This is a genomic window from Amycolatopsis sp. 3B14 (assembly GCF_050958625.1).
In the GTDB taxonomy this organism is placed as follows: domain Bacteria; phylum Actinomycetota; class Actinomycetes; order Mycobacteriales; family Pseudonocardiaceae; genus Amycolatopsis_E; species Amycolatopsis_E thermoflava.
In genome coordinates this window covers 1-55,347 of the sequence record NZ_JBHZEN010000007.1, presented here as the reverse complement: position 1 = coordinate 55,347, position 55,347 = coordinate 1, and the positions used below count along the sequence as shown (strand labels likewise).

General features: G+C 72.1%; 59 protein-coding genes and 1 pseudogene (1 of these 60 only partly in view). 44 read left to right on the top strand and 16 right to left on the bottom strand.

Going from position 1 to position 55,347, the window contains the following annotated elements:
• The 18 genes from ACCP09_RS04870 to ACCP09_RS04785 all read left to right on the top strand — a co-directional run.
• Window positions 1–976: the 3' portion of an amidohydrolase family protein gene (locus ACCP09_RS04870; protein WP_433743411.1), read on the top strand. The gene continues 89 nt to the left of window position 1, outside the view; 976 of the gene's 1,065 nt are visible here — the last part of the coding sequence; the start codon falls outside the window, past its left edge; its stop codon occupies window positions 974–976.
• A 782-nt stretch (window positions 977–1,758) separates the two neighbouring features.
• On the top strand, window positions 1,759–2,424 hold the full coding sequence (locus tag ACCP09_RS04865; protein WP_433743409.1) for a hypothetical protein: 666 nt from the start codon (window positions 1,759–1,761) through the stop codon (window positions 2,422–2,424).
• Window positions 2,424–2,696 carry a hypothetical protein gene (locus tag ACCP09_RS04860; protein ID WP_433743407.1) on the top strand — a complete coding sequence of 91 codons (273 nt, stop codon included), beginning with the start codon at window positions 2,424–2,426 and terminating at the stop codon, window positions 2,694–2,696. Before ACCP09_RS04865 ends, ACCP09_RS04860 begins: the two co-directional genes overlap by 1 nt.
• A 55-nt stretch (window positions 2,697–2,751) precedes the next feature.
• A complete protein-coding gene (locus ACCP09_RS04855) occupies window positions 2,752–3,504 on the top strand; it encodes a CPBP family intramembrane glutamic endopeptidase (RefSeq protein WP_123683472.1) in 753 nt (250 codons plus the stop codon).
• 62 nt (window positions 3,505–3,566) lie between these two features.
• On the top strand, window positions 3,567–4,340 hold the full coding sequence (locus ACCP09_RS04850; protein WP_020418153.1) for a CPBP family intramembrane glutamic endopeptidase: 774 nt from the start codon (window positions 3,567–3,569) through the stop codon (window positions 4,338–4,340).
• 176 nt (window positions 4,341–4,516) lie between these two features.
• Window positions 4,517–4,942 carry a 30S ribosomal protein S16 gene (rpsP, locus tag ACCP09_RS04845; RefSeq protein ID WP_017987578.1) on the top strand — a complete coding sequence of 142 codons (426 nt, stop codon included), beginning with the start codon at window positions 4,517–4,519 and terminating at the stop codon, window positions 4,940–4,942.
• Complete coding sequence (locus tag ACCP09_RS04840) at window positions 4,939–5,178, top strand: RNA-binding protein (RefSeq protein WP_017987579.1); 240 nt, start codon at window positions 4,939–4,941, stop codon at window positions 5,176–5,178. The genes rpsP and ACCP09_RS04840 overlap by 4 nt, the downstream gene beginning before the upstream one ends.
• A gap of 7 nt (window positions 5,179–5,185) precedes the next feature.
• Window positions 5,186–5,704: a ribosome maturation factor RimM gene (gene rimM / locus ACCP09_RS04835; protein WP_017987580.1), complete on the top strand. Its 519-nt coding sequence runs from the start codon at window positions 5,186–5,188 to the stop codon at window positions 5,702–5,704.
• 21 nt (window positions 5,705–5,725) lie between these two features.
• Window positions 5,726–6,481: a tRNA (guanosine(37)-N1)-methyltransferase TrmD gene (gene trmD, locus ACCP09_RS04830; protein WP_027931790.1), complete on the top strand. Its 756-nt coding sequence runs from the start codon at window positions 5,726–5,728 to the stop codon at window positions 6,479–6,481.
• Window positions 6,482–6,628: 147 nt separating this feature from the next.
• Complete coding sequence (rplS, locus tag ACCP09_RS04825) at window positions 6,629–6,988, top strand: 50S ribosomal protein L19 (RefSeq protein ID WP_017987582.1); 360 nt, start codon at window positions 6,629–6,631, stop codon at window positions 6,986–6,988.
• 31 nt (window positions 6,989–7,019) lie between these two features.
• Window positions 7,020–7,952, top strand: coding sequence for a signal peptidase I (gene lepB, locus ACCP09_RS04820; protein WP_027931789.1), 933 nt, complete (start codon window positions 7,020–7,022; stop codon window positions 7,950–7,952).
• Window positions 7,953–8,005: 53 nt separating this feature from the next.
• Window positions 8,006–8,785, top strand: coding sequence for a ribonuclease HII (locus ACCP09_RS04815; protein WP_027931788.1), 780 nt, complete (start codon window positions 8,006–8,008; stop codon window positions 8,783–8,785).
• Entirely contained in the window at window positions 8,782–9,105 is a 324-nt protein-coding gene (locus tag ACCP09_RS04810; protein WP_017987585.1) for a DUF2469 domain-containing protein, read from the top strand. The genes ACCP09_RS04815 and ACCP09_RS04810 overlap by 4 nt, the downstream gene beginning before the upstream one ends.
• 1,081 nt (window positions 9,106–10,186) lie before the next feature.
• Window positions 10,187–10,561 (top strand): YraN family protein, encoded by a 375-nt coding sequence (locus ACCP09_RS04805; protein WP_027931787.1) that lies wholly within the window; start codon window positions 10,187–10,189, stop codon window positions 10,559–10,561.
• Window positions 10,561–12,072, top strand: a complete 1,512-nt coding sequence (locus ACCP09_RS04800) for a YifB family Mg chelatase-like AAA ATPase (protein WP_400986165.1) — start codon at window positions 10,561–10,563, stop codon at window positions 12,070–12,072. The genes ACCP09_RS04805 and ACCP09_RS04800 overlap by 1 nt, the downstream gene beginning before the upstream one ends.
• A gap of 238 nt (window positions 12,073–12,310) precedes the next feature.
• Window positions 12,311–13,474 (top strand): DNA-processing protein DprA, encoded by a 1,164-nt coding sequence (gene dprA / locus ACCP09_RS04795; RefSeq protein ID WP_433743400.1) that lies wholly within the window; start codon window positions 12,311–12,313, stop codon window positions 13,472–13,474.
• Window positions 13,475–13,544: 70 nt separating this feature from the next.
• Complete coding sequence (locus ACCP09_RS04790) at window positions 13,545–14,537, top strand: tyrosine recombinase XerC (protein ID WP_433743398.1); 993 nt, start codon at window positions 13,545–13,547, stop codon at window positions 14,535–14,537.
• A 346-nt stretch (window positions 14,538–14,883) separates the two neighbouring features.
• Window positions 14,884–15,726, top strand: a complete 843-nt coding sequence (locus ACCP09_RS04785) for a FliA/WhiG family RNA polymerase sigma factor (protein WP_433743396.1) — start codon at window positions 14,884–14,886, stop codon at window positions 15,724–15,726.
• Here the strand turns inward: ACCP09_RS04785 and ACCP09_RS04780 are convergent.
• Window positions 15,723–16,214, bottom strand: a complete 492-nt coding sequence (locus ACCP09_RS04780; RefSeq protein WP_433743394.1) for a murein hydrolase activator EnvC family protein — start codon at window positions 16,212–16,214, stop codon at window positions 15,723–15,725. The genes ACCP09_RS04785 and ACCP09_RS04780 overlap by 4 nt on opposite strands.
• Before the next feature lie 1,139 nt (window positions 16,215–17,353).
• Between ACCP09_RS04780 and rpsB the strand changes: the two genes are divergently transcribed.
• From rpsB to ACCP09_RS04755, 5 genes are all read left to right on the top strand, one after another.
• A complete protein-coding gene (gene rpsB, locus ACCP09_RS04775; RefSeq protein WP_017987592.1) occupies window positions 17,354–18,175 on the top strand; it encodes a 30S ribosomal protein S2 in 822 nt (273 codons plus the stop codon).
• A gap of 69 nt (window positions 18,176–18,244) precedes the next feature.
• A complete protein-coding gene (gene tsf, locus ACCP09_RS04770; protein WP_433743391.1) occupies window positions 18,245–19,072 on the top strand; it encodes a translation elongation factor Ts in 828 nt (275 codons plus the stop codon).
• Window positions 19,073–19,176: 104 nt separating this feature from the next.
• The gene (pyrH, locus tag ACCP09_RS04765; protein ID WP_017987594.1) at window positions 19,177–19,926 is read left to right on the top strand and encodes a UMP kinase; all 750 of its coding nucleotides are present in this window, start codon (window positions 19,177–19,179) and stop codon (window positions 19,924–19,926) included.
• Window positions 19,927–19,970: 44 nt separating this feature from the next.
• Window positions 19,971–20,528 (top strand): ribosome recycling factor, encoded by a 558-nt coding sequence (gene frr / locus ACCP09_RS04760; RefSeq protein WP_017987595.1) that lies wholly within the window; start codon window positions 19,971–19,973, stop codon window positions 20,526–20,528.
• Window positions 20,529–21,410 (top strand): phosphatidate cytidylyltransferase, encoded by an 882-nt coding sequence (locus tag ACCP09_RS04755; protein WP_027931781.1) that lies wholly within the window; start codon window positions 20,529–20,531, stop codon window positions 21,408–21,410.
• A gap of 80 nt (window positions 21,411–21,490) precedes the next feature.
• On the opposite strand, the gene ACCP09_RS04750 is transcribed toward ACCP09_RS04755, so the two are convergent.
• Together ACCP09_RS04750 and ACCP09_RS04745 are read right to left on the bottom strand one after the other, a co-directional pair.
• Complete coding sequence (locus ACCP09_RS04750) at window positions 21,491–21,904, bottom strand: GNAT family N-acetyltransferase (RefSeq protein WP_433743388.1); 414 nt, start codon at window positions 21,902–21,904, stop codon at window positions 21,491–21,493.
• Window positions 21,905–21,940: 36 nt separating this feature from the next.
• Complete coding sequence (locus tag ACCP09_RS04745) at window positions 21,941–22,783, bottom strand: VOC family protein (protein ID WP_027931779.1); 843 nt, start codon at window positions 22,781–22,783, stop codon at window positions 21,941–21,943.
• A gap of 84 nt (window positions 22,784–22,867) precedes the next feature.
• Between ACCP09_RS04745 and ACCP09_RS04740 the strand changes: the two genes are divergently transcribed.
• Window positions 22,868–23,698, top strand: a complete 831-nt coding sequence (locus ACCP09_RS04740) for a class I SAM-dependent methyltransferase (RefSeq protein ID WP_433743386.1) — start codon at window positions 22,868–22,870, stop codon at window positions 23,696–23,698.
• On the opposite strand, the gene ACCP09_RS04735 is transcribed toward ACCP09_RS04740, so the two are convergent.
• Window positions 23,647–24,264 carry a PadR family transcriptional regulator gene (locus tag ACCP09_RS04735; protein WP_433743384.1) on the bottom strand — a complete coding sequence of 206 codons (618 nt, stop codon included), beginning with the start codon at window positions 24,262–24,264 and terminating at the stop codon, window positions 23,647–23,649. The two genes, ACCP09_RS04740 and ACCP09_RS04735, sit on opposite strands and share 52 nt — an antisense overlap.
• A complete protein-coding gene (locus ACCP09_RS04730; RefSeq protein WP_433743382.1) occupies window positions 24,261–24,674 on the bottom strand; it encodes a hypothetical protein in 414 nt (137 codons plus the stop codon). The genes ACCP09_RS04735 and ACCP09_RS04730 overlap by 4 nt, the downstream gene beginning before the upstream one ends.
• Between ACCP09_RS04730 and rlmN the strand changes: the two genes are divergently transcribed.
• Window positions 24,665–25,771 carry a 23S rRNA (adenine(2503)-C(2))-methyltransferase RlmN gene (gene rlmN, locus ACCP09_RS04725; protein ID WP_027931776.1) on the top strand — a complete coding sequence of 369 codons (1,107 nt, stop codon included), beginning with the start codon at window positions 24,665–24,667 and terminating at the stop codon, window positions 25,769–25,771. The genes ACCP09_RS04730 and rlmN overlap by 10 nt on opposite strands.
• An 82-nt stretch (window positions 25,772–25,853) precedes the next feature.
• Here the strand turns inward: rlmN and ACCP09_RS04720 are convergent, their stop codons facing one another.
• The gene (locus ACCP09_RS04720; RefSeq protein WP_037322613.1) at window positions 25,854–26,129 is read right to left on the bottom strand and encodes a DUF2631 domain-containing protein; all 276 of its coding nucleotides are present in this window, start codon (window positions 26,127–26,129) and stop codon (window positions 25,854–25,856) included.
• A 98-nt stretch (window positions 26,130–26,227) separates the two neighbouring features.
• On the opposite strand from ACCP09_RS04720, the gene dxr reads away from it, so the two are divergent.
• From dxr to map, 8 genes are all read left to right on the top strand, one after another.
• On the top strand, window positions 26,228–27,433 hold the full coding sequence (gene dxr, locus ACCP09_RS04715; protein ID WP_027931774.1) for a 1-deoxy-D-xylulose-5-phosphate reductoisomerase: 1,206 nt from the start codon (window positions 26,228–26,230) through the stop codon (window positions 27,431–27,433).
• A gap of 3 nt (window positions 27,434–27,436) precedes the next feature.
• Window positions 27,437–28,651 carry a M50 family metallopeptidase gene (locus tag ACCP09_RS04710; RefSeq protein WP_433743378.1) on the top strand — a complete coding sequence of 405 codons (1,215 nt, stop codon included), beginning with the start codon at window positions 27,437–27,439 and terminating at the stop codon, window positions 28,649–28,651.
• Between the two features lie 126 nt (window positions 28,652–28,777).
• Window positions 28,778–29,929 carry a flavodoxin-dependent (E)-4-hydroxy-3-methylbut-2-enyl-diphosphate synthase gene (gene ispG, locus ACCP09_RS04705; protein WP_026153926.1) on the top strand — a complete coding sequence of 384 codons (1,152 nt, stop codon included), beginning with the start codon at window positions 28,778–28,780 and terminating at the stop codon, window positions 29,927–29,929.
• Window positions 29,930–29,968: 39 nt separating this feature from the next.
• Entirely contained in the window at window positions 29,969–30,406 is a 438-nt protein-coding gene (locus tag ACCP09_RS04700; RefSeq protein WP_433743376.1) for a Uma2 family endonuclease, read from the top strand.
• Between the two features lie 4 nt (window positions 30,407–30,410).
• Complete coding sequence (locus ACCP09_RS04695) at window positions 30,411–31,238, top strand: helix-turn-helix domain-containing protein (protein WP_433743374.1); 828 nt, start codon at window positions 30,411–30,413, stop codon at window positions 31,236–31,238.
• Window positions 31,235–31,630 carry a VOC family protein gene (locus ACCP09_RS04690; RefSeq protein WP_433743372.1) on the top strand — a complete coding sequence of 132 codons (396 nt, stop codon included), beginning with the start codon at window positions 31,235–31,237 and terminating at the stop codon, window positions 31,628–31,630. The genes ACCP09_RS04695 and ACCP09_RS04690 overlap by 4 nt, the downstream gene beginning before the upstream one ends.
• A 48-nt stretch (window positions 31,631–31,678) precedes the next feature.
• Complete coding sequence (locus ACCP09_RS04685) at window positions 31,679–32,533, top strand: GNAT family N-acetyltransferase (protein ID WP_123687100.1); 855 nt, start codon at window positions 31,679–31,681, stop codon at window positions 32,531–32,533.
• A gap of 45 nt (window positions 32,534–32,578) precedes the next feature.
• Window positions 32,579–33,436, top strand: coding sequence for a type I methionyl aminopeptidase (map, locus tag ACCP09_RS04680; protein WP_027931768.1), 858 nt, complete (start codon window positions 32,579–32,581; stop codon window positions 33,434–33,436).
• Here map and ACCP09_RS04675 read toward each other — a convergent pair.
• Complete coding sequence (locus ACCP09_RS04675) at window positions 33,423–34,091, bottom strand: FadR/GntR family transcriptional regulator (RefSeq protein ID WP_433743369.1); 669 nt, start codon at window positions 34,089–34,091, stop codon at window positions 33,423–33,425. The two genes, map and ACCP09_RS04675, sit on opposite strands and share 14 nt — an antisense overlap.
• Before the next feature lie 48 nt (window positions 34,092–34,139).
• On the opposite strand from ACCP09_RS04675, the gene ACCP09_RS04670 reads away from it, so the two are divergent.
• The gene (locus tag ACCP09_RS04670) at window positions 34,140–35,354 is read left to right on the top strand and encodes a CynX/NimT family MFS transporter (RefSeq protein ID WP_408626432.1); all 1,215 of its coding nucleotides are present in this window, start codon (window positions 34,140–34,142) and stop codon (window positions 35,352–35,354) included.
• 42 nt (window positions 35,355–35,396) lie between these two features.
• On the opposite strand, the gene ACCP09_RS04665 is transcribed toward ACCP09_RS04670, so the two are convergent.
• Window positions 35,397–36,788: a mycothione reductase gene (locus ACCP09_RS04665; RefSeq protein ID WP_433743367.1), complete on the bottom strand. Its 1,392-nt coding sequence runs from the start codon at window positions 36,786–36,788 to the stop codon at window positions 35,397–35,399.
• 64 nt (window positions 36,789–36,852) lie between these two features.
• The gene (locus ACCP09_RS04660; RefSeq protein ID WP_433743365.1) at window positions 36,853–37,692 is read right to left on the bottom strand and encodes a M15 family metallopeptidase; all 840 of its coding nucleotides are present in this window, start codon (window positions 37,690–37,692) and stop codon (window positions 36,853–36,855) included.
• A gap of 158 nt (window positions 37,693–37,850) precedes the next feature.
• Between ACCP09_RS04660 and ACCP09_RS04655 the strand changes: the two genes are divergently transcribed.
• Together ACCP09_RS04655 and ACCP09_RS04650 are read left to right on the top strand one after the other, a co-directional pair.
• Complete coding sequence (locus ACCP09_RS04655) at window positions 37,851–38,660, top strand: serine protease (RefSeq protein ID WP_027931763.1); 810 nt, start codon at window positions 37,851–37,853, stop codon at window positions 38,658–38,660.
• Between the two features lie 10 nt (window positions 38,661–38,670).
• Window positions 38,671–39,117 carry a GNAT family N-acetyltransferase gene (locus ACCP09_RS04650; protein WP_020418188.1) on the top strand — a complete coding sequence of 149 codons (447 nt, stop codon included), beginning with the start codon at window positions 38,671–38,673 and terminating at the stop codon, window positions 39,115–39,117.
• Here ACCP09_RS04650 and ACCP09_RS04645 read toward each other — a convergent pair.
• A complete protein-coding gene (locus ACCP09_RS04645; RefSeq protein ID WP_378336598.1) occupies window positions 39,083–40,258 on the bottom strand; it encodes an 8-amino-7-oxononanoate synthase in 1,176 nt (391 codons plus the stop codon). The two genes, ACCP09_RS04650 and ACCP09_RS04645, sit on opposite strands and share 35 nt — an antisense overlap.
• A gap of 45 nt (window positions 40,259–40,303) precedes the next feature.
• Here ACCP09_RS04645 and ACCP09_RS04640 point away from each other — a divergent pair, with 45 nt between their 5' ends.
• Window positions 40,304–41,023, top strand: coding sequence for a PIG-L deacetylase family protein (locus ACCP09_RS04640; protein ID WP_123683454.1), 720 nt, complete (start codon window positions 40,304–40,306; stop codon window positions 41,021–41,023).
• Here ACCP09_RS04640 and ACCP09_RS04635 read toward each other — a convergent pair.
• Window positions 41,020–41,613 carry a dihydrofolate reductase family protein gene (locus ACCP09_RS04635; protein WP_378363026.1) on the bottom strand — a complete coding sequence of 198 codons (594 nt, stop codon included), beginning with the start codon at window positions 41,611–41,613 and terminating at the stop codon, window positions 41,020–41,022. The two genes, ACCP09_RS04640 and ACCP09_RS04635, sit on opposite strands and share 4 nt — an antisense overlap.
• Before the next feature lie 95 nt (window positions 41,614–41,708).
• Here ACCP09_RS04635 and ACCP09_RS04630 point away from each other — a divergent pair, with 95 nt between their 5' ends.
• On the top strand, window positions 41,709–42,209 hold the full coding sequence (locus ACCP09_RS04630; protein ID WP_027931759.1) for a winged helix-turn-helix transcriptional regulator: 501 nt from the start codon (window positions 41,709–41,711) through the stop codon (window positions 42,207–42,209).
• A 107-nt stretch (window positions 42,210–42,316) separates the two neighbouring features.
• Here ACCP09_RS04630 and ACCP09_RS04625 read toward each other — a convergent pair whose 3' ends face one another.
• Entirely contained in the window at window positions 42,317–43,693 is a 1,377-nt protein-coding gene (locus ACCP09_RS04625) for a DEAD/DEAH box helicase (protein ID WP_027931758.1), read from the bottom strand.
• Between the two features lie 215 nt (window positions 43,694–43,908).
• On the bottom strand, window positions 43,909–44,841 hold the full coding sequence (locus ACCP09_RS04620; protein ID WP_123683453.1) for a serine protein kinase RIO: 933 nt from the start codon (window positions 44,839–44,841) through the stop codon (window positions 43,909–43,911).
• A 208-nt stretch (window positions 44,842–45,049) separates the two neighbouring features.
• Here ACCP09_RS04620 and ACCP09_RS04615 point away from each other — a divergent pair, with 208 nt between their 5' ends.
• Complete coding sequence (locus ACCP09_RS04615; RefSeq protein ID WP_433743360.1) at window positions 45,050–46,135, top strand: NAD(P)/FAD-dependent oxidoreductase; 1,086 nt, start codon at window positions 45,050–45,052, stop codon at window positions 46,133–46,135.
• On the opposite strand, the gene yaaA is transcribed toward ACCP09_RS04615, so the two are convergent.
• A complete protein-coding gene (gene yaaA / locus ACCP09_RS04610; protein ID WP_433743358.1) occupies window positions 46,122–46,853 on the bottom strand; it encodes a peroxide stress protein YaaA in 732 nt (243 codons plus the stop codon). The two genes, ACCP09_RS04615 and yaaA, sit on opposite strands and share 14 nt — an antisense overlap.
• 69 nt (window positions 46,854–46,922) lie before the next feature.
• Here yaaA and ACCP09_RS04605 point away from each other — a divergent pair, with 69 nt between their 5' ends.
• Both ACCP09_RS04605 and ACCP09_RS04600 read left to right on the top strand, forming a co-directional pair.
• The gene (locus ACCP09_RS04605; RefSeq protein WP_433743356.1) at window positions 46,923–47,864 is read left to right on the top strand and encodes a GNAT family N-acetyltransferase; all 942 of its coding nucleotides are present in this window, start codon (window positions 46,923–46,925) and stop codon (window positions 47,862–47,864) included.
• 54 nt (window positions 47,865–47,918) lie between these two features.
• The gene (locus ACCP09_RS04600; RefSeq protein WP_433743354.1) at window positions 47,919–49,094 is read left to right on the top strand and encodes an FAD-dependent monooxygenase; all 1,176 of its coding nucleotides are present in this window, start codon (window positions 47,919–47,921) and stop codon (window positions 49,092–49,094) included.
• Here ACCP09_RS04600 and ACCP09_RS04595 read toward each other — a convergent pair.
• Complete coding sequence (locus ACCP09_RS04595; RefSeq protein WP_433743352.1) at window positions 49,082–52,213, bottom strand: BTAD domain-containing putative transcriptional regulator; 3,132 nt, start codon at window positions 52,211–52,213, stop codon at window positions 49,082–49,084. The genes ACCP09_RS04600 and ACCP09_RS04595 overlap by 13 nt on opposite strands.
• A 77-nt stretch (window positions 52,214–52,290) precedes the next feature.
• Here ACCP09_RS04595 and ACCP09_RS04590 point away from each other — a divergent pair, with 77 nt between their 5' ends.
• On the top strand, window positions 52,291–53,043 hold the full coding sequence (locus tag ACCP09_RS04590) for a PP2C family protein-serine/threonine phosphatase (RefSeq protein ID WP_037322611.1): 753 nt from the start codon (window positions 52,291–52,293) through the stop codon (window positions 53,041–53,043).
• Window positions 53,044–53,812: 769 nt separating this feature from the next.
• Window positions 53,813–54,325, top strand: coding sequence for a DUF2087 domain-containing protein (locus ACCP09_RS04585; protein ID WP_027931750.1), 513 nt, complete (start codon window positions 53,813–53,815; stop codon window positions 54,323–54,325).
• Window positions 54,326–54,656: 331 nt separating this feature from the next.
• On the opposite strand, the gene ACCP09_RS04580 is transcribed toward ACCP09_RS04585, so the two are convergent.
• A complete protein-coding gene (locus ACCP09_RS04580) occupies window positions 54,657–54,905 on the bottom strand; it encodes a S1 RNA-binding domain-containing protein (protein ID WP_433743349.1) in 249 nt (82 codons plus the stop codon).
• A 195-nt stretch (window positions 54,906–55,100) separates the two neighbouring features.
• On the opposite strand from ACCP09_RS04580, the pseudogene ACCP09_RS04575 reads away from it, so the two are divergent.
• Window positions 55,101–55,347: pseudogene (locus ACCP09_RS04575) on the top strand (glycoside hydrolase family 2); the annotation flags it as partial.

Here is a 55,347-nt window from a genome sequence, read left to right as displayed (position 1 = left end):
CGCGCGGACCGTGGTGGCCGACGGTTTCCTGGTGCCGGGGCTGGTGGACGCCCACTGCCACCCGGCGATCGGCCCGGGCGGGCCGACCGACCTCGACGGCGCGGTGGTCAACGCGCTCGCCGACCGGGACGCGGGGACGCTGCTGATCCGCGACTGCGGCCAGCCGATCGACACCCGGCCCTTGCAGGAGCGCGCCGACCTGCCGCGGATCATCCGGTCCGGGCGCCACCTCGCGCTGCCCAAGCGCTACATCCCCGGGCTGGGCGTCGACCTGTCGCACCCCGACGAGCTGCCCGCGGCGGTCGCCGAGCAGGCGGCGGACGGGGACGGCTGGGTCAAGCTGGTGGGTGACTGGATCGACCGGTCGGTGGGCGATCTGGCGCCGCTGTGGCCGGACGACGTGCTCGCCGAGGCGATCAAAGTCGCCCACGAGGCCGGAGCGCGCGTGACGGCGCACGTCTTCGGTGAGGAGGCGCTACCGGGTCTGATCAACGCGGGCATCGACTGCCTGGAGCACGGCACCGGCCTGGACCCGTCGTTGCTGGCCGAGATGGCCCGCCGGGGGACGGCGCTGGTGCCGACGCTGATCAACATCGAGAACTTCCCGGGCATTGCGGACTCGGCCGGCAAGTACCCGGTGTACGCCGCCCACATGCGGGCGCTGCACGCCAGGGTCGGTGAGCTGGTCGGAAACGCGCTGGACGCCGGCGTGACGGTCTACGCAGGCAGCGACGCGGGCGGCATGATCGCCCACGGACGGCTCGTGGACGAGCTGGAAGCGCTGCACCGCGCGGGGATGACCGCGGAGGAGGCGCTGGCCGCAGGCTCCTGGGCGGCCCGGGAGTGGCTCGGGCACCCCGGCATCACCGAAGGCGCCCCAGCGGACTTGCTGATCTACGACACCGACCCGCGCGAGGACCTGTCCGTCCTACGCAGTCCAAAACACATAATCCTGCGCGGCGCGATCGTCCGCTGACGGTTCGCGCCTCCATGGTGGGTGGACTGCATACGCCTGGTTCGCGCTGCGTCGCTGTCCCACTGCCCGGCGGTGCCGGCCGCGCGGCCGCCGGGCGCACTGCTGTGCTGGCCGCCCGGGCGCTGGCCGCGCTGCTGTGCTGGCCGCCCGGCCGCCGGGCACCTTGCGGGCATGCCGCCCCTGCTCGCCCTGCGACCCCGCGGCCCTGCCGCACTTGCTGGCCCCGCCACCCTTCTGCGAGTGCTCCGGCTGCTGGCCGCCGGCTGCTGTGGTTCTGCCGCGCTGCTGTCGCGTGGCCGAGCGGCAGCCCAGGCGCGCCCGCCGCCCCATGGCCAGCCTGGACCCACCGCCGCGCCACTCGCCCCTTACAGCCGGCTCCCCGACCGCTGGCCGCTCCGTCGCACTACCGCCGACGGGCCGCTTCGACGCGCTACCGCTCAGCCGCGGAGCACCACTGCCGTGCCGCCGAGCCCCACTGCCCTGCACGCCGCTCCTGCCAACCCGCCACCCCGCCCGCCTCGCCGCGCCCCGCGCCGCTGCGCCCGCGCCGCCTGCCGCTCCGCCGCGCCGCTCCACCGTCCCGCCGCACCGGGCCCCGCGCCGGGCCCCGCGCCGCCTGCGGCACCGCCGCGCCGCTTCCAAGTCCTGTGGCACTTCGGCCCAGTCCGAGACCCACCGCCGCGACCGTCCCCACCCCACCGCAACCCGCCCCTTCATCCCCTCCTCCGCTGACGGCCGAATTGCCGCTACCGTCGCGATCGATCCTTGATCAAGATGTCCGAGTGAAGATCATCAAGTCGCTGGGGCTGCTCTACGCGGTCCCACTGGCCCTGCTCGTCGTCGGCGTCGTCGGCGGGCTCGTCCTGGGGGAGGGCCTCTTCCTGGCGGCCTTCGCGGTGGGCGCGGCGGCCACGCTCGCCGCGGTCTTCGCGCTGGTCGTCGCCCGGATGAACGGGCGTGCGCCCGCCGACTGGAAGCGGGTCGCGGCCGCGACGGTCGTGCTGGTCGTCGCCGGTCTGCTCCCGCTGCGCACGGAGCTGTTCGGCGGCCCGGACCTGCTGACCGCCGAGGGTCTGGAGACCGGCGTCGAGGAGCTGCGCAGCGTCGCGAACACCTACGACGCGATCTACATCGAGCGCGACTTCATCCGCGGCCAGCGCGGCGACCGCGCGGTGATCTACCGCGACGGCGACCTCTCGCCGACCCCGGACGACACGGCAGGGCCGGATCCCGATTACGCGTTCGTACTGGACGAGATCGACTTCGGGGCGGTCCCTGGCCTGATCGACCTCGCGCGCCAGCGGTTCCCGGACGCCACGGACGTGCTGCGCGTCGAGGTGACCCGGCCGCGTGGCGGGGACCCGGTCGAAATCACGGTGCACGTCGGGCGGTCCGGCGCCGAGCGACGCGGCCAGCTCGTCGCCGACGCCTCCGGCAACCCCCGCTAGTGCCGCACTTCGTCCCCGACATCGGCCATGACGCGGCGATGAAGATCATCCGCGGACTGGGACTGGTGTACGCCGTGCCGGTCGCGCTGCTCGTCGCGGGCGCGGCCGGCTGGCTGGGGTACGGCGAGGGCGCCTACCTCGCGGCGTTCGTCGCCGGCGCCGTCCTCACCCCCGCCGTCCTCGTCCGGCGACGGCGGCCACGCGCACTGCCCACCGCGCTCGCCACGGTGGTGCTGGTCGCCGTCGGCCTGCTGCCGGTGTGGATCCGGTGACACCGCTCACGCCCCGGGGTCGATTGATCGCGCCGAGCCACATAGCCTGAACTCCATGAGCGCGTCGAGGGTGGGCCAGGGCGTCGGCGAGGACGTGCGGAACCGGCTGGTCTTCGGCGCCCACTGGGGGTTCGTCGCGTTCTTCGCCGGTCTCGGCGGCTACCACCTGGTGACCGTCGTGATGACGGCGCTGCGTTCCGGGCACGCCAGCGTCGACCCCCTGGAACTGCTCGATGTCGGTCCGGTGCTGCTGCTCGCCTTCGTGCCCAGTCTCCTGCTCGGCCTGGCCCCGCTGGTCGCGTCGCGGCGCTGGGGGAGCGGGCCGCGGCGCGACTTCGGCTGGATGCCGACGCTGCGCGACGTCAAGGTGGGCCTGGCCTGCGGGGCGCTCGCCCTGCTCGCCGGTTACCTGGTGAACCTGGTGCTGCTGGGCATCTACGGCACTGACCGTGTCTCCGACAGCCCGCTCACCGACCTCGCCGAGGACGGCGGGCGGGACGAGTTCGTCTGGCTCGCGCTGGCCGCCCTCGTCGTCGTGGTCGCCACCCCGATGGCCGAGGAGCTGCTGATGCGCGGCTCGCTGTGGGGAGCGCTCGAGCACCACCGCGTCCCGCAGTGGGTGATCCTCGTGCTCACCGCGGTCGTCTTCGCCTACCTGCACGGCGAGCCGACCCGCACGCTGGCGCTGCTCGCGCAGGGGCTGGTGATCGGCGCGGCCCGGTGGCGCACCGGCCGGGTGGGAGCGAGTTTCGTCGCGCACGCGGCGAACAACCTCGCCCCCGCGTTGCTGCTGTTCACCGGGTCCTGAGCGGAACGACCATGGCGACTAGGCTCGGTAGGTGCTGGGCGAGGATCAGAGGGAGGCGCGCCGTGACGGCACATCCGGGCGAGCTCGATCCGCCTGATCTGCCGGCCACCGCGGAGCCCGCGCCGTCGCACCGCTGGGGGTTCGGCGCCTTCCTGGTCGTGGAGGCCGTCCTGCTGGCCTCCGCCGCGTTCGTCAGCGTCCTGCTCGGCCCGGCACCGCCCGGTCAGCCGCTGCCGGCGCGGGACGTGCTGATCGGCACGATGGCCCCGACCGTCCTCGCCGCGCTGGTCGCCATCCTGATCACCAAGGTGCGCGGCAACGGCCCGCTGGCCGACCTGCGGTTGTCCTGGCGCTGGGATGACGTGAAGCTCGGCCTCAAACTCGGCTCGTTCGGGCTCGTCCTGACCACCGTGAGCGCGTTCATCTGGACCCAGGCGGTGGGCGAGGCCAACGCCGGGTCGGCGATCAGCGCCCTGGTCGAGGAACAGCCGATGTCGGTGAGCGCCGCGATCGTGATGTTCGCCTACCTGTGGCTGCTCGGGCCGATCTGCGAGGAGGTCATCTACCGCGGCCTGCTGTGGGGCGCGGTCGAGCGGCTGCACTGGGGCCAGGAGAAGTGGGCGCGGCTGGCGGCGTTCCTGCTGTCCACCGCGGTGTTCGCGGCCAGCCACCTGGAGCCGCTGCGCACCACGCTGCTGCTGGTGATCGCCATCCCGATCGGCCTGGCCCGGCTGTTCACCGGCCGCCTGCTCGGCAGCATCGTGGCCCACCAGATGAACAACTTCCTGCCCGCCGTGGCGATGCTGCTCACGGCGCTGGGCGTCATGGCGATCTAGACGCCGCCTGCGGGCCACGCGAACGGGTCTGGCAGAATAGTCGCTTGCCTGCTGCGGCCGGGCCCTCTCACCGTGCCGTGGCGACCGAAAAGCTTCGGGTACTCGTCCGGTGTCCCCACACGGATCGTGACCCGACACCCGCGAGCACGCAGAGAACCAAGGAGTACCCACACACCGTGGCCGTCAAGATCAAGCTCCAGCGCCTCGGCAAGATCCGTGCGCCGTACTACCGCATCATCGTCGCCGACGCCCGCACCCGCCGGGACGGCAAGGCGATCGAGTCGATCGGCAAGTACCACCCGAAGTCCGAGCCGAGCTTCATCGAGGTCGACTCCGAGCGCGCCCAGTACTGGCTGGGTGTCGGCGCGCAGCCGACCGAGCCGGTGCAGCGCATCCTGGAGATCACCGGTGACTGGCAGAAGTTCAAGGGCCTGCCGGGCGCCGAGGGCACGCTGAAGACCGCCGCGCCGAAGCCGACCAAGGAGGAGCTGTTCAACGCGGCCCTCGCGGCTGCCGGTGAGGAGCCCGCCAACGAGGCCACCACCCCGAAGAAGAAGTCGGCCAAGAAGGCCGACGACGAGGCGGCGAAGGACGAGGCGTGAGCTTCCTCGCCGACTCCCTCGAACACCTGGTGCGGGGGATCGTGGACAACCCGGACGACGTCCGGGTCGACCTGATCACCACCCGCCGCGGTCGCACGCTCGAGGTCCACGTCCACCCGGACGACCTGGGCAAGGTCATCGGCCGAGGCGGCCGGACAGCGACCGCGCTGCGCACCGTCATGGGCGGCATCGGTGGCCGCGGCGTCCGCGTGGACGTCGTCGACACCGACCGCTGACCCATCCGTGGACGTCGTCGTCGGGCGGGTCGCCAAGGCCCACGGTGTGCGCGGTGAACTCGCCGTGGACATCCGGACCGACTCGCCTGAGGAACGCTTCCGCGACGGCGCGACGGTGACCGCGCGTTTCCGCGACGGCACCACGCGCCCGCTGACCGTCGCAGCCGCCCGCCCCCACAGCGGGCGGCTGCTGGTCACGTTCGAGCAGGTGGTGACGCGCGAGGCCGCCGAGGCCCTGCGCGGCGCCCTGCTGCTCGCCGACACCGCCGACCTCCCCCCATCGGACGACCCGGACGAGTTCTACGACCACGAACTCGAGGGCCTGCGCGCCGAGCTGAGCGACGGCGAGGTGATCGGCACCGTCACCGAGGTCGTGCACGCCCCGCACGGCGAGCTGCTCGCGCTCGACCGCGACGGGCGCACCGTCCTCGTGCCGTTCGTGCAGGCCATCGTCCCTGTGGTGGACGTCAAGGGCGGCCGCGTCGTGGTCGATCCGCCCGAGGGCCTGCTCGACGACGCCGGCTGACGGGCTGGTTACGCTCGCGCCGTGCGGATCGACGTCGTCACCATCTTCCCCGAGTACCTGGACCCGCTGCGGGCCGCGCTGCTGGGCCGCGCCATCGAGCGCGGGCTGATCGAGGTCGGGGTGCACGATCTGCGGGACTGGACCCACGACGTGCACCGCGCCGTCGACGACGCGCCCTACGGCGGTGGTCCCGGCATGGTCATGAAGCCCCAGGTCTGGGGCGACGCGCTGGACGCGGTGTGCGGGCCGGAGACCCGGCTGGTGGTGCCGACGCCGGCGGGCCGCCCGTTCACGCAGGAAATGGCGCACGAGTACGCCCGCGAGAAGCACCTGGTGTTCGCCTGCGGCCGCTACGAGGGCATCGACCAGCGCGTGATCGACGACGCCGCGCGCCGGATGCCGGTCGACGAGGTGTCCATCGGCGACTACGTGCTGGTCGGTGGCGAAGCGGCGGTCCTCGTCATGGTCGAGGCCACGGTGCGGCTGCTGCCCGGCGTGCTGGGCAACCCGGTGTCGGCCGAGCAGGACTCCTTCTCCGACGGCCTGCTCGAAGGCCCCAGCTACACGCGCCCCGAGGTGTGGCGCGACCTGTCCGTGCCCGAGGTGCTGCGGTCGGGCAACCACGCGCTGATCGACCGCTGGCGGCGCGACCAGGCCCTCGAACGGACCCTCCTGCGCCGCCCCGATCTCCTCGACCGGTTGCCGGAAGGTACGCTGGACCAGCGCGATCTCGCCGTGCTCGACCGTGTCCGGTCCGAGCAGCGGCAGGCCGGGTGATCCGGCCGGGGACGCGTCTGCAATACTTGACAGGTTGGCCGTGCCAGTGGTGCGTGCCTGCCACAAGCCCCCGGGTCGCCTGCCGTGAGTGAGCGTGCGCGTGCTCGGATGACTGCCAGACAGACGAAGGACGAGGACGGACTCCCGATGAACACCCTGGACGCCCTGGACGCTCAGTCGCTGCGTTCCGACATCCCGAACTTCCGCCCGGGTGACACGCTGAAGGTGCACGTTCGCGTCATCGAGGGAAACCGTGAGCGTGTTCAGGTTTTCCAGGGCGTCGTGATCCGCCGCCAGGGTGGCGGTATTCGCGAAACCTTCACCGTGCGCAAGGTTTCGTTCGGTGTCGGCGTGGAGCGCACTTTCCCGGTGCACAGCCCGAACATCGCGAAGATCGAGGTGCACAAGCGCGGTGACGTGCGTCGCGCCAAGCTGTACTACCTGCGCGAGCTGCGCGGCAAGGCCGCCAAGATCAAGGAGCGCCGCGAGGCCCCGACCGCGTCCTGAGGGATCGGACGTTCTCCGATAGCCTGGCGAAGTGGTCGAACCTGTGCCCTCCAGCGCCGCTGAGGACGAGCCCGAACGCCCGGATCCGGACGAGAGTGCCGATGCCGGCGCAAATGGGAAACGGCGTCGCCGTAAACCCAAGAAACAGCGCTCGTTCTGGGTCGAACTCCCGATTCTGATCGTCGTCGCGCTGGCGCTGGCATTCGTGTTCCAGCAATTCCTGGCGCGGGTCTACACGATTCCTTCGGGGTCGATGGAGACCACGCTGCACGGATGCACCGGGTGCTACGGCGACAAGGTCCTCGTCGACAAGATCACCTACGACTTCACCGACCCTGAACCGGGTGACGTCGTGGTGTTCAAGGGGCCCGAGCCGTGGGTGGAGAACGAGGTCGCGACCGAGCGGTCGGGCAACGCGGTGGTGCGGTTCTTCCAGAACATCGGTTCGGTGTTCGGGCTGGCGCCACCGGACGAGCGCGACTTCGTCAAGCGGATCATCGCGACCGGTGGCCAGACCGTCCAGTGCTGTGACGCCCAGAACCGGGTCGTCGTCGACGGCAAGGCCCTGGACGAGCCCTACATCCACTGGGAGAATCCAGACAACCAGCGGCAGGAGCCGTTCGACCCGGTGACGGTGCCGGACGGCTACGTCTGGGTGATGGGCGACAACCGCAACGACTCGTGCGACTCGCGCTGCCAGGGCGGCGGCGGGGTCCGTGGTGCCGTCCCGGTGGACAACATCATCGGCAAGGCACGCATCATCGTGTTGCCACCCAGCCGGTGGGGCGGGGTCAGCGACCACAATCCGCAGGCCGCCGCGCAGCCGGCCGCGCTCGGTATGAGCGCTCCGGCGTGGCAGGAAGGCGTTCCGCTCGGGTTCGGGGTCGTCGCCGCGTGGCCCGCGGTGTGGGGCGGACGGCGACTGGGCTCGAAGGTGCGCGAGGCGGTCGAGCGAAAGCGGTAACCAGGTTGGGTAGGTCTTCGGCGGTTCTGGCCTCCTTCCGCCCGCCCAGGGCGATCGTCCGGGGTGAGACGGCGTGGGGTCTGCAGTCGGCGCTCGACCGGCGTGGCCTCGGCCCGGTGGCCGGGGTCGACGAGGCGGGCCGCGGGGCCTGCGCGGGTCCGCTGGTGGTCGCGTCGTGCGTGCTCCGGCCGGGGGACGCGGCCCGGCTGGCGGAGCTGAACGACTCGAAGCTGCTCACCGCGCTGGCCAGGGAGCGGGTCTACGAGCGGCTCCTGGTGCGCGCCCTGGACTATTCGATCGTCGTCATTTCACCCGAAGAGGTGGATCAGCTCGGCATCCATGTCACCAACATCGAGGGCATGCGCCGGGCGGTGGCGGGGTTGCGGGAGTGCCCCGGGTATGTGCTGACGGACGGTTTCAAGGTGCCGGGTCTGCCGGCGCCGAGCGTGCCGGTGATCAAGGGGGACCGGGCGGTCGCGTGCGTGGCGGCCGCGTCGGTGCTGGCCAAGGTGACGCGGGACCGGATCATGGCCGAGACGCACCTGGAGTACCCGATGTACGGATTCGATGTGCACAAGGGGTACACGACCGCGGACCACGGCGCGGCGCTCGTCGAACACGGGCCGTGTGAGGTACACCGGTGGTCGTACACCAATGTGGCAGCGGCGGCCGCCGCCCACGGTCTCCGACCGCCGCGGAAGGTCATGCTCACCGCTGCTGCATTGGGGCAGTCCGATGCTCCGGTGCGTGCTCTGGAGGGCACCGTGGTTCAGAATGGGAGTTCCGCCGCCGGAGACCGGTCGAACTCGCGAGGAGGGGCGCGGATTTCATGAGCGCAGAGGATCTCGAAAAGTACGAGACCGAGATGGAGCTGTCGCTGTACCGCGAGTACCGCGACATCGTCAGCCAGTTCTCGTACGTGGTGGAGACCGAGCGGCGGTTCTACCTGGCCAACGCGGTGGACGTGCAGGTCAGGGACAGCGGGGGAGACGTCTACTTCGAGGTCCGCATGTCCGACGCGTGGGTGTGGGACATGTACCGCCCGGCCCGGTTCGTCAAGAACGTCCGCGTGATCACGTTCAAGGACGTGAACGTGGAGGAGTTGGAGAAGCCGGAGCTGAGGCTCCCCGAAGAGGGCCCGTTCTCCAGCTGACACCCCAAGCTCGAGGAGGGACGTCCCCCAGCGGGACGTCCCTCTCTCTTTTGGCCGCCGCACCTCACCGGCCGTCCGCCCCCGGCGCTATCCACGGGCCGTCCGCCCCAGGCACTACCCACCGGCCGGCTGCCTCCCCGGCGCCACCCGTCGGCCGTCTGCCCCCTGGCGCACCCCACTAGCCGTCCGCCCCCGGCGCTACCCATGCCCGTCTGCCCCAGGCGCCCCCACCGTGCGTCCCTGGCGCCACCTACCGGCCGTCCCCCGGCGCCACCCATGGCCCATCTGCCCCCGGCGCCACCCATGGCCCATCTGCCCCCGGCGCCACCTATGGCTCGTCTGCCCTCGGCGCCACCCGTCGGCCGTCTGTCTTCCCGGCGCTACCGATCGGCGGTCTGCCCCCTGGCGCGCCCCACCAGCTGTCCGCCGCGGCGCTACCCATGGCCCGTCTGCCCTCGGCGCCATCCATGGCCGTCTGCCCCAGGCGCCCCCATCGGCCGTCTGTCTCCTCGGCGCCACCCGTCGGCCGTCCGCCCCTGGCGCTACCCATCGGCCGTCTGCCCCTGGCCCACGCCACCAGCCGTGCGCCCCCGGCGTTACCCACCAGCCGGCTGCCTCCCCGGCGCCCCCCATTGCCCGTCCGCCCCGGCGCCGCCCATGGCCCGTCTGCCCCCGGCGCCACCCACCGGCCGTCTGCCTCCCCGGTGCTACCCATCGGCCGTCTGCCCCCTGGCGCACCCCACCAGCCGTCCGCCCCCGGCGCCACTCACATCTCGCCTCTGCACAGCGCGGCCCCGCTTCCCCCGTTGACCTGGCTTACTGCGCCCTCCGCGGCTTCGGCCCCAATTCACTTCCGCCCCGGCCGTCGCCCTGCCGCCCGAATCCGGCCGTCAGCCCCACCACGCCGTCCCCGCCCCTACCACCGGGGTCCGACTTTTCCGCCCCACCGAGCCGCAACCCGCCGCGGTTTGTCCACAACACCCCACTTGTCCACAGGCCCGGAAACTCGCTCTGTCGGCGAAACCGCAGGTCATGGCAACGTCGAAGGCAGTGAACGACCACCGACTTTGGGGGACCAGCCATGACCACCGCGGCCAGACCCGCCCGCCACCTGACACTCGGCCGCCGGGGCGAGGACATCGCCGCGCGCCACCTGCAGAAGCTCGGCTTCGTCGTGCTGGCCAGGAACTGGCGCTGCCGCCAGGGCGAGCTCGACCTCATCGCCACCAACGGCCGCACCCTGGTCGTCTGCGAGGTCAAGACCCGCACCCGGGAGAGCTTCGGCGACCCCGCCGAGGCGGTCACCGAGGACAAGATCGCCCGCATCCGGCGCCTCGCCGGGCAGTGGCTCAGCATCCACCGCGTCGGCTGGTGCCGGGTCCGCTTCGACGTCATCGCGGTCTACGCGGACGGCGACGGCGAACCCCGCGTCCGGCACATCCCGGGAGCATTCTGATGCCGCTCGGACGCGCCTGGTCGGTGGCCCTCGTCGGCCTCGACGGCCGCCTGGTCGAGGTCGAGGCCGACCTCGGCGGTGGTCTGCCCGGCATCAAGATGATCGGCCTGCCCGACGCCGGGCTGCGCGAAGCGAAGGACAGGGTCCGGTCGGCCATCCGCAACTCGGGCCAGCACTGGCCGGAGGACAAGCTCACCCTCGGCCTGTTCCCGGCGAACCTGCCCAAGCTCGGTTCGGCCTACGACCTCGCGATCGCGGTGGCCATCCTCGCGTCGGCGGGCAAGGTCCCGGCCACCCGGTTGCTCGGCACGGTCCTGCTGGGAGAGCTGGCGCTCGACGGCCGAGTGCGCGAAGTCCGCGGTGTCCTGCCCGGTCTGCTCGCGGCCCGCAAGGAAGGGATCAAGCGCGCGATTGTGCCATCCGGGACGCTGTTCGAAGCTGCGCTGGTCGATGGCCTCGAGGTCTACGGCGCGGCCAGGCTGCGGGACGTCGTGGCGTGGCTGGAGGGCGAAAACGCTCTGGCCAGGCCGGAACCACCCACCGAGAGCGAGCCGCCCAAGGGGCTGGACCTCGCGGACGTGGTCGGCCAACCCGAGGCCCGTTGGGCGCTCGAAGTGGCGGCCGCGGGCGCGCACCACCTCCTCCTCACCGGTCCGCCGGGCGTGGGGAAGACCATGCTCGCCAAGCGGCTGCCCGGTCTTCTGCCGATGCTCTCGCCGGAGGAGTCGCTCGAGGTCACCGCCGTGCATTCGATCAACGGCAAGCTGACGGCCAAGGCTCCGCTGATCAAGGTTCCGCCGTTCGTCGCGCCGCACTACTCGGTGTCCGAGGCCGCCCTCATCGGTGGCGGCGCGGGCATCGCCACACCCGGGCTGATCAGCCGCGCCCACCGTGGGGTCCTCTTCTTGGACGAAGCGGCGGAATTCGGGTCGCAGCGCCTGGACTCCTTGCGCACGGTGCTGGAGGAGGGCGAGGTCAGCATCGCCCGCGCCCGCGGTTCGGTCTGCTACCCGGCGCGCTTCCAGCTCGTGATGGCCACCAACCCGTGCCCGTGCGCGCCACCCCGCGAAACCGACTGCACGTGCTCGCCGACCGAGCGCCGCCGCTACCTCAGCAGGTTGTCCGGCCCGCTGCTCGACCGCGTCGACCTGCGCGTGCGGCTGCGCCCGATGACGGCGATGGGCCGCCACGAGAGCGGCGAGCCCGAGCCGACGGAGGTGGTCCGCAAACGCGTCCTGGCCGCTCGCGACCGCGCCGCCGCCCGCTGGAGCGAGCACGGCTGGAAGACCAACGCGGAGGTCCCCGGTCCGGCCTTGCACCGCGAGTTCGCCCTGCCACCCACGACGACAGCCCTGCTGAACCGAAGCCTGGAACGCGGCGCGGTGACCGCCCGAGGCGTCGACAGATGCCTCCGGATCGCCTGGACCCTCGCCGACCTCGACGACGCCGACGAACCCCAAGCCGACCACGTCGCCGCCGCGCTGGAGTTCCGAGACCGGAGGGCCGCATGAGCCATCGACGCTCGCTCCGCCCCGGCACAGCGAAGGCGTGTGCCGTCATCCGTGCTTCCGCGCCGGCGCGGGGGCAGGGCCGCATGAGCTCCCGAACCTCGCCCCGCGCCACCTCATCGTCTGCCTCCGCGCATGTCGCAGTCCCTGTTCCCGCTCCGGCACCTGTGAAGGGCCGCACGTGCTCTCGAACCTCACCCCGCACCTTCTCGGCACTGGCACTCCACACGCGGAGGGCAGCATGACAACCACCCCCGAGCCCGTCAGCGACAAGCTCGACGCGGAGCGCCTCGCCCGCTCCTACCTCGTTCGCGTCGCCGAGCCGCCGGCCCCCGCGGTGGCCGACTTCGTCGCCCAGCACGGGCCCGTCGCGGCAGCCGAGGCGATCCGCGCCGGTGACTGCCCCAACCGCGTGCGCGACGAAACCGAGGCCCGCCGCACCCACGACCACGCTCAGCGCGACCTCGACGAAGGCGCTCGCCTCGGTATGCGGCTGCTGATTCCGGAGGACGACGAGTGGCCGGGCTGGCCACTCCTGTCCCTCCAACTCGCCGTCAGTCGCGGTGTGAAGGGCGTCGCCCCACCGCTCGCGTTGTGGGTGCGCGGCCAGGTCCGCTTCGACGAGGCCACCGAGCAGGCCGTGGCGATCGTCGGCGCGCGAGCCGCGACCGGGTACGGCGAGCACGTCGCCGGCGACTTCGCCGCCGCGCTGGCCGGCCAGGGCATCTCGGTCTTCTCCGGCGCCGCCTACGGCGTCGACGGCGCGGCGCACCGCGGAACCCTCTTCGTCGGCGGCACCACCGTCGCGCTGCTCGGCTGCGGTCTCGACGCCGGGTACCCCGCCGGGCACGTCGTCCTGCTCGACAAGATCGCCGAGCACGGCGGTCTCGTCGTCAGCGAGTACCCGCCGGGCACACCACCGGCCCGCCACCGGTTCCTCGTTCGCAACCGCCTCATCGCGGCGCTCAGCGAGGGCACCATCGTCGTGGAGGCAGGCCGGCGCAGTGGCGCCCGCAACACCGCGACCACGGCCGGAGCGCTCGGCAAGGTCGTGATGGCCGTGCCAGGCCCGGTCACCTCCGCGTTGTCGATCGGCTGTCACGAACTGATCCGCGAGTCCGGCGCCACCCTGGTGGCCTCGGTCGACGACGTGATCGAAACCGTCGGACGGCTGGGCACGCCCCGGCCCGAGAAGGTCCGTTCGAAACGGCCGACGGACGGCCTCGGCCCGGACGCCCTGCGCGTTCACGAGGCGCTCGACCGGCGCGAGGGCAAATCCGCCGAGCAGATCGCCACCGAATCCGGGGTGCCGGTCGCCCGGGTCCGGGCGCTGCTGCCCGCCCTCGAACTCGACGAGTTCGCCGTGCGCTGCGAGAGCGGCTGGCGCCGCAGGACGAGGAGGTGATGCGATCGTCATCTGCCGCCGGTGTGGCGATGCTTGACCGCGCGCGTCCCTTCGCGCAGCGTGAACAACCATGTCCGCACGGGAATCTCGGGGCCGCAAAACGGACCTGCACGCCCTTCGGGACGCCCTGCCGCGCGCCGCCGCCGAGCTGGTCGACGCCTACGAACGGCACCTCGGGCTCGAGCGGGGGTTGTCCCCGCACACGGTGCGCGCGTACGTCGGGGACGTGGTGTCCCTGCTGGGGTTCCTCCACGGTGAGGAGCCGCTGCCGGATGTCGCCGCGCTGGAGGGCCTGGACATCGGAGCGCTGCGGGCCTGGCTCGCCGACCAGCGCAACGGGGGAGCCGGCCGGACCACCCTCGCGCGGAGGGCGGCCTCGGCCCGGACCTTCACCGCCTGGGCCCGCCGCCAGGGCGCGCTCGACCACGACCCGGGGGCGAAGCTCGTCGCGCCACGCGTGCATCGGACCCTGCCGCCGGTGCTGCGACCGGACGAGGCCGAGGACGTCCTGACGGCCGCAGGCAGTGGCGCGGCGCAGCAGGAGCCGGTGACCTTGCGTGATCTCGCCGTCCTCGAGCTGCTCTACGCGACGGGTGTGCGGGTGTCCGAGCTGTGCGGGCTCGACGTCGATGACGTGGACTTCGGGCGCAGACTCGTCCGGGTTCTCGGCAAGGGCGGCAAGGAGCGCATGGTCCCGTTCGGCGCACCCGCCGACCGGGCGTTGCGTGGCTGGCTGGACCACGGCCGGCCGGCGGTGGCGGGTGCGGCGGCGAAGCCGCACGCGTCCGCGCTGTTCCTCGGGGCGCGGGGCGGACGGCTGGACCCGAGAACAGTCCGGCGGGTGGTGCACGAGGCTCTCGACGCTGTGCCCTCGGCGGCTGACATGGGTCCGCACGGCCTGCGGCACACCGCGGCGACGCACCTGCTGGAGGGCGGTGCCGACCTTCGCAGCGTTCAGGAGCTACTCGGTCACGCTACGCTTGCCACGACACAGCTCTACACCCACGTGACCGTCGAGCGGTTGAAGGCGATCCATGACCAAGCCCACCCCCGATCCCGATGACCTCGGAGGACGGCAGGCAGGATCGTTGACACCGCCCGTCCCGTACGAGCCCGGAGAACGACCTGAGCCCGCTACCGAGAACGGTTTCCGTGTGACGGCCGATTTGCGAGCGACCCCTGCCCGCCCTGCCCCCGAGCAGGCCGGACATCCGACGCTGCCCAGGTCCGAACCGGACAGTGGGCTTCGGAGCGACCACACCGGCGCGCACATTCCGGACCTCGGTCCTCGGAGCGACGCGCTCGCGACAGATGCTGAAGCGCAGGCCGGGGTCAACCCTGGCGGCGATTCCCAGGCCGGTGCGGCGACACCCGGCGGCGCGGAAGCGTCTGCAGCCACTGGCCCAGTCGTGGACAGCGAGCCGCCGGCCGGTGAAACGGCGGGTGCCAGCAGCGCTGCAGCGGGCGGGGCCGCCGCCCGGGGCGCGGGGGACGGTGACTCCGCGATCCAGGCGGTGTGGCGCGAGTTCCGCGAACGGCCGGAGCAGCGGCTGCGCGAGCGTCTGGTCCTGCACTACGCGCCGCTGGTCAAGTACGTCGCTGGGCGGGTCGGCACCGGGCTGCCCACGCACGTCGACGTCAGCGACCTCATCCAGTCCGGCATTTTCGGCCTGATCGACGCCATCGAGAAGTTCGAACCCGAGCGCGGCCTGCGGTTCGAGACGTACGCGATGCAGCGCATCCGCGGCGCGATCCTCGACGACCTGCGCTCACAGGACTGGGTGCCCCGCGTCGTGCGCAGCCGCGCTCGCGAAGTGGAGCGCGCGCTCGAACGCCTCGGCGGACGCCTGCGCCGCACCCCGACCGACACCGAGGTCGCGGCCGAGCTGGGCATCAGCCTCGACGAGCTGCGCGACCTCTACAGCCAGCTCCAGCTGACCAGCGTCGTCGCGCTGGAGGACCTCATGGCGGCAGGCCGGGAGAGCGGCTCGCTGGTCGACACGCTCCCCGACGACGACGCCATCGACCCCGTCGCCGTCCTCGTCGACCGGGACAATCGCCGCCAGCTCGCCGAGGCCATCGCGCAGCTCACCGAACGCGACCGGATCGTCGTCAGCCTCTACTACTTCGAACGGCTGACGCTCGCCGAGATCGGACGCGTCCTGGGCGTCACCGAGTCGCGGGTCAGCCAGCTGCACACGCGCGCCGTCCTCCGGCTCCGGGCTCGGCTCACGGAGCAGGCCGGGGTCTAGCCGGTCCACGGCTTCAGGCGGATCGCCGAGCCGGTCTGGACCAAGGGGAGCGGGTTCAGGTATTCCTCGCCCCGCCGGACGCCCCAGTGCAGGCAGGCCTCGACCGGACAACCCGGATGCCCGGCCTCGACGACCCCGACCGGCTGTCCCCGCCACACCTGCGTGCCGACCGGGACCGACGGCGCGACCGGCTCGTAGGTGGTCCGCAGCCCGCCGTCGTGGTCGATCGAGACCACCGGCCGCCCGGCGACGAGCCCCGCGAACACCACCACGCCCGGCCCCGCGGCCAGGACCTGCTGACCGGGGGCCGCGGCCAGGTCGACACCCCGATGACCAGGCCCGTAGGGCCCGGACGGCGCCTGGAACGGCCGGACGACCACCGGCTTCGGCGACAGCGGCCACCCGAACCGGGGATCCGGCTCGCCCGCCATCGCGCGAGCTACTGCCGCCGGTCCAGTCTCGAACCGGGGGTCCAGCTGGCCCGCCATCGCGCGAGCTACTGCTGCCGGTCCAGTCCCGGACCGGGGGTCCAGCTGGCCCGCCATCGCGCGAGCTACTGCCGCCGGTCCAGTCCCGAACCGGGGGTCCAGCTCGCCCGCCGCCGCGCGAGCTACTGCCGCCGGTCCAGTCCCGGACCGGGGGGCCAGCTCGCCCGCCGCCGCGCGAGCTACTGCCGCCGGTCCAGTCTCGAACCGGGGGTCCAGCTCGCCCGCCACCGCGCGAGCTACAGCCGCCGGCCCAGTTCCGGGCGGGGCGATCGGTGCGCCCGCCACGGGCGCCGGACCCTTCGCTGCCGACCGGTGCCGTGAACTGGCTGCGGTGGTCGTCGGCGCCTTCGCTGCCGGTCCGCGTGGTGACCTGGTTGGGGCCGCAGCGGACGATTCTGTCGCGCCCGGCGCCTGTAGTGCGTGGGCTGCGGCCAGTGGTCCTGCGGTGAGCGGTCGGAGGGGTGTGTCGGTCGCGGCCGCCGGCTCGGGTTTGGCCAGTGCCGGCGGTGGGGTGGCTGCGGCCGCGGTCGCCGGTTCCGCGGTGGGCGGTCTGAGGGATGTGCCCGCCCTGGCCGGTGGCTGCGCTGAGTGGGCCGCGGATCCCGTGGTGGCCGATCCGTGTGGGTTGGCCGCCACTACCGCTGGTCCAGCCGCGCCCGGCCCCCAAGGCGCCTCCAGCGCAGCCGGGACCAGGAGCCACACCACGGCACTGACCAGCACTAACCCGGGCAACCGGCGAATCACCACGATCATCGGCCCAGCCTGGCGCACATCGGGCGTCACGAACGGGCGGTGACAGAATCTGTGGACAACTCCACCTTGTCTGTGGACAACCGGCGCCGGTCGAATCGTCGGCAGCGCCCGGGGCCGCGCAGCCGGTAGCACCAGGCCGCCCGTGGTGAACCCCGCGCCGCCAGGGCGTACACTGTTCGCGCGGCCTGTCACGACAGGTCGACTTCGCGTGTACGTGCACGTTCCCGCTCACGGAACCCACGGCGCCCGGCGGTCCCCGAGGAGTCATCCACGGGGTCCGGGCACCGGCACTGCACCAGGGTCGCCGGCCACCCGGCCGACGGCGACAAAACCGACCAGCGCGTCCCGCGGGGCGCGCGCTACACAGAAGAGGTGCGAATCCGGCCATGGCCGTCGTCACCATGAAGCAGCTGCTCGATTCCGGCGTGCACTTCGGGCACCAGACCCGCCGCTGGAACCCGAAGATGAAGCGCTACATCCTCACCGAGCGCAACGGCATCTACATCATCGACCTGCAGCAGACGCTGAGCTACATCGACCGTGCGTACGAGTTCATCAAGGAGACCGTCGCGCACGGCGGCACCATCATGTTCGTCGGCACGAAGAAGCAGGCCCAGGAGGCGATCGCCCGCGAGGCGCAGCGCGTGGGCATGCCCTTCGTCAACCAGCGCTGGCTCGGCGGCATGCTGACCAACTTCCAGACCGTGCACAAGCGGCTGCTGCGCCTCAAGGAGCTCGAGGCCCAGGAGCAGACCGGCGGTTTCCAGGGTCTCACCAAGCGCGAGATCCTGACGCTGACCCGCGAGAAGGAGAAGCTGGAGCGCACCCTCGGCGGTATCCGCGACATGCAGAAGGTGCCCAGCGCCGTCTGGATCGTGGACACCAAGAAGGAGCACATCGCCGTCGGCGAGGCGCGCAAGCTGAACATCCCGGTCGTCGCGGTCCTGGACACCAACTGCGATCCGGACGAGGTCGACTACCCGATCCCGGGCAACGACGACGCGATCCGCTCGGCCGCGCTGCTCACCAAGGTGGTCGCCGAGGCCGCCGCCGCCGGCCTGATGGCCCGCTCCAGCCGCAACGGCTCCGCCGCCGCCGAGGGCCAGGACAAGCCCGAGCCGGGCGTGTCCGACGAGCCGCTCGCGGAGTGGGAGCAGGACCTGCTGAAGAACAGCGAGGCCCCGGCCGAGCAGACCACCGCCTCCTGAATCTTTCCGGCACGGCCGCGCCGGACCGGCGCGGCCCCCAAACTTTCCGAGAGGAACGGACACCGCACGATGGCGAACTACACCGCGGCGGACGTCAAGCGTCTCCGCGAGCTCACCGGCTCCGGCATGATGGACTGCAAGAAGGCGCTCGAGGAGAGCGGCGGCGACTTCGACAAGGCCGTTGAGTTCCTGCGCATCAAGGGCGCCAAGGACGTCGGCAAGCGCGCCGAGCGCGCCACCGCCGAGGGCCTCGTCGCCGGCGACGGCGGCGTGCTGGTCGAGATCAACTCCGAGACCGACTTCGTCGCCAAGAACGAGCAGTTCCAGGAGCTCGCCAACAAGATCGTCAAGGTCGCGCAGACCCTGAAGACCGACGACGTCGAGAAGCTGGCCGCGGCCGAGCTCGAGGGCGGCAAGTCCGTCGGCGACGCCGTGCAGGAGCTGGCTGCCAAGATCGGCGAGAAGCTGGTCCTGCGCCGCGTGGTGGCCTTCGACGGCCAGGTCGCGACGTACCTGCACCGCCGTGGCACCGACCTGCCCCCGGCGGTCGGCGTGCTGGTCGAGTACAACGGCGAGGGCGACGGCGCCGCCGAGGCGGCCCGCAACGCGGCGCTGCAGATTGCGGCCCTCAAGCCGAAGTACCTGACCCGCGAGGAGGTGCCCGCCGACCTGGTCGACAACGAGCGCCGCATCGCCGAGGAGACTGTCCGGGCCGAGGGCAAGCCCGAGCAGGCCCTGCCCAAGATCATCGAGGGCAAGGTCAACGCGTTCTACAAGGACACCGTGCTGCTGGAGCAGCCGTCGGTCCTCGACAACAAGAAGACCGTCAAGGCGCTGCTCGACGCGGCCGGCGTGACCGTCACCCGGTTCGCCCGGTTCGAGGTCGGCCAGCCGTAACACGACGGCAGTGACGTGAGGGTGCCCCGTCTCCGTGATCACGGGGACGGGGCACACTCGCGAAGGCAGGCTCCACAAGAGCACCCGAGCGGGCGGAGGCGGACATGGGCGAGGCGAAACGAGCCGACGGCGGTTACCGGCGGGTGCTGCTGAAACTGGGTGGCGAGATGTTCGGCGGGGGAGCGCTCGGCCTCGACCCCGACGTCGTCCACTCCGTGGCCGCGCAGATCGCGGACGTCGTCCGCACCGGCGTGCAGATGGCCGTCGTCATCGGCGGCGGCAACTACTTCCGCGGCGCCGAGCTGTCCCAGCGCGGCATGGACCGCGACCGCGCCGACTACATGGCCATGCTCGGCACGGTCATGAACTCCCTGGCGCTGCAGGACTTCCTGGAGAAGGAAGGCGTCCCCACGCGCGTGCAGACCGCCATCACGATGGGCCAGGTTGCCGAGCCCTACATCCCGCGACGAGCCGAGCGGCACCTCGAAAAGGGCCGTGTGGTGATCTTCGGCGCGGGCACCGGGATGCCCTACTTCTCCACCGACACCGCCGCCGCCCAGCGCTCGCTGGAGATCGGCTGCGAGGCCGTGCTCATGGCCAAGGCCGTCGACGGGGTGTTCACCGCGGACCCGAAGAGCGACCCGAGCGCGAAGATGTTCGACGAGATCAGCCACCGCGAGGTGCTCGAGCGCGGGCTCAAGGTCGCCGACGCCACCGCCTTCAGCCTCTGCATGGACAACAACATGCCCATCATCGTGTTCAACCTTCTCACCGAGGGGAACATCGCGAGGGCGGTGCGTGGTGAGAGGATCGGCACGTTGGTGAGCACCTCCGGGGCCGGACCCAGCGCCTGACCCCGAACGGACCGGGAACAACAGCACACACAACGGGAGTAGCCGTGATCGACGAGACCCTCCTCGACGCCGAGGAGAAGATGGAAAAAGCGGTGTCCTTCGCCAAGGAGGATCTGTCGTCGGTGCGGACCGGCCGGGCCAACCCGGGCATGTTCGCCCGCATCATGGTGGAGGCGTACGGGTCGACGATGCCGCTGAACCAGGTGGCCGGCGTCAACATCCCCGAGGCCCGCATGGTGATCGTCAAGCCCTACGACCAGGGGCAGCTCGGCGCCATCGAGAAGGCCATCCGCGAGTCCGACCTGGGCGTCAACCCGTCCAACGACGGTCAGATCATCCGCATCACCATCCCGCAGCTCACCGAGGAGCGGCGCAAGGAGATGGTGAAGATGGTCAAGGCCAAGGGCGAGGACGCCAAGGTCCACATCCGCGGTGTCCGCCGCAAGTCCAAGGAAGAGCTCGACCGCATCGCCAAGGACGGCGAGGCCGGTGAGGACGAGGTCGCGCGCGCGGAGAAGGAACTGCAGCACCTGACCGACAACTACGTGGCGAAGGTCGACGAGCTCGTCAAACACAAGGAAGCCGAGCTGCTCGAGGTCTGAATGCCACAGGTGAGCGAAGAACGCGAGAAGGCCCCGGTGGCTTCTCCCGAGCCGGCTGAACCGGCCAAGAAAACGTCGCGGGCCGGGCGGAACCTTCCCGCGGCGATCGGTGTCGGGCTGGCACTGGGTGCGGCGATCCTCGTGTCGCTGCTCACCGTGCGGTACCTGTTCATCGGGATCATCGCGGCGGCGATCGCCGTCGGCACGTACGAGTTCGCCCAGGCGCTGCGGCGCGCCGCGAACATCCGTCTCGCGCTGGTCCCGCTGCTGCTCGGCGGTCAGGCGATGCTGTGGCTGTCCTGGCCGTTCGGGTACGAGGGCGCGCTGATCGCGTTCGCCGTCACCGTGCTGGCGTGCCTGCTCTGGCGGTTGCCGGGCGGCCCGGTGGGTTACGTGCGGGACATCAGCGCGTCCGTGTTCACCGCCGCGTACCTGCCGTTGTTCGGCGCGTTCGCGGCGATGCTCGTCCCGCCGTCCGATGGTGTGGGCCGCGTGCTGGCGTTCCTGATCGGCGTCGTCGCGTCGGACACCGGCGGCTACATCGCCGGTGTCCTCAAGGGCAAGCACCCGATGGCGCCGTCGATCAGCCCGAAGAAGACGTGGGAGGGCTTCAGCGGCTCGCTCGTCGCGGGTGTCGTGGCGGGTTCGCTGACCCTGACGTTGCTGCTCGACGGGCAGGTCTGGCAGGGCGTGGTGTTCGGGGTCGCGATCGTGCTGACCGCGACCCTGGGCGACCTGGTCGAGTCGCTGATGAAGCGGGACCTCGGCATCAAGGACATGGGCACGCTGCTGCCGGGCCACGGCGGGCTGATGGACCGGCTCGACTCGCTCCTGCCCTCCGCCGTGGTGTCGTTCCTGCTGCTGTCGGCGTTCCTGAACTGACCGCCGTCAGCGGGACCACACGCCGAACCACTGCTCGGCGCCGTACTCCTCGTACCGCTCCACCTCGGTGAACCCCAGCTTCACGGCGAGGCGCAGCGCGCGCTCGTTGGCCGTCTGGGTGGAGAGCAGCCGAGCGCCGCCGCGCACGCCTCGGCCGCGTAGCCGGAGCCCCACGCCCGCGGCAGGAACAAGTAGCCGAGCTCGGCCTCGCCGGCCTCCGGGCGCACGTGCCCCGGACGGTCCGCGTCCCGCGGGTCGAGGGTGATCATCCCGATCATCGCGCCGTCGAGTTCGACCACGAACAGCCCGGGGCGCCGTCCGGGCACCTCGGGCACCGAGCGCTCCAGTTCGTCGCGTGGCCGAGAGCCGCCGAGGTAGGCCCCGACCGCCGGCGACGCGAACAGCTCGATGAACGCCGCCCGATCCCGGGCCGCGGACTCGCGGAGGACCAGCCGGTCGGTCCTGATCGGGTCGGGTGGCCAGGCGTCGAACATGGCGGCGAACCTATCGCACGCCCGGGAAGCGACGGCTCAGTCGTCGTACGGGTCGTCCACCTCGGCGCGGCCCCAGCCCTCGCTCGTGCGCGAGTGGTCGATGATCGAGAACACCGCGCCCGCCGGATCGGCGAGGATCGCGATGCGGCCCCACGGCGTGTCGTAGGGCTCCACCAGCACGGTGCCGCCCAGCATCAGCGCATGCCCCGCCGTCGCGTCGGTGCCGCGCGCCGGGTCGACGCCGAAGTACACCATCCAGTGCGGCGGCGCCTGCGGCGGGTACTCCGGGCCCATCACGTACCGGTACAGCACCGGTTGATGTTCCAGCCGCCATTCCACGTAGTCGATGCCGCGGTTGTCGCCCACCTGCAGGCTCGTGTACGAGAAGAGCCGGGTGAAGAAGCCGTCCGCCGCCTCGCCGTCGCGCGTGTTCAGGTCGGCGCCGGAGAAGGTGTTCGGAAAGCCGGCCGCGAACGCCCAGTCCGCCGGCGGCTGCCACAGCACGAACGGCGCGCCGGAGGGCTCGATGCCGTGCAGGATGCAGCCGCGGTGCGGCAGCACGGTCGGTTCGAGCGTGACGACTCCGCCGAGCCGCTGCACCCAGTTCGACGCCGCGTGCGCGTTCTGCACCGAGATGTTGATCATCCAGGCGCTCGCCTGGTCCGGCGCCGCCTGGTAAAGGCCGCCGACGGGCACGCCGTCCAGCGTGCCGATCAGGTACCGGCCGGTGCGCGTCGCCGGATCGCGGCTGAGCAGGAAAGTCCAGCCGAACAGGCCTTCGTAGAACCGGTGGGACGCCGCCTCGTCGACGCTGGCGAGCTCGACCCAGCACGGCACCCCGGACGGCAGGACGGACGGGGCCGAAGATCCGAGAGACATACCGCCTCCGATCGGTGGGGAGGGCAGCAAGTCTATGCCGAACGTGAAGCGCTTTCCGGGCATCGTCTCGGATATCCTTGCGGTGTGTGGAAGATCGCCCGGCGTGGGCAGCGGACCACGTCCAGGGCGGACGTCCTGCCCAGCCCGAACATCTGGTACTACCCGGACACCTACGAGCTGGAGAACCGCGCGCAGGACGTCGAAGGCGACATCTGGCGGGTCCTGGCAGGCGAATGTCCCTGGCAGGGCAAGGACGTGCTGGACGTCGGCTGTGGGGACGGTTTTCACCTGCCCCGCTTCGCCGAGTCCGCGCGGTCGGTGATCGGCGTCGAACCATACGAACCGTTGGTGCGCCGGGCGGAAAGCCGGGTCGCCGGGCTGGCGTCGGTGCGGGTGCTGCGTGGTTCCGCGCAGTCGATCCCCGTACCCGACGGGAGTGTCGACATCGTGCACGCGCGCACCGCGTACTTCTTCGGCCCCGGCTGCGAACCGGGTCTGCGCGAGGCGGATCGCGTGCTGCGCCCGGGGGGTGCGCTGGCGATCGTCGATCTGGACGTGTCCAGTGAGCCGTACGGCCGGTGGATGCGGGCGGACCTGCCCGACTACGACCCGGCCGCGGTCGACGCGTTCTTCGACGGCCAGGGTTTCCGCTGCCGTCGCGTGACCGCGAAGTGGCGGTTCGCCGACGCCGAAAGCCTCGCGGCGGTGCTGCGCATCGAGTTCAGCCCCGAGGTGGCCGACCGCGCGATCGAAGACGTCCTGCGGGACAACGGATCACGCGGCCGGCACGCGGCGGGCTTCACGGTGCCGGTGGGCTACCGCGTTCTCGTTCGCGACAAGCCCACCGGCCTCGTGCTGCCCGGTCACTCCTCGTCGTCCTCGTCGTCGGTGTCGATCTCGCCGAGCACGGCGTAGATCGACCGACGGGCCTCGTTGAGGATCTCCGCGGCGCGCCGCTTCTGACCCGGCATCCCGGCCTGGGACACCTGGACCGCGGCGGCGGCCAGCATCGCACCCGCCTTGCGCAGGTCGACCTCGTTGGGGTCGACGTCCGAGGCGATCTGCTCCCACGGCGGCTTTCCGTCCTGGCTGGCGGCCGCCTCGCGCCCGGCGTCGGTCAGCTCGAACAGGCGTTTGCCGCCGTCCTCGCGGGCCACCACCAGGCCTTCGTCGGCCAGCAGTTGCAGGGTCGGGTAGACCGAGCCGGGGCTCGGCCGCCAGAAACCGCCGCTGCGCTCGGCGATCTCACTGATGATCTCGTAACCGTGCCGTGGCTGCTCGGCCAGCAGGGCGAGGATGGCGGCGCGTACGTCGCCCCGCCGTCCTCGCCGCCCGCGGTGCGGGCCACGGGGGCCGCGCCCCCGGAACTCGCCACGCGGACCGCCCGGGCCCCAGCCCGGGGGGAACTCTCCGAAACCACCGCGGGCGAACGGGCCGAAGGCGGGCCGTCCGTGCGGCGGGGGGAAATGTCCGTGTCTCATGTCGGTCTCCTTCCGTACTGTTCCGACATGCTCACGATATATCGGAAACAGTCGGAAGGCAAACCCGATGTCAGGTCACCGGGTTGTCGACCAGGATGACCTGCGGAGACGGGGTGGCGCAGGTGGCCCGGATCGTCTGGGTGGTGCCGTTGATCCGGAAGTCCGCGGCCGACCTTCAGCGGGCCGGCGTTGATCTGCGCCGGGGTCGCGTTCGGTGCACCGATGTTCAGTGCGGAAATGGTGGCGTCGGCTTTGTCGATATCGGCGAACCCGGCCGGCGCGGTGAGCGCTTCCGGAAAGGTGATGCTGCTCGATTCGTGCCGCGCATTCGGGGTTTTCCACCCGGTTCGCGTACCCCGGCGCGGGTTCCCCGAGCGCTGGCGTGGGACAATGTGTGGTTGTGTCGACATTGCCGCTGCTCTTCGAGGCTCCCCGGCGCGGGATGCCGCCTCGCCACCTCGCCGACCTGACCGCCGCCGAACGCGCGGCGGCCGTCAGCGACCTCGGCGAGAAGCCGTTCCGCGCCAAGCAGCTGTCGAACCACTACTTCGCCCGCCTGACCGCCGACCCCGCCGCGATGACCGACATCCCGGCCGCGTCGCGGGAACGGCTGGTGTCCGAGCTCATGCCGCCGCTGCTGACCGAGGTGCGCGCGGTGGCCTGCGACGACGGCGCGACGCGCAAGACGCTGTGGCGCGCGCACGACGGCACGCTGCTGGAGAGCGTCCTGATGCGCTACCCGGACCGGGCGACGCTGTGCATCTCCAGCCAGGCCGGCTGCGGCATGGCGTGCCCGTTCTGCGCGACCGGCCAGGCGGGGCTCACCCGCAACCTGTCCACCGCGGAGATCGTCGACCAGGTGCGCTCGGCCGCGGCGGTCATGCGGGACGGCCTGATGCCGGGCGGCCCCGGGCGGCTGTCGAACATCGTGTTCATGGGCATGGGCGAGCCGCTGGCGAACTACAAGCGGGTGCTGGCCGCGGTGCGCCGGATCACCGACCCGGCGCCGAACGGGCTGGGCATCTCGCAGCGATCGGTCACCGTCTCGACGGTCGGGCTGGCCCCGGCGATCCGGCGGCTGGCGGACGAGAAGATGCAGGTCCGGCTGGCGGTGTCGCTGCACACCCCGGACGACGAGCTGCGCGACACGCTGGTGCCGGTCAACAACCGCTGGCCGGTGGACGAGGTGCTGGAGGCGGCGCGGTACTACGCCGACTCGACGGGCCGCCGCGTGTCGATCGAGTACGCGCTGATCCGGGACGTGAACGACCAGCCGTGGCGGGCGGACCTGCTCGCGAAGCGGCTGCGCAAGCACCTGGGCCGGCTGGTGCACGTGAACCTGATCCCGCTCAACCCGACGCCCGGCTCGAAGTGGGACGCCTCGCCGAAGCCGGTGGAGCGCGAGTTCGTGCGGCGCGTCAACGAGGGCGGCGTGGCGTGCACCGTGCGGGACACCCGGGGGCAGGAGATCGCCGCCGCGTGCGGGCAGCTGGCCGCCGAGGGCTGATCGCCCGCAGGCCCGGGTCCCGGGCGCCGAAGACGATGAAGCCCCCCACGACGAGGTCGTGAGGGGCTTTCCGGAAGAGCCGTCAGCGGCGCCAGGCCGTGCGCTTCTTCTTGATGTCCACCAGCAGTCCGATCACGATGCCGGCCGCGATGGCGATCAGCCACACGTTCTCGGTGTTGTTCTCGTGGTTGTTGTAGATCATCGCCAGCAGCGCGACGACCGTGATCCAGCCCGCGATGCGCGCGCCCTTCGGGAACCCGCCGTGCCAGCCCCACTCGGCCGACGGCTCGTCCCGCGGGTCCACCTTCGCCGGAGCGGCCTGCTGCCGCTTCTCGACCGCCTTGCTCGCCACGATCACTCCTCCAGGCCCTGCACGAACGTCCAACCGGATGATTCCACACCGCGACCCGCCCCGCGCCGATGACCCGCTCGGACGGGTTCGCGACAATGACCCCGATGAACGCACCCCGCACCGTGCTCGTGCTCGGCTCGACCGGCTCGATCGGCACCCAGGCCCTCGACGTCGCGGCCCGCAACCAGCACCTCTTCCGCATCTCGGGCCTCGCCGCGGGCGGGTCCGACCCGGCGCTGCTGGCGGCGCAGGCGCTGGCACACGAAGTGGACGCCGTGGCCGTGACGAAGCCCACGGTCGTCGAGGACCTGCAGCTCGCGCTGTACGCCGAGGCCCAGAAGCGCGGCTACTCGCGGGGCGAGTTCAAGATGCCGCGCATCTTCGCCGGCCGCGACGCCGTCGTCCAGCTGATCGGCGCGGTCGGGGTCGACGTCGTGCTCAACGGCCTGCCCGGCTCCCAGGGCCTCGAACCGACGCTCAAGGCCCTCGAAACCGGCGCGACCCTCGCCCTGGCGAACAAGGAGTCGCTGATCGCTGGCGGGCCGCTCGTGCTCAAGCAGGCCAAGCCCGGCCAGCTGGTCCCGGTCGACTCCGAGCACTCCGCGATGGCGCAGGCCCTGCGCGGCGGCCGCGCCGAGGAGGTCGACCGGTTCGTGCTGACCGCCTCCGGAGGGCCGTTCCGCGGCCGCAAGCGGGCCGACCTGGCGAACGTCACGGTCGAGGATGCGCTGGCCCACCCCACCTGGGCGATGGGCCGCCTGGTCACCATCAACTCGGCCACCCTGGTCAACAAGGGCCTGGAGCTGATCGAGGCGAGCCTGCTCTTCGGCGTCCCGTGCGACAAGATCGACGTGGTCGTCCACCCGCAGTCGATCGTGCACTCGATGATCACCTTCACCGACGGCTCGACGCTGGCCCAGGCCAGCCCGCCGGACATGCGCCTGCCCATCGCGCTGGCGCTGAACTGGCCGGACCGGGTGCCCGGCGCGGCCCCGGCCTGCCGCTGGGACCAGGCCGCGCAGTGGACGTTCGAGCCGCTGGACAACGAGGCTTTCCCGGCCGTCGAGCTGGCCCGCCACGTCGGGACCGTCGGCGGCTGCCTGCCCGCGGTCTACAACGCGGCCAACGAGGTGTGCGTCGAGGCGTTCCTGACGCAGAACGCGGGCTTCACGGCGATTGTGGACACTGTTACCGAGGTGGTGGAGGCCGCCGACGAGTGGCGTCGCGAGCCGGGCGACGTCGCGGAGGTACTGGCGGCCGAGGAGTGGGCGCGAGCCCGGGCCGCCGAAATCATGACCGGAGGGAAGTAGCGGGTGGCCTACGTTTTCGGAGTCGTGCTGTTCGCGCTGGGCATCTGCGTGTCCGTCGCACTGCACGAGGCGGGTCACATGCTGACCGCCAAGGCGTTCGGCATGAAGGTCCGCCGCTACTTCGTCGGGTTCGGCCCGAAGGTGTTCTCCTTCCGCCGCGGCGAGACGGAGTACGGCCTGAAGTGGATCCCGCTCGGTGGGTTCTGCGACATCGCCGGCATGACCGCGCTGGACGAGGTGACGCCGGACGAGGCGCCGCGGGCGATGTGGCGCTTCAAGACCTGGAAGCGCACCGTCGTGATGGCCGCCGGGTCGGTCACGCACTTCATCCTCGGCTTCGTCGTCCTGTACCTGATGGCCGCCACGATGGGCCTGCCCAACGCGGTCGTCGGCAAGCCGCAGATCTCGTCCGTCTCCGAGTGCGTGCGCAGCGCGACCACCGACGAGGAGTACGCGAACCCGGTGTGCCGGCCCGGCGACGCCGCGCCGGCCAAGAACGGCGGCATCCAGCCCGGCGACGAGATCGTCTCGGTCAACGGCCAGCGCACCGAGACCTACGCCGACGTCACGGCCCTGATCCAGAACCTGTCCGGTCCCACCCGCTTCGAGGTCGACCGGAACGGCCAGATCGTGCCGCTGACCGTCGACGTCGTGCGCGTCGACCGCCCGGTCACCGATCCGGCCAACCCCAGCGGCCCGGAGAAGATCGTCACCGTCGGCTCGATCGGCGTGACCTTCCCGAGCACGCTGGAGTACAACGCGATCACCGCGATCGGCGGCGCGGCGTCGTTCACCGGCGACATGTTCGTGCAGACCTGGCAGCGGCTGATCGAGTTCCCGGAGCGCATCCCGGCGGTGGTGTCCTCGATCTTCGGCGGCGAGCGCGACCCGAACACGCCGGTCAGCGTGGTCGGCGCCAGCCGCATCGGCGGCGAGGCCGGGCTGTGGTCGCTGTTCCTGCTGCTGCTGGCGAGCCTGAACTTCTTCGTCGGCGTGTTCAACCTGCTGCCGCTGCTGCCGCTGGACGGCGGGCACATCGCGATCGTCTGGTACGAACGGGTCCGCGACTGGATCCGCAAGCTGCGCGGCAAGGCCGCGGGCGGCCCGGTCGACTACTCGAAGCTGTCCGCGGTCACCGTGGTGCTGGTGCTGATCGGCGGCGCCGTAACCCTGCTCACCGTCACCGCCGACATCGTCAACCCGATCAGGCTGCAGTAACGCCCGGTCTTCGCAGGTCAGGGCCCCGCGCGGGGTAACTCACTCCGGCTGGTCACCACCGGGCCGGGCCCGGCCTGTGAGTAAGCTGGACACGTCAGCAGCCCGTCTCACGCCGTAGAGGATTCGATGAGCGTCGAGCTTGGTATGCCCGCCCTCCCCGCCCCCGTGCTGTCCGAGCGCCGCAGGACGCGCCAGCTCATGGTGGGCAACGTCGGCGTGGGCAGTGAACACCCGATCTCGGTGCAGTCCATGACGACCACCCTGACCGCGGACGTGAACGCGACGCTGCAGCAGATCGCGCAGCTCACCGCGGCCGGCTGCGACATCGTGCGCGTGGCCTGCCCGTCCGCGGACGACGCCGAGGCGTTGCCCGCGATCGCGAAGAAGTCGCAGATCCCGGTCATCGCGGACATCCACTTCCAGCCCAAGTACGTGTTCGCCGCGATCGAGGCCGGCTGCGCCGCGGTGCGCGTGAACCCGGGCAACATCAAGAAGTTCGACGACAAGGTCAAGGAGATCGCCCAGGCGGCGAAGGACCACGGCACGCCCATCCGGATCGGGGTCAACGCCGGTTCGCTGGACCCGCGGCTGATGAAGAAGTACGGCAAGGCGACGCCGGAGGCGCTGGCCGAGTCGGCGCTGTGGGAGGCGTCGCTGTTCGCCGAGCACGACTTCCACGACATCAAGATCTCGGTCAAGCACAACGACCCGGTGATCATGGTCCGGGCGTACGAGATCCTCGCCGAGCAGTGCGACTATCCGCTGCACCTCGGCGTCACCGAGGCCGGCCCGGCGTTCCAGGGCACGATCAAGTCGGCGGTGGCGTTCGGCGCGCTGCTGCGGCAGGGCATCGGCGACACCATCCGCGTGTCGCTGTCCGCGCCGCCGGTCGAGGAGGTCAAGGTCGGCATCCAGATCCTGCAGTCGCTGAACCTGCGGCCGCGGAAGCTGGAGATCGTGTCGTGCCCGTCGTGCGGGCGGGCGCAGGTGGACGTCTACAAGCTGGCCGACGAGGTCACCGCGGGCCTGGAGGGCATGGAAGTCCCGCTGCGCGTCGCGGTGATGGGCTGCGTGGTGAACGGCCCGGGTGAGGCGCGCGAGGCAGACCTCGGCGTGGCGAGCGGCAACGGCAAGGGCCAGATCTTCGTCAAGGGCGAGGTCATCAAGACGGTGCCGGAGCACCAGATCGTCGAGACGCTGATCGAAGAGGCGATGCGGATCGCCGAGGAGGCGGGGGACGCGGAAGGAAGCGGTTCGCCCGTCGTCACGGTGAGCTAGCCTCCTGGCAGAGGGCCCCGGCAGAACGGGAGTGGGTCGATGAGCACCGCGTTCGCACGTCCCGAGACGGCCTGGAACCGAGCGCTGGACATCTGGCGTGAACTCCAGGTGCCGGAGGGCCGGCGCCCGGAGCTCGCCGCCGAGGGGATCCGCATGACCCCGCCACCCACCGGACAGCACAACCTGATCGCGAGCTCGGTGCACGACGCGCTCGCGTCGGCCGAGCTGGATGGTTGCGGCATCTTCCAACGGCTGGATGTCGGTATCCGCGCGACCGGGAGCATCTACGTGCCGGACCTCTGCGTGGTACCGCGGGACGCCGTCCCGGACAACTCTGATCCGGTCCCCGCCGAGCACACGGTCCTCGTCGTCGAGCCGGTCCAGGGCGGCTACAGCCGCACCGTGCGGGTCCCTTTCGGGCAGCCGATCGAGGTCGGCGAGCCGTTCGCGGTCCGGTCGGAGACCACCGAGTTCTGAGCCCATGCCCGCCGACTGGGAGGTTCGCGCGCCGCACCCGGAGTTGCGGTCCGCGATCACGCGCTACATCGGCTACACGCAGCGCGGCGTGGCCCTCCGCACCCACCGCGGGCTGCCTTCACGGCACGTCACGCTCGTCATCAGCCTCGCCGAGCCGATCCGCTTCACCGGCATGCCCCGCCCGGACCAGTCGCCGGGCCGCTTCACCGCCGCGGTCGGCGGCATGCACACCGCGCCCGCCCTCATCGCCCAGGACGCCTTCCAGTCGGGCATCCACGTCGAGATCGACCCGCTCGCCGTGCCCGCCCTGTTCCACGTCTCCGCAGCCGACCTGTCCGGTTGCGTCGTCGACCTCGGCGAGCTGGGCCCGAAGCGCCTCGCCGAGCAGCTCGCGGAGGCGCCCACCTGGGACGACCGCTTCGGCATCCTCGACGACGCCTTCCGCGGCGCCCTCGCCGACCGCCGGCCCGCCCGGGAGGTCGGCTGGGCGTGGCGCCGCCTCACCGCGGCGGGCGGGCTGATCCGCGTCGAGGACCTCGCCGCCGAGGTCGGCTGGAGCCGCCGCCACTTCGCCGAACGCTTCCGCCGCGAGCTGGGCCTGCCGCCCAAGCAGGCCGCCCGCGTGCTGCGCTTCGAGCGCGCCATCAGCAGGCTCCGCGAGGCGCCCACGGACCTCGCCACCCTCGCCGCCGACTGCGGCTTCTACGACCAGGCCCACCTGTCCAACGAGTGGCGCGCCCTGGCCGGGTGCACGCCCCGCACCTGGATCACCGAGGAGCTCCCGTTCCTCCAAGACCAGGGCGCCGCGACGGACGCAGACTCGCAGGCATGAGCGAAAACCCACCCACCGTCTGGCCCGCCTTCCGCTACGACGACGCGCGCGCCGCGCTGACGTTCCTCACCGAGGTGTTCGGCTTCCGCGAGGCGCTCGTCGTGCCGGGGGAGGACGGGCAGATCGCCCACGCCGAACTGCGCTGGCCCGAGGGCGGCGGCGTCATGTTCGGCAGCACCAGCCTCACCGACGGGGTCCACGGCGACACGAAGAACGCCGGCTCCGCGTACATGGTCACCGACCACGTCGACGAGATCCACGACCGCGTGCGCCGGGCCGGCGCGGAGATCGTCGCGCCCCTCCACGACACCGACTACGGCTCGCACACGTTCACCGCCCGCGATCCGGAGGGCAACCTGTGGACCTTCGGGACCTACCGCGGGGCCCCTTGATCCCCCACGATTTCCCGATCCACCACTCCATCTGGCAATCTGGTGGATGTGTTGCGGCTTGCCGGTGCACGGCTGCTCAGTGATCGGGATCATCCCGTGGTCCGCGCCGTGCTCGCGGCGGACCCGGTGGCCAGTTGCATGGTCAGTGCGCGCGTCGAGGTGGCCGGTCTGGACCCCTGGCGCCTCGGCGGCGAGCTGTGGGCCGCCGACTACCGCGGCGCCCGCGGTGGCCGGCTGCCCGGCCTGTGCTTCTCCGGCCCGAACCTGATCCCGTTGCGCGGCAACGCCGCGGCCCTGCGGTCCTTCGCCGACCGGGCCCTGCGCAAGCAGCGCGTGTGCTCGTCGCTGGTCGGCCCGGCCGAGCAGGTCCTCGGGTTGTGGGATGAGCTGGCGGGGGAGTGGGGCCCGGCGCGCGAGGTCCGCGAGGACCAGCCGCTGATGGCGATGGACGCCCAGCCGGCGGTGGAGCCGGACCCGCTGGTGCGCCCGGTGCGCCCGGACGAGCTGGAGCGGTACCTGCCTGCCGCGATCGCGATGTTCATCGAGGAGGTCGGCGTCGACCCGCGCGCCGGTGACGGTGGCGTGAGCTACCGCGCCCGCGTCGCGGAACTGATCTCCAGCGGCCGCGCCTTCGCCCGGTTCGAGAACGGCGAGGTCGTGTTCAAGGCCGAGATCGGCGCGATGTCCCGCAGCGTCGGACAGATCCAGGGGGTCTGGGTGCGGCCGGACCGGCGCGGCCACGGCCTGGGCACGTCCGGCACGGCGGCCGTGGTGAGCCGGCTCGTCAACGGGCTCGGCCGCACCGCCAGCCTGTACGTGAACAGCTTCAACAGCCCCGCGCTCGCCGCGTACCGGCGCATCGGGTTCAGCCAGGTCGGCCGGTACGCGACCGTGCTGTTCTGACCGGGCTCACGGCCGCGCCGCTCGCGGGGGTCGTAGGGTGGAGTCATGTCCCTGCGTGCTCCGTTGACCCCTGGCGTCCAGACGCCGCGCCGCCCCGTGCCAGCCAGCATTCCGCGCCCCGAATACGTGGACAAGCCGGCGCCGAAGCGGGACACCGGCAACGGAGTGCGCACGCCCGAGGTCATCGAGGCCATGCGCGTGGCGGGCAAGATCGCCGCGCAGGCGCTGGAGGAGGGCGGCAAGGCCGTCAAGCCGGGCAACACCACCGACGACGTCGACAAGGTGGTGCACGAGTTCCTGCTCGACCACAACGCCTACCCGTCGACCCTCGGCTACCGCGGCTTCCCGAAGTCCTGCTGCACCTCGCTCAACGAGGTCATCTGCCACGGCATCCCGGACTCGACGGTGATCCAGGACGGCGACATCTGCAACATCGACGTCACCGCCTACATCGGCGGCGTGCACGGCGACACGAACGCCACGTTCTGCGCCGGTGACGTGTCGGAGGAGGTGCGGCTGCTGGTCGAGCGCACCCACGAGGCGACGATGCGTGCGATCAAGGCCGTGCGGCCGGGCCGCCAGCTGAACGTGATCGGCCGCGTCATCGAGTCCTACGCCAAGCGCTTCGGCTACGGCGTGGTGCGCGACTTCACCGGCCACGGCGTCGGCCCGGCCTTCCACACCGCGCCGACCGTGCTGCACTACGAGGACCCGTCGGTGACCACGGTGATCGAGGAGGGCATGACCTTCACGATCGAACCGATGATCACCCTGGGCGCCATCGACTACGACATCTGGGACGACGACTGGACGGTCACCACCAAGGACAAGAGCTGGACGGCCCAGTTCGAGCACACCCTGGTGGTGACCGCGACCGGCGCGGAGATCCTCACGCTTCCCTGATCAAGGAGTCCAGGAAGCCGGCGGCCTCGGCCATCGCGCGCTCGGCGTCGCGCGCCGCGATGGCCTCCAGCAGGCCGCGGTGGCCGATCGCCTCCGACTCCGGCAGGCGGGTGTCCGTCGTGGCCGCGACGCTCGCGGTCACGGCCTCCAGGATCCCGCGGTAGAGCTCGGTGAGCAGGTCGTTGTGGGCGGCCCGCACGACAGCGAGGTGGAACTCGGTGTCGGCGCGCACGTACGTCTCGATCTCCTCGACGCGGTAGGCCGCGTCGCGCCGGTCCAGCAGTTCGGTGATGGCGGCCAGTTCCTCGTCGGTGCGGACGGTTGCCGCCAGCCGCGCGGCCTCGACTTCCAGCGCGCGCCGCACGCCGAGCACCTCGCGCAGCTCCGAGCCGCAGAGCCGGCGGATCGCGCCGGACACCTCACTCGTCGCGCGCACGTAGGTGCCGTCGCCCTGACGCACCTCCAGCAGCCCGCTGTGCGCGAGCGCGCGCACAGCTTCGCGAACCGTGTTGCGACCCACACCGAGGCTTTCGGCGAGCGCCGCCTCGGTGGGTATCCGTTGCCCGATCGACCATTCGCCCTGTGCGATGGCGTCCCTGAGCTGCCCGATCACCTGGTCGACGAGACCGGTCCGGCGGGTCGTGGCGAGTGGCACGGGGATATCCCTTCACCCGATCATCCTACGTTTGTCATACTAGCCTCTGTGACGGTCAATGATGAGGCATCGGTGCAGGAGAAGACGCGGGTCCCCGCGTCCAGGGTGCTCATCGGCACCGGGCTGCTCGGCGTGGCGGTCCTGCTGGCCGCGCTGAACCTGCGGCCTGCGGTGACCAGTGTCGGCGCGGTGCTCGACGAGATGCAGGACACGCTGGGGGCCTCCGCGACGTGGGCCGGTGCGCTGACGACCATGCCCGGCCTGTGCTTCGCGCTCGCCGGCCTGACCGCTCCGCTGGTCGCCCGCCGACTGGGGATCGCGGCGGCCGTAGCGCTCGCGCTCGCGTTGCTCGCCGGCGGCCTGGTGCTGCGGGTGCTCGACGGACCGCTGGTGGTGCTGGGCGGGACGCTGATCGGCACCGCGGGGATCGCGCTCGCGAACGTGCTGATCCCGGTCGTGGTCAAGGAGTCCTTCGCGACGCGTATCGGCCTGATGACCGGCCTCTACACCGGCGCGCTGCAAGCGGGCGGCGCGCTCGGCTCCGCGCTGACGCCGCCGCTGGACAGCGCGTTCGGCGGGTGGCGCCCCGGGCTCGGCAGCTGGGCGGTGCTGGCCGTGGCGGCGCTCGTGCTGTGGCTGGTCGCCGCGCGCACCCGGCCCGGCGGCCCGACGTCCGCTCAGAACGCGGCCGCCGCGCGATCGCTGTTCCGCAGCCCGCTGGCCTGGGTCGTGACGATCTTCTTCGGCATGCAGGCCTGCCTGGCCTACATCGTGATGGGCTGGCTGCCGCAGGTGCTGATGGACGCGGGCGTCACCCGCGCCGACGCGGGTCTGCTGATGGGCCTGGTGTCGCTGCTCGGCCTGCCGGTGAGCCTGATCGTGCCGCCGCTGGCCGCGAAGCGGGGCAGCCAGAGCGGGTGGATCCTGCTGCTCGGCGTGTTCGGCATCGCGGGCGTGATCGGCCTGATGGTCGCGCCGGAGGCCGCGCCGCTGCTGTGGTCGATCTTCCTGGGCATCGGGATGGCCGTGTTCTCGCTCGCGCTGACCACGATCGCGCTGCGGGCCCGCACGGGCGCGGAGACGGCGAAGCTGTCCGCGATGGCGCAGGGGATCGGCTACCTGCTGGCCGCGGTGGGCCCGTTCCTGTTCGGCCTGCTGCACGACGTGACGCACGGGTGGAGCGTGCCGTTCGCGATGCTGCTGGCCGTGGTGGCAGGGCAGATGGTGTTCGGCTTCTTCGCGGGCCGGCCGCGCTACGTCTGACCGCCGGCGCACGTCCGTCGCGGAGGTACGCCGGGCGGGCGCTCAGAGCGGCAGGTTCAGCAGCGCGTTCTCGATCAGCTCCGGCATCGCCGGGTGGATCCAGTACTGGCCGCGCGCCATGGACTTCGCGTCGAGGCCGAAGCTCATCGCCTGGATCAGCGGCTGGATCACCGTCGGCGCCTGCGGGCCGATGATGTGCGCCCCGATCAGCTGCCCGGTCGACGGGTCGGCCAGCAGCTTCGCGAAACCGCTGGTGTCCTCCATCGCCCAGCCGTACGCGATGCCCGCGTAGTCCTGTTTGGACGTCACGTACGGCACGCCCCGCTCCCGCGCCTCCTGCTCGGTCAGGCCCACCGAGGCGATCTGCGGCGACGTGAACACCGCGTGCGGCACGAACCGGTGGTCGGCCGTGATCGGCGACTCCGGGTTCAGCAGGTTGTGCTGCACGACCCGCGCCTCGTGGTTCGCCACGTGCTTCAGCTCGTACGGCGACGAGATGTCGCCCAGCGCGTAGATGCCCTCGACCGCGGTCTCCTGGTGGTCATCGACCACCACGTGCCCCGCCTCGGTCGTCGTCACGCCGGTCGCGGCGACGTCCAGCAGGTCGGTGTTCGGACGGCGCCCGATGGCGATCAGCAGCTCGTCCGCCTCGACGGTCTCGGCGCCGGCCGGCCCCTCCAGCTCGACCGCGACACCCGTGCCCGACGGCCGCACCCGCACCGCCTTCCGGTTGAGCCGCACGTCGAACCGCTGTGCCGCCAGCTCGGTGAACCGCTCGCTGATGTCGAAGTCCTCGCTGCGCAGCAACGCGCCGGACCGGGCCACCAGCGTGACCTCGACCCCGAACGAGCGGAACACGTGCGCGAACTCCGCGGCGATGAACCCACTGCCGATGATCACCATCCGCGCGGGCAGCGCGTCGAGCCGCATCACCGTGTCCGACGTGTGGTACCGGACGTCCTCGAGCCCGGGCAGGTCCGGCACCACCGGCCGCCCGCCCGCGGCGAGCACGAACTTGTCCGCGGTGACGACCTCGTCCGGCCGCCCGTCCGCGAACGACACCGTCAGCTCCTTGTGCCCGGTGAACCGCCCCTGGCCCTCGTACACGGTGACGCCGGCGTTGTCCTCGTGGCTCTTCCGGTACTCGCGCCCGCCCTCGGCGATCGGGTCGATGCGGCCGAAGATCCGGTCGCGCACGTCGGTCCAGCGCACCTTGTCCAGCGTCTCGTCGACACCGAACCGGCCGGACACCGACGGCGTCGCGGCGACGTCCGCGGCGTGCACGAACATCTTCGTCGGAATGCACCCGACGTTCAGGCACGTGCCGCCGAACACGCCCTTCTCCACGATCGCCGTCTTCCAGCCCGCGAAACGGGGGTCGAGGATCGAGTTCCCCGAGCCGGTTCCGACGATCACCAGGTCGTAGTGGGGCACGTGATTACCTCCCAAGCAGTCCGCACGGGTACAACCGGGCCGGACCCGAAATCTGTTCCCGTTCCTACCCGCCGGTCGCCGTGAAATGCATCCGGTCCACCGGCTCCTGCCACGCGCCGCCCCAGTCCCAGCCGACCGCGGCGAACGCCCGCACGGTCGCGTCGCCGGCCTCCACCATGCCCGGCCGCACCCACGAGCGGTCCAGGTACGCCGAGGCGAGTTCCGGCAGCACCACGTCGCCCTTGGTGTAGGGGTTGCAGAACGGGTTCAGGTCGATCGCCAGACCGTACGCGTGCGCCGACCAGTTCGTCTGACCGCGCACCGGGCGGCACACGAAGGCGCTGGTGTTGTTGCCGTCCCCGGTCGGCGGCGCGTCGAGTTCGGCGGGCGAGGTGACCCGCATCTCCTCGATCGGGAACCGCGCCGCGAACAGCTGCCCGAACACGCGGGTCACGTCCTCCGCGACGGAGGCGCCGACGAGCATCTCGCCGGTGTGCGGCTTCCCGTCGAAGCCCCAGAACGACATCGTCAGGTAACGCAGCGCGGACGCGGCCACCGGGCACGCCTGCTGCCAGGTGCTGCGGGCCAGCACGTCGGCCGGGACCGCGCTGACCGTGGACGCGTAGCGGCCGTCCGCGGGCGGCGGGAGGAAGTCCCGCGTCGGCAGGCGGCGGTCGCGCAGGACGGCCGGGGTCGGCTGGACCTCGCCGAAGCCGTCCGGGCGGCGGGGCAGCGTCGTCGCGCCGACGGTCCACGCCGGCTCGGAGGTGGTGGTCGGCGGTGCCGTGGTCGTGGTGGTGGTCGCCGGGGGCGTCGGCGAGGGCACGGGCGGAGGTGGCGGCTCGGGTGGGGCGCCGCACGCCACGAGCCCGAGCGCCAGCAGGAGCGCCACGATTCCTCGCACGTCTCCAGCTTCGCAGAGCCGGAGTCCACCCGATCCAGTGACACCGGTTCCGGGCCCTTGTCGATTACTGTATGTGCGGCAATCTCACGCCCCGAAGTCGGTTCCGACGATCGGGTGCGGCACCGGGGGACATCGAGCTTTTTCCGAAGGGAGCGCGCATGGCTAAGCACCGCCGACGCGACCGCAAGTTCCGCCTGGCGCTGACGGCGGTCATCACCGCCGCCGCGTTCGTGCCGGTGGTGGCGGCGGCCATGCCGAGCACCGGTGCCCGCCCGAACATCGTCGGCGGCACCGAGGCGTCCACCAGCAGCTACCCGTTCGCGGTGTACCTCACCGACAAGAGCGGCAACCAGTTCTGCGGCGGCGTCATCGTCAGCGCGACGGCGGTCGCCACCGCGGCCCACTGCGCCAACGCCGTGAAGCGTGCGGACCTGCGGGTCGTCGCGGGCCGCACGGACAAGCGCACGAACGACGGCAAGACCGTGTCGGTGCGCGAGGTGTGGGTGCCCGACTCGTTCTCCGACCCCGGCAAGGGCGACGACGTCGCGGTGCTCAAGCTCGCGCAGAGCCTGCCGTACCGGCCGGTGGAGCTGCCCGGCGACGACTCGCTGTACGCCGAGGGCACCCAGGCGACGGTGCTGGGCTGGGGCCGCACCTCCGACGGTGGCCCGCGCTCGGACGTGCTGCGCAAGGCCGAGGTGCCGCTGCTCAGCGACTCCGGCTGCCGCGCCAGCTACTCGAACTACGACTCCCGGTCGATGGTGTGCGCGGGCTACCCGGACGGCAAGATCGACGCCTGCCAGGGCGACTCGGGCGGTCCGCTGGTCGTCGGCGGCACGCTCATCGGGCTCGTGTCGTGGGGCGACGGCTGCGCCCAGGCGGGCAAACCGGGTGTCTACACCCGCGTGCTCACCTACGTGAACGAGATTCGCAGCGAAGCCGAGTCGTCGCGGCTCGTGTTCTGGTAGTCAGGAGTCCGTGAACCCCGACAGAGGCGTCCGCGGACCGGACCTGACCACGCAGCAGCTGTACGACATCCTCCGGCTCCGGGTGGAGGTGTTCGTCGTGGAGCAGACCTGCCCGTACCCCGAGCTGGACGGGCGCGACCTGCTCCCGACGACCCGCCACTTCTGGATCGACGGGCCCGACGGCATCGAGTCCTACCTGCGGGTGCTCGACGACGGGGACGGCGTCCAGCGCATCGGCCGGGTCGTCACCGCGAAGCACGCCCGGGGCCGGGGCCTCGCCGCACGCCTGATGACCGCCGCGCTGATCTCGGTCGGGGACGCGGACAGCGTACTCGACGCGCAGACCTACGCCCGCGGTTTCTACGAGAAGTTCGGGTACGTCGCGGAGGGCGACGAGTTCGACGAGGACGGCATCCCGCACATCACGATGCGGCGCCGGCTGGCGCCGATTCGCTGATCACCTTCACCGCGGTGTCCACATCGGACTCCGTCAGGTCGGCCCGGACGGTGAGGCGCAGCCGGGAAATCCCGTCCGGGACCGACGGCGGGCGGAAGCAGCCGACCCGCACACCCTGCTCGGCGCAGCGGTCCGCCCACTCGACGGCCGATTCGGCCGAGGGCGCCTGAACCGAGATCACCGCGGCCTCCGGGTTGCTCACCCGGAACCCGGCCGCGCGCAGCTGGGCGGACAGCGTGATCGCGTTGGTCAGGACCTTCTCCGGCAGGTCGGGCTCGGACTTGAGCACCCCGAGCGCGGCCAGCGCCGCGGCCGCGCTGGCCGGCGCGAGCCCGGTGTCGAAAATGAAGCTGCGGGCCGTGTCGACGAGGTGCCGGATCACCCGGCGCGGCCCGAGGACGGCGCCGCCCTGCGCGCCGAGCGCCTTGGACAGCGAGATCGTCGTGACGACGTCCGGCTCGCCCGCCAGCCCGGCGGCGTGCACCGCGCCCCGGCCGCCGTCACCGAGCACGCCGAACCCGTGCGCGTCGTCGACCAGCAGCGCCGCGCCGTGCTCGCGGCACACCTGGGACAGCTCGGGCAGCGGCGCGAGGTCGCCGTCGACGGAGAACACCGAGTCGGTGACCACCAGCGCCCGCGGCTTGCGGCGGGTCGCCAGCGCGTGCTTGATCGCCGCCGGATCGCAGTGGCTGATCGCCGCGACGTCGGTGCGGGACAGGCGGCAGCCCTCGATCAGCGACGTGTGGATGTGCTTGTCGCTGACGATCGCCGACTCCGCCCCGGACAGCGCCGTGACGGCGCCCAGGTTGGCCGTGAAGCCCGAGGAGAACACCAGCGCGGCCTGGGCGCCGCAGAAGCGCGCCAGCTCGTACTCGAGTTCGGTGTGCAACTCGGTGGAGCCGGTGTCCAGGCGGGAACCGGTGGCGCCCGCACCCCAGCGGAGCGCGGCGGCCGCGGCGGCCCCCGCGACGCGCTTGTCGCGGGCCAGGCCGAGATAGTCGTTGCCGGCGAGGTCCAGCTCCGTCGAGGAGGCTCCCCGCGGCCGCAGCCTGCGGGTCAGCCCGGCCGCCGCGCGCTTCTCGGCGGCGGCGTCGAGCCAGTCGAAAACCTGCTCTGGGGAGGAGGAAGCCGGTAGGTTCACGTCACGCAGTGTCGCACCGAGCCACAGCTGGGGAGTGGAGGGGCCATGACCGGCACGGGACCGGCGATGATGCCGGAGGACTGGAGCCGGGCGCTCGCGGTGGTCGCGCACCCGGACGACCTGGAGTACGGCGCGGCCGGGGCGATCGCCCGGTGGACCAGGCAGGGTAAGTCGGTCGTCTACGTGCTCGCCTCGCGCGGCGAGGCCGGGATCGACAGCATGCCGCCCGAGGAGGCCGGGCCGTTGCGGACGCAGGAGCAGCTCGCGGCGGCCAGGGTCGTGGGGGTCGAGGAGGTCGAGTTCCTGGACCACCCGGACGGCCTGATCGAGAACGGGATCCCGTTGCGGCGGGACATCGCGGCGGCGGTCCGGCGGCACCGCCCGGAGCTGGTGGTGACGCTCAACCACCGCGAGTCGTTCCCCGGCGGCGGATTCAACATGGCCGACCACCGCAACGTCGGCCTGGCCACGCTCGACGCGGTCCGCGACGCCGCTAACCGGTGGCTCTTCCGCGACCTCGGGCTGGAGCCGTGGAGCGGCGTGCGGTGGGTGGCGGTGGGCGGCTCGCCGGTGCAGACCCACGCCGTGGACATCACCGGCACGTTCGACCTGGCGGTCGCGTCGCTGCGCGAGCACAAGGCGTACCTGGCCGCGCTGGGCGGGGTGATGTCCGAACCGGAGCCGTTCCTGCGCCAGTTCGCCTCGGCCGCGGGCGAACTGGTCGGCGTGCCCCTGGCCTGCACCTTCGAGCTGTTCCCGATCTAGCGCCGGACCCGGTAGGTCACGTGGGTGACCAGCGAGGTGGTGCGCGAGGAGACCGGCTCCAGGTTCAGGTCGCTGAGGCCGGCGAAGAGCCGCTCGCCCTCCCCCAGCACCAGGGGGGCGATGTGCAGGCGCAGCTCGTCGATCAAGCCGGCCGCCAGGTACTGGTTCACCGTCGAGGCGCCGCCTGCCACCGACACGTTCCGGTCGCCGGCCGCGGACCGCGCCTGCTTCAGCGCGGACTCGATGCCGTCGGTGACGAAGTGGAACGTCGTGCCGCCCTCCATCTCGATCGGTTCGTGCGGGAAGTGGGTCAGCACGAACACCGGCCCGTGGTACGGCGGCTCGTCGCCCCACCAGCCACGCCAGTCCTCGTCCCATTCGCCACGGACCGGGCCGAACATGTTGCGCCCCATGATGAACGCGCCCGCGTCGACGATGGCGTCGATCTCCGGCCGGTTCTCGTCCGGGGTCTCGAACATCCACCGGTGCAGCTGCTCGCCGCCCTCGCCGAGCGGGTCCTTCCGGGTCTGACGCGGCCCCGCCAGGAAACCGTCGGCCGACACGCCCAGGCTGCTGAACACCTTGCTCATGGTCGTCTCCTCTACTGGTTGTGGTTTGCAATCGGTTTTGAGGAACTGTACTGCTTCCGGAACCGGTTGTAAACTGCAATCGGAAGGAGAGTGGGATGACGGACGAACGCCGGTCGGGATGCCCGATCAACCTGTCGGTCGAGGTGCTCGGTGACAAGTGGTCGCTGGTCGTGATCCGGGACATGATGTTCGGCAACCTGCGGCACTTCCGGGAGCTGCTGCAGAACTCGCAGGAGGGGATCGCGTCGAACATCCTCGCGTCCCGGTTGCAGCGGCTGACGGAGCTGGGACTGGTGTCCCGCGCCCCGGACCCCACGCACAAGCAGAAGGTGATCTACAGCCTGACCGAACCGGCGATCCAGCTCGTGCCGGTGATGGCGCACCTGGGCGCGTGGGGGCGCAGGCACCTGCCGGTCACCCGCGAACTGGCCGTGCGGGCGGAGCTCCTGGAACGCGGCGGACCGCAGCTGTGGGACGAGTTCATGGACGAGCTGCGCGAACAGCACCTCGGCATCCCGCGTCCCCCGGGCCGGGAGTCGGTGTTCGCGAAGCTGCACAGCGCCTACGAAGCGGCCCTCGCCGAGCAGAGCGCATAAACCGCGGCGCCGCGCCTGCACACCGCGAGACTCACGGAAAAGGCCCACTGAACGAAAGAACCGCCGCGACCCCGGGCTGGGATCGCGGCGGTTCTGGGTTCAGCGCGTCAGCTGGCAGACGGCGTGCTGCGACGCGGGCCGCGGCCCGGACGCCCCTGGCGGTAGCCGCCACCGTGACCGCGGTCGCGGTCGCCGTAGCTGCCACCGCGACGCGGCCGCTGCGGCCCGCCGAAGCCACGCGAGCCGCCACCCCGGCGCGGGGCGGTGTCGCGCGGACGGTCCACCACCGGGACGCCGCTCGGCTCGCGGGCGCCGGTGATGTCGGACAGCTTCGCGTCACCGGGCCGCACGACCAGCTGGTCGGCGCGCACGCCGGCCTTGTCGGTCATCCGGCGCACGGTGCGCCGCTGGTCCGGCGTGATCAGCGTGACCACGGTGCCCGACGCACCGGCGCGCGCGGTGCGGCCGGCGCGGTGCAGGTAGTCCTTGTGGTCCGCGGCCGGGTCGACGTGCAGCACCAGGCTGACGTCGTCGACGTGGATGCCGCGCGCCGCGACGTCCGTGGCGACCAGCACCGTGGTGTGGCCGTCGCGGAAGTCCTGCAGGACCCGGTTGCGCTGGCCCTGCGACTTGCCGCCGTGCAGCGCGCCCGCCCGCACACCGCGCTCACGCAGCCGGTCGGTCAACCGGTCCACGTGGTGCTTGGTGCGCACGAACATGATCGTGCGGCCCTCGCGGGCGCCGATCTCGGTCACGACCGACTGCTTCTCCTGGCGCGAGACCTGGAACACGTAGTGGTCCATCGTGTCGACGCTGGCCGTGGCCGGCGCGACCGAGTGCTCGACCGGGTCGTGCATGTACCGGTTGACCAGCTGCCCGACGTCGCCGTCCAGCGTCGCCGAGAACAGCAGCCGCTGGCCGTCGCGCGGGGTCAGGTCCAGGATCTCCCGGACCTGGGGCAGGAAGCCCATGTCCGCCATCTGGTCGGCCTCGTCGATGGCGATGAACTGGACCTCGCTGAGGTCCGCGGTGCCCTGCCGGACGTGGTCGGACAGACGGCCCGGCGTGGCGATCAGCAGGTCGACGCCGCGGTGCAGCGCGTCGGCCTGCCGGGGGAAGGCCATCCCGCCGACGGCGGTCCGGCACCACAGGCCCAGCGCGCGGGCCAGCGGGGTGAGCGCGTCGCTGACCTGGAGGGCCAGCTCACGCGTGGGAACGAGGACCAGGCTGCGGGGTTTCCGCGACCGGGCCTTCCCGCCCTCGAGGCGGGCCAGCAGGGCCAGCCCGAAGGCGAGGGTCTTCCCGGATCCGGTCTGCGCCCGGCCGAGCACGTCGCGCCCGGCGAGCGCGTCCGGCAGGGTCGCCGACTGGATCGGGAAGGGTGCGTCGATGCCGGCCTTGCGCAGGGCCCCGAGCAGGGGCTCCGGCAGGTTCAGGTCGGCAAACGACTGCACGGTGGAAGTGGACTCAAGGGTGATGCTCACGCACTGCCTCTCGGACGTGGTGGTACGTCGCAAGGGAGGCCCGGTGTGCCTGCGCGCAGGCAGGCTGAAGAACAAGTTCGGCGGGCTTTCACAAGGACGAACCCGGCGCGGCTGCGCCATCGGTGGTGTGTCCGCGATCCCATGAAGGGGGCGACCCGAATTCACGTCGCCCGGTTGCGGACTGTGATCAGAATACCTGAAGACCGTCGGGGACCTCACCTCAGCCCCGCCCGCTGCCGCAGGTCGAAAGCCAGGTCATCGGCCTCGACCTGCAGACCCCGCGCGGCAAACCACGCGGAGATGTTGTGGACGTCACGGGTGAGGTACTCCGCTCCTCTCGGATTCGCCACGACATCCACGACCTGGGGCAGGTCGATGAGCACGATCCGGCCCTGGTGGACGAGGATGTTGTAGGCGGACAGGTCTCCGTGCGCGAGCCCCTCCGACGCCAGTACGTCGAGCGCCCCGATCGTCTGGAACCACAGGTCGCGTAGTTCCTCCGGCTCGGGCCGCAGCTGTGCCAGGCGTGGCGCCGCCGTGCCGTCGGGCTCTCCGACGAACTCCAGCAGCAGTTCCGTGCCGTCCCGCTGCACCGGGTACGGCACCGGCGCACCGATCGTCCACAAGCGACTGAGCGCGGCGAACTCGGCGACCGCCCACTGCTCCGCGATGAGGTTGCGGCCGAACGAGGTGCGCTGCGCCATGGCCCGGTTCTCCCGGGACCGGCGCATGCGCCTGCCCTCGAGGTAGCCGGAGTCGCGGTGGAACTGGCGGTGCTCGCTTGATCGGTAACGCTTCGCGGCGAGCAGGCATTCCCGGCTGCGGTCGGGGAGCCCGCGGCGCAGCAGGTGCACCTCGGCCTCCTTGCCGGTCTTGAGGACACCCAGCTCGGTGTCCACGGCGGCCAGTTCGGTGACCAGCCAGACCGGGTGCGGGCGCGGGCCGTGCTCGGCGCTGTCCCACGTCGAGTAGCGGTCGGCGCCGCCGGGCACCGCCGGTTCGGCGTAGCTGTCGTCCCGCACGCGGGCGAGCCGCTGCCGTTCCTGTTCGGTCAGGCGGCCGCTGCGGACGGGGTTGATCTCGTCGTCGAACCGCGGGCGGCGACGACGTGAGCGTGGTGTGAAGTCTTCGAAATCGTGCTGACGCACTGGTGGGTCTCCAAGGCTGAGGGGCCCCACCGGCGCCGTTCGATCAGGCGGGTGGGGCGGGTGGACGGGCGGCGAAGGCACGGCCCAGCACAACGACGGACACAACGCACCTCCTCCACTCGCCACCGGGGCCCAGCGCACCGGCGTTGGCGTGATCATGCCGTCGGCGGTGCTGCGGCCGCAACCGAATTAACGGCAGACTGGCGGCATGCGCGTGATCGTGATCGGCTCCGGGATCGCCGGAGCGAGCACCGCCCACCAGCTCGCCCGCCGCGGCGCCGAGGTCGTCGTGGTGGAGGCCGGCCGCCCCGGGGTAGCGACGGCCGCGGGTGCGGGCATCGTGTGCCCGTGGACCAGCCGCCGCGGCGACGACGAGTACCGCTTCGCCGCCGCGGCCGCCGCCTACTACCCGGAGCTGGTCGCCCAGCTGGCCGAGGACGGCGCGGGCGACACCTCGTTCGAGGTGGTCGGCGGCATGGTCGTGTCGGCGGACCCGGCCGAACTCGACGAGGCGTTCGCCCGGGTGAGTGCGCGCGTGGCCGGGGAACCGGCGGCGGGCGAGGTCTCCCGGCTCGATCCGGCGCAGGCCCGCGAGCTGTTCCCCGCGCTCGCGCCCGACCTGGCCGCGGTGCACGTCTCCGGCGGAGGACGCGTGGCCGGGCGGCGCATGCGGCAGGCGCTGCTCGACGCCGCGGTGGCGCGCGGTGCCCGGATCGTCGAGGGTGCGGCGGAACTGAGCGGGCGCGGCGTCCGGGTCGCGGGTGAGGAGCTGGCGGCGGACAAGGTCGTCGTCGCGGCCGGGGCGTGGAGCAGCGAGCTGGTGCCGTCGGTGTCCGTGGCGCCGCAGCGGGGCCAGATCAGCCACTTCGAACTGCCGGGCGCGGACACCGCGCGCTGGCCGGTCGTGCTGCCGGTGTCCAGCCACTACCTGCTGGCCTTCCCCGGCTCGCGGGTGGTCGCGGGCGCCACGCGGGAGACCGGCTCCGGCTTCGACCACCGCATCACCGCGGCCGGCCAGCGGGAGGTGCTGGACAACGCCCTGACCGTCGCGCCGGGTCTGGCCGACGCGACGCTGCTGGAAACCCGGATCGGCTTCCGGCCCGCCTCACCGGACGGCCTGCCGTTGCTCGGGCCGCTGGCGGAGCGGCCGGACGTGCTGATCGCCACCGGCTTCGGCCCGGGCGGACTGACCGCGGCGCCGTTCGCCGGACGGCTCGTCGCCTGCCTCGCGCTCGGCGAAGAGGTGCCGGTCGACCTCGCGCCCTACCGGCCGGAGCGGTTCACCGGTCGGTGATCAGCTCCAGTTCCTGCTCGCCGACCCGGTCGAGCGTGATGCCGGCCCGCTCGGCGGCGCTGATCAGGCCTTCCACAGTGGAGGGTTCGCGGGTGGCGGTCGCCAGCGCGGCGGCGAGCTTTCCCTTGTAGGCCTTGTTGAAGTGGCTCACGGTCTTGCCGCTCGCGGTGACCACGCGCACGGTGATCGCGCGCGGGATCCGGGCCAGCGCGGCGTAGGCGCCGGAGCGCAGGTCGACGATCAGACCGTCCACTTCGGCCAGAGCGGGCTCCAGGACCGGTCGCCACAACGACCGCAGCGAGCCGAGCGCGGGCAGGGTGGTGCCGCCGGAGAGCCGGTAGGCCGGGATGCGGTCGTCGCCGCGGGCGATGCCGAACAGGGCGGAGGCGACGGCCAGCCTGCGATCCGCCTTCGCCCGTGCGGCGGGACGCAGACCGCCGTAGTCGAGCGCGTCGTAGAGCACGCCGGTGTAGCGCTCCAGCGCGGGCAGGGTGGGCGCGCTCCAGAGCGCGGCGTTGCGCGCCACCTCGTCCTCCTGCCGCGCCGACAGCCCCAGCACGTCCAGGCTCTCCGGAACGTTGCCTGCCAGCTCCACGAGCGCGTCGGCCAGCTTGCGCCGCAGCGGGTTCAGCTCGGCGAACGACAACGCGTCGAGATCCAGCGGAGGGCCGTCCCCACCGGCGGCTTTGGTTTCCGAAGGAGGCAGCAGCACCAGCACGGCCAGCAGGGTAACTCGCGGCCGGAAAATCGCTGGGGACGGGCCGGCGGCTGTGCCTACGCTCGGCCGATGACTGTGACCTGGCGCGCACTGCGGCTGGACGACGCCGAAGCGGTGACGGAGTTGTTCGCCGCGGGCGAGAAGGTGGAGCCCACGGGGGAGGAGCACAGCGTCGCCGACATCAGGGAGAGCCTGGAGTCGCCGAACTCCCCGCTGCCCGAGGCGGGGGTCGCCGTGCTGGACGGCGACCGGATGATCGCCTACGCGATGACGGCACGCCGGACCGCCGCCGATCCGGTGCACCACATGCGGGTCGAGTCGATGGTGCACCCGGACCACCGGACGGATGCGCTCGGCGCGGAGCTGCTCCGGTGGTACGAGGAGGCGAGCTCCGAACTTCACCGGAAAGTGTTCCCGGGAGCGCCGCTGGAACTGCACGCCATGGCGCACGACAACCAGCGGTGGTACGCGTCGGTGCTGCGCCCCGGCGGCTACGAGCACGTGCGCACCTTCCTCGACATGGCGGCGGACCTGTCCGCCCTGCCGTCCGTGGAGTCCACGGTCGAGCCCGTCCGGTACGAGCCGCGGCACGAGGAGGCCACCCGGCTCGCCCTCAACGAGGCGTTCCGCGAACACTTCGGCAGCGCGCCGCTGACACCCGAGCTGTTCCGGCACCGCGTCACCGGCAGCGCGGGGTTCCGGCCGGAGCTGTCGTTCCTGACCCTCGACGGCGACCGGGTGACCGCGCTGGTGCTGTGCGTCGAACGCGGCGTGGCCGACGGCGAGGTGGTCGTCGAGTACGTCGGCACCCTGCCCGAGGCGCGGGGCCGCGGCGCGGCGAAGAGCCTGGTGGCGCGGGTGCTGCGGGAGGCCCGCGAGCGCGGCTACCGGCGGGCGGTGCTGGGTGTGGACGGCGCGAACCCGACCGGCGCGCAGCGGGTGTACGAGCGGTGCGGCTTCGCGGTGACCGGCCACTGGCACGTGCACGCGCGGTCGGTCAGCGGACGGTAAGCCGGCGGTCAGCGCTCCTGGCGAAGCTCGGGTCAACCGAGTTGAGGAGCTTCGATGAACAGGACAGTGCTGATCTCCGGCGCGAGCATCGCCGGCCCGTCCACGGCGTTCTGGCTGAACCGCCTGGGCTACGCGACGACCGTGGTCGAGCGCGCGCCCGCCCTGCGTGAGGGCGGGCAGGCCGTCGACTTCCGCGGCGAGCAGGTGTCGGTGCTGCGGCGGATGGGGTTGCTGGAGGAGATTCGCGCGCGCAAGACGTCGATGGGGGAGCAGCACATCCTGGACGCGTTCGGGAAGCGCGTGGCGAGCCTGCCTGCGTCGATGATCAGCGGTGAGGTCGAGATCCAGCGCGGCGACCTGAGCCGCGTGCTGTACGAGGCGACGAAGGACCGCACGGAGTACGTGTTCGGCGACTGGATCACGTCGCTGACGGAGACCGGCTCGGGTGTCGAGGTCACGTTCGCCCACGGCGCCCTGCGGACCGTCGACCTGGTGATCGGCGCCGACGGGCTGCACTCGGGTGTGCGGGCGCTGGCGTTCGGGCCGGAGTCGCGGTTCCGCACCGAGATGGGGTACGCGTGCGCGGGGTTCAGCGCGCCGAACCACCTGCGGCTCGACCACACCGGGCTGATCTACAACGTGCTCGGCCGGGGCGTGACGTACGCGGCGCAGGACCCGGACGGTCCGGCGAACATCGGTTTCGTCTTCGCGGCCGACGGCCTGACCTACGACCGCAAGGACGAGGACCAGGTGAAGCGGTTGATCGCCGAGGTGTACGACGGCGTCGGCTGGGAGGTCCCGCGTCTGCTGGAGGGCCTGCGCGAAGCGGCCGACCTGTACTTCGACGAGCTGGCGCACGTGTATCTGCCGCGCTACACCAGCGGCCGGGTCGCCCTGGTCGGCGACGCGGGCTGGGGCGTCGGGCCTGGCGGTGGCGGCACGGGACTGGCGATGATGGCGGCGTACGTGCTGGCGGGCGAGCTGGCCGCCGCGGGCGGGGACCACGCCGTGGCGTTCGAGCGGTACGAGTCGGAGGTCCGCCCCGCCGCCGAAGCGGGCGCGAAGCAGGCGAAGGGCACCGGCCCGTTCCTGGCGCCCCGCACCGCGCGCGGTCTGTGGCTGCGGAACCAGTCGCACCGCATGCTGACGACCCGCGTGTTCTCCGGAGTGTTCGACAAGATGACGCTGAAGGCGGCGAACACGTTGAAGCTGAAGGACTACGGGATCTGAGGCTCCCGGGAGCTGAGGGCTTCCGAGATCTCCTCGAAGGACAAGGCGGCGCCGCGGTCGTAGGCGGCCGCGAAGGCGTCGGCGCCCAGCAGCTTCTGGCAGCCCGCCGCCACCGCCGCCACGTCCTGGTCGTGCGGCCTGGTGGCGCTCCGCAGCGCCACCGCCATTCCCAGCTGTTCGGCCGCCCGCTCGGGGTCGCCGTCGAGCAGGGTCATCCCCGCCTGGCCCTCCAGCGCGTCCGCGATGTCGGTCCGGAAGTGCTGCGCCAGCGTGATGTCCAGCGCCTGCCGGTGCCGCGCCCGCGCCTCCGCCCAGTCGCCCGTCGCCTCGGCGAGCCTGCCCATCGCGGTGCAGGTCCGGGCGCTCGCCGCGTCGCCCTGCCAGTCCGTCCCCAGCATGGCCAGCGCCCGCTCGAAGTGTGCCCGCGCCCGCGCGAAGTCCCCGCGACGGCGGGCCAGCTCGCCGAACCCGCGCTCGGTGAGGCCGAGCAGCGTCGAGGCGCCCGCGCGCCGCGCGAGGTCCGCCGCGTGGCGGTGACCGGCCTCGGCGTCGGTCAGGTCGCCGTCGCGCAGCAACCGGTCCGCCCGCCGCGCCCACAGCTCGGCCAGCTCCTCCGTCGCGTTGAGCTGCCCGAGCAGGTCCATCGCCTCGTCGACGAGCCCGGCGGAGCGGTCCCGGTCACCGCGCAGGTCCGCGAGCTCGGCGAGCCCGTCGAGCACCTGCGCGGTGCCCCACCGGTCGCCGATCCGCCGGAACAGTCCGAGCGACCTCGCGAACGCCTCTTCGGCGCCCGCGCTGTCGCCGTTGAACAGGCGCAGGTAGCTCGTCGAGAAGTGCACCAGCGCCTGGAACCACGGATCGTCGTCGTCGAGCATGGCCTGTTCCAGCTCGTTCGGCCGCCGCGCCGGGCTGGGCGGACCGGCGAACAGTGCCCAGTAGACGAGCAGGTACGGCTGCCGCAGCGGCCACGGCAGCGACGGCACGATCGAATCGACCCGCCGCAGGTGCTCGTCGAGGCCGGGCGGTTCGGCGGGCGCGGCGTTGAGCACGCACAGCACGTACTCCTCCGCCAGGTCGCCGGGCGGTTCCGGGCCGAGGTTGGCCAGCAGCCGCGCGGCGAGCGGCGCGATTTCCGTGCGCACGCCCTGCAGGCGCCAGTACGACGACAACGCGCCGACGAGCCGCAGCGCCAGCGCGGTGTCCGACTCGACCGCCCAGCGCAACGCCGCGTGCAGGTTCGCCCGCTCGGCGGTCAGGCGGGCGAGCCACTCGATCTGCTCGGTGCGGCGCAGGTGCGGGTCGGCGGTCTGGGCGAGTGCCAGGAAGTGGCTGGCGTGCGCCCTGGCCACCGCGTCCCGTTCGCCCGATTCGTCCAGTCGCTCGGCACTGAACGCCCGGATCGTCTCCAGCATCCGGTAGCGCTCACCGGAAAACTCGATGAGCGACTTGTCGACAAGACTCTCGAGGAGGTCTTCGGTGTCCGGTTCGGACAGTCCGCACACGCTCGCGACCGCGTCCACCGTCGCCCCGCCGGCGAAGATCGCGAAGCGGCGCACCAGGTTCTGCTCCTCCGGCGCGAGGAGGTCCCAGCTCCAGCCGACGACGGCGCGCAGCGTCTGGTGCCGCGGCGCGGCGGTGCGGCTGCCCTTGGACAGCAGGCGGAACCGGTCGTCGAGGCGGGCTTCGAGCTGGTCCAGCGGCAGGGTCCGCAGGCGTGCCGCGGCGAGTTCGATGGCCAGTGGCAGCCCGTCGAGCGCGGCGCAGATCCGCCGCACCCGCTCGGCCGAGTCGTCGTCGAGCCGGAACCCGGGCCGCACGGCGGCGGCCCGTTCGGTGAAGAGCCGCACCGACTCGTAGCCGGTGGCCTCGGCCGCGCCGGCGCCGCGCGGCGGGGACGCGAGCGGGGGCACGGCGCACAGCGCCTCGCCGGTGATGCCGAGTGGCTCGCGGCTGGTGGCAAGCACGCGGAGCCCCGGGCTCGACGAGAGGAGCCGGTGCACGAGCTTCGCGGCGTCGGCGATGACGTGCTCGCAGTTGTCGAGGATCAGCAGCAGGCGCCGGTCGGTGAGCGCGACCTCGATGCGCCCGACCGGGTCCGGCGGGGCGCCGCCGGTGGGGAACAGGCCGGTCTCCCGCAGGCCGAGCGCGGTGAGGACGGCCTGGGCGACGTCGGCGCCGCTGGTGACGGGCGACAGGTCGACGAAGCTCACTTCGCCGTCGGCGCGGCCACCGGCCTCGATGGACAGACGGGTCTTGCCGGCGCCGCCGGGGCCGGTCAGGGTGACCAGGCGGCCGGTGCCGAGCAGGCCGGCGATGCGGGCCAGTTCCGGTTCGCGGCCGATGAAGGTGGTGAGCTGGGCGGGGATCTTCGGCGGTTCGGGTGCCGGCTCGGCGCGCAGCACGGCGAGGTGCGCGGCGGCGAGTTCCGGGGAGGGGTCGGCGCCGAGTTCGTCGGCGAGCGCGCGCCGGGCGTCCTCGAAGACGGTGAGCGCCTCGGCTTGGCGGCCGTTGGCGGCGAGCGCGCGCATGAGCAGGACGCGGGGCCGTTCCCGCAGCGGGTGCGCGGCGCACAGCTCGGTGAGTTCGCCGATCACCGCGCGGGATTCGCCGATGGCGAGGTCGGCTTCGGCGCGGTCCTCGACGGCGGCGACGCGCAGCTCGTCGAGGCGCGCGGCCTGGGCTTCGGCGAAGGGCGCGTCGCGCACGTCCGCGAGGGCGGGGCCGCGCCAGAGGTCCAGGGCGTCACGGAGCAGTTTCGCGGCGCGGGCGTGTTCGTTGGTGGTGAGGGCTTGGCGTCCGTCGCGGGCGAGGCGGGTGAAGCGGTGGAGGTCGACGCGGTCCGGTTCGACCGCGAGGCGGTAGCCGGCGGGCTGGGATTCGATGTGGGCGTGGTCGCCGAGTTTGCGGCGGAGGCGGGACACCTGGGCCTGCAGGGCGTTGGCCGCGTCGCCTGGCGGGTGGTCGCCGTAGAGGCCGTCGATGAGCCGGTCGGTGCCGACGACGCGGCCGGCGTCGAGCAGCAGGAGCGCGAGGAGGGACCGCGGCCGCGGACCGCCGAGGGGCACCGGGTCGCCGCCCGCGGAGCGCGCCTCGACAGGACCCAGGACGGCGAACCACACCCCGCGATTGTGGCGCATGGCGCGCCGGACGGGGTGAGGCTGTGCCGCGGTTCGCGGGCCGCTGCTTTACTTCACTCATGGAACCTGGGCCGCTGACGATTTCCTACGCCGTGGCTTCCGACGTCGGGCAGCGACGCGAAGCGAACGAGGACTCGGTCTACACCAGTCCGCGTCTGCTCGCCGTCGCCGACGGGATGGGCGGTCATGTCGCCGGTGAGGTCGCCAGTTCGGGCGCGGTCGCCGCGATCGCCGCACTGGACGAGCGCCTCGAGGCGGAGTCCGCGAAGGCCGACGTGGAGGCGCTGGCGGCCGCCGTGTCCGACGCCGGTGCCCGCTTGCGGGCCCAGGTCGAGGAGGACAGCCGGCTGCAGGGCATGGGGACCACGCTGACGGTGCTGGCCTGGGACGGCACGTCGTTCGCGGTGGCCCACGTCGGGGATTCGCGGGCGTACCGGCTGCGCGAGGGCGAGCTGACGCAGGTGACGCGGGACCACACGGTGGTGCAGGAGCTGGTGGACCAGGGCCGGATCTCGCCGGAGCTGGCGATGAGCCACCCGCAGCGTTCGGTGCTCACGAGGGCGCTGCAGGGCGCCGGCGAGCCCGAACCGGACCTCTTCGTGGTGGACGCAAGGCCCGGCGACAGGTACCTCATCTGCTCCGACGGCCTCTCCGACGTCGCGACGCCGGAGCAGCTGACCGAGGTGCTGACGACGGTGCCGACCCCGGAGGAGGCCGTGCAGAGGCTGGTGGAGCTCGCCAACGCGGGCGGCGGACCGGACAACATCAGCTGCATCGTGGCCGACGTGGCCGAGACGAGCGCCACCCCCTGACGCGGCTGATGTAGCGGGCTAGAGCGACGTGGCCGACGCGCCCGGCGCGGCCGACGTGGCCGACTTGGCTGGCTCGGGCTGGCGTGGTCGGCGTGGCGGGCTGGAGCGCATGGCCGGCGTGGCTCGGTGCGGCCGGTTCGGGCTGGCGCGGCCGACGTGGCTCGGTGCGGCCGGTTCGGGCTGGCGCGGCCGACGTGGCCGGCTGGAGCGACATGCCCGGCGCGGCTCCGTGCGGCCGGTTCGGACTGGCGCGGCCGACGTGGCCGGCATGGTGGCTCGGGCTGGCCTGGTCGGCGTGGCGGGCTGGAGCGACATGGCCGGCGTGGCTCCGTGCGGCTGGTTCGGGCTGGCCTGGTCAACGTGGCCGGCATGGTGGCTCGGGCTGGCCTGGTCCGCGTGCCGGCGCGGCCGGCTGGAGCTACGTGGCCGGCGCGGCCGGCATTGCTGGCCTGGTCGGCGTGGTCGGCCAGAGCTGACATGGTCGATGTGGCTGGCCCGGCTGGCGCGGCCCGCATGGTCGATGTGGTGAGCGCGGGCGGCTAGAGCTACATCGCCGGCGCGGCTGACTCGGCCTACATGGCCGACATGCCCGACGGCATTCGCGGTGTGCTTCGCCGGTGGCGGTGCGGACCGCTGCGGCCACGCACCCTAGGTGGCTGCGCCGCCGGCGGTCGGCGTGCCGCGCCCGGTGGGTCTTCCCGGCGGCGTGTCCGCGTCTGATCATGAAAACTGGTTCGCGCGTTCGTCGGCCGCGGGTACGGTCTGGGCCATGGCCTCACCGGAAGCGCTGGTATCCGCGCTGGCGGACCCCGAACGCCTGATGCTTTTCGCCCGGATTTGCACTTCGCCTGACGGGCTACCCATCGCGGAGGATCGGCACACCGCGAAACTCGCGAAGCGCCTCGTTTCGGCTGGGATCGTCACCGTTGACGGGGACCGGTACCGGGCCGTGCCGCAAGCGTTCCGAGAGTCGCTCGCCAAGCCGGCGAACGATCCGCTCGAAGCGCTGTTCAGCCGCGGCAGGCTCACCGCGATCCCGCGTCCGGGCAAGCTCCGCCAGGCCCTGCTCGTGAAGCTCGCCGAGCAGTTCGAGCCTGGCCGGGTCTACACCGAGCCGGAGGTCCGCGCGAAGCTCGCCGCGATCTACGAGGACCATGCCGCGCTCCGCCGCTACCTCGTCGACGCAGGGCTCCTCCAGCGCAGCAACGACGGCCGCGCATACGGCCGCCCCGCTGAAGCCCGGCCCGGCCTCGAGACCGACGGTCGGCGAGCCCACGTCTGAGTGCGGCTGGCGTACGGCGATCAACACCTGATTGAGCCGCCGACTTGGCCAGTTGGCGTTGAGCTGCCCAAAACTGACGCTTGAGCCGCTCGGCTCGAGGCGCCAGGTGGGCATCAACGCGGCTGCTTGCGGTGGATGCCCCGCACCACGTCGGGGCGGGTCACGTTCGCACAGGCCGACTCCCCAGCGATGTCCCCGACAGCCGTGGGGGCTCGCCCGGCCGTGACGGGACTGCCCGAGTGCTGGGCCACGTCGAGGCGCGTCGCTAGGCTGCGGGAGGTGCGGGGGCAGCGCCATTCTGCCCCCGCACCTGTCGGTCACACCGTGTCAATCACGCAGGAACCACGCTCACGCGCCGGTTCTCGACGTCGAGGCTCGCGATGCGGACCTCGACCCGTTCACCGGCTTCCGCTTCCGCTGTCCAGGCGGGCCTGGACAGCAGCCCAGGAACACCCGGCGGCAGTTCGACCAAGGCGCCGAACGGAAGCACCCGTGTCACGGTCGCGACGATGACTCCGCCGTCCGCGTGCTGGGCGAGGAAATCGCGCCACACGGCCTGCGAGACCTGGTACTGGGACATGTGATCACCTCCTGTCGCGTCGTCCCAGATGGGGAACGCAGGAGGTGGCGGCGGGCCACGGGCCCGCCGGGTGATCACGGCGCGGCCGGGAGTCCTGTCTGTGCGCGGCGCAAGGCCGACCCGGCAGTCACGGCGTCGAAGCTAGCAGCTCACAGTGCCATGCTCAACAGTCCTTCCTGTCGTAGGGTTTTCGCCATGATCGCCGCCGACCCGGACCGACTCTGCCCACGACCACAACTCGTCCGGTCCGAGTGGTTCGACCTGGACGGTGCCTGGGGCTTCGCCTTCGACGACGACGATCGCGGCCTCGCCGACCACTGGTTCACCGCCACCGAGCCGTTCGACCGGACGATCACCGTGCCGTATCCGCCCGAGTCGCAACTCTCCGGCGTGCACGCGACCGAACCGCACACGGTGGTACCAGACCACCGTGTGCGGTTCG

Excerpts from the sequence above, each read along its gene's own strand:
- ACCP09_RS04855 (WP_123683472.1), top strand. The coding sequence starts at position 2,752 with ATGAGCGCGTCGAGGGTGGGCCAGGGCGTCGGCGAGGACGTGCGGAAC.
- rplS (WP_017987582.1), top strand. The coding sequence starts at position 6,629 with ATGAACACCCTGGACGCCCTGGACGCTCAGTCGCTGCGTTCCGACATC.
- ACCP09_RS04810 (WP_017987585.1), top strand. The coding sequence starts at position 8,782 with ATGAGCGCAGAGGATCTCGAAAAGTACGAGACCGAGATGGAGCTGTCG.
- ACCP09_RS04805 (WP_027931787.1), top strand. The coding sequence starts at position 10,187 with ATGACCACCGCGGCCAGACCCGCCCGCCACCTGACACTCGGCCGCCGG.
- ACCP09_RS04800 (WP_400986165.1), top strand. The coding sequence starts at position 10,561 with ATGCCGCTCGGACGCGCCTGGTCGGTGGCCCTCGTCGGCCTCGACGGC.
- dprA (WP_433743400.1), top strand. The coding sequence starts at position 12,311 with ATGACAACCACCCCCGAGCCCGTCAGCGACAAGCTCGACGCGGAGCGC.
- ACCP09_RS04790 (WP_433743398.1), top strand. The coding sequence starts at position 13,545 with ATGTCCGCACGGGAATCTCGGGGCCGCAAAACGGACCTGCACGCCCTT.
- ACCP09_RS04780 (WP_433743394.1), bottom strand. The coding sequence starts at position 16,214 with ATGGCGGGCCAGCTGGACCCCCGGTTCGAGACTGGACCGGCGGCAGTA.
- rpsB (WP_017987592.1), top strand. The coding sequence starts at position 17,354 with ATGGCCGTCGTCACCATGAAGCAGCTGCTCGATTCCGGCGTGCACTTC.
- tsf (WP_433743391.1), top strand. The coding sequence starts at position 18,245 with ATGGCGAACTACACCGCGGCGGACGTCAAGCGTCTCCGCGAGCTCACC.
- pyrH (WP_017987594.1), top strand. The coding sequence starts at position 19,177 with ATGGGCGAGGCGAAACGAGCCGACGGCGGTTACCGGCGGGTGCTGCTG.
- ACCP09_RS04755 (WP_027931781.1), top strand. The coding sequence starts at position 20,529 with ATGCCACAGGTGAGCGAAGAACGCGAGAAGGCCCCGGTGGCTTCTCCC.
- ACCP09_RS04750 (WP_433743388.1), bottom strand. The coding sequence starts at position 21,904 with ATGTTCGACGCCTGGCCACCCGACCCGATCAGGACCGACCGGCTGGTC.
- ACCP09_RS04745 (WP_027931779.1), bottom strand. The coding sequence starts at position 22,783 with ATGTCTCTCGGATCTTCGGCCCCGTCCGTCCTGCCGTCCGGGGTGCCG.
- ACCP09_RS04735 (WP_433743384.1), bottom strand. The coding sequence starts at position 24,264 with ATGAGACACGGACATTTCCCCCCGCCGCACGGACGGCCCGCCTTCGGC.
- ACCP09_RS04730 (WP_433743382.1), bottom strand. The coding sequence starts at position 24,674 with ATGTCGACACAACCACACATTGTCCCACGCCAGCGCTCGGGGAACCCG.
- dxr (WP_027931774.1), top strand. The coding sequence starts at position 26,228 with ATGAACGCACCCCGCACCGTGCTCGTGCTCGGCTCGACCGGCTCGATC.
- ispG (WP_026153926.1), top strand. The coding sequence starts at position 28,778 with ATGAGCGTCGAGCTTGGTATGCCCGCCCTCCCCGCCCCCGTGCTGTCC.
- ACCP09_RS04700 (WP_433743376.1), top strand. The coding sequence starts at position 29,969 with ATGAGCACCGCGTTCGCACGTCCCGAGACGGCCTGGAACCGAGCGCTG.
- ACCP09_RS04695 (WP_433743374.1), top strand. The coding sequence starts at position 30,411 with ATGCCCGCCGACTGGGAGGTTCGCGCGCCGCACCCGGAGTTGCGGTCC.
- ACCP09_RS04690 (WP_433743372.1), top strand. The coding sequence starts at position 31,235 with ATGAGCGAAAACCCACCCACCGTCTGGCCCGCCTTCCGCTACGACGAC.
- map (WP_027931768.1), top strand. The coding sequence starts at position 32,579 with ATGTCCCTGCGTGCTCCGTTGACCCCTGGCGTCCAGACGCCGCGCCGC.
- ACCP09_RS04655 (WP_027931763.1), top strand. The coding sequence starts at position 37,851 with ATGGCTAAGCACCGCCGACGCGACCGCAAGTTCCGCCTGGCGCTGACG.
- ACCP09_RS04640 (WP_123683454.1), top strand. The coding sequence starts at position 40,304 with ATGACCGGCACGGGACCGGCGATGATGCCGGAGGACTGGAGCCGGGCG.
- ACCP09_RS04635 (WP_378363026.1), bottom strand. The coding sequence starts at position 41,613 with ATGAGCAAGGTGTTCAGCAGCCTGGGCGTGTCGGCCGACGGTTTCCTG.
- ACCP09_RS04630 (WP_027931759.1), top strand. The coding sequence starts at position 41,709 with ATGACGGACGAACGCCGGTCGGGATGCCCGATCAACCTGTCGGTCGAG.
- ACCP09_RS04615 (WP_433743360.1), top strand. The coding sequence starts at position 45,050 with ATGCGCGTGATCGTGATCGGCTCCGGGATCGCCGGAGCGAGCACCGCC.
- ACCP09_RS04605 (WP_433743356.1), top strand. The coding sequence starts at position 46,923 with ATGACTGTGACCTGGCGCGCACTGCGGCTGGACGACGCCGAAGCGGTG.
- ACCP09_RS04600 (WP_433743354.1), top strand. The coding sequence starts at position 47,919 with ATGAACAGGACAGTGCTGATCTCCGGCGCGAGCATCGCCGGCCCGTCC.
- ACCP09_RS04590 (WP_037322611.1), top strand. The coding sequence starts at position 52,291 with ATGGAACCTGGGCCGCTGACGATTTCCTACGCCGTGGCTTCCGACGTC.
- ACCP09_RS04585 (WP_027931750.1), top strand. The coding sequence starts at position 53,813 with ATGGCCTCACCGGAAGCGCTGGTATCCGCGCTGGCGGACCCCGAACGC.
- ACCP09_RS04580 (WP_433743349.1), bottom strand. The coding sequence starts at position 54,905 with ATGTCCCAGTACCAGGTCTCGCAGGCCGTGTGGCGCGATTTCCTCGCC.